Annotated in this window: 45 protein-coding genes (1 of these 45 running past the window's edge); 26 read left to right on the top strand and 19 right to left on the bottom strand. The window is 31.1% G+C overall.

Annotated elements, in window-relative coordinates; translation table 11 throughout:
- Both E0F76_RS17405 and E0F76_RS17400 read left to right on the top strand, forming a co-directional pair.
- Positions 1–2,602, top strand: partial view of a glycoside hydrolase family 2 TIM barrel-domain containing protein gene (locus E0F76_RS17405; RefSeq protein ID WP_132009206.1) — the 3' portion only. 515 nt of this gene lie to the left of the window's left edge; the window shows 2,602 of its 3,117 coding nt (coding positions 516–3,117); its start codon lies off the left edge, out of view; its stop codon occupies positions 2,600–2,602.
- Positions 2,603–3,079: 477 nt separating this feature from the next.
- Positions 3,080–7,189: a two-component regulator propeller domain-containing protein gene (locus E0F76_RS17400; RefSeq protein WP_165932734.1), complete on the top strand. Its 4,110-nt coding sequence runs from the start codon at positions 3,080–3,082 to the stop codon at positions 7,187–7,189.
- Positions 7,190–7,230: 41 nt separating this feature from the next.
- Here E0F76_RS17400 and E0F76_RS17395 read toward each other — a convergent pair whose 3' ends face one another.
- From E0F76_RS17395 to rpsA, 6 genes are all read right to left on the bottom strand, one after another.
- Positions 7,231–8,418: a glycoside hydrolase family 88/105 protein gene (locus tag E0F76_RS17395; protein ID WP_220398947.1), complete on the bottom strand. Its 1,188-nt coding sequence runs from the start codon at positions 8,416–8,418 to the stop codon at positions 7,231–7,233.
- Positions 8,419–8,433: 15 nt separating this feature from the next.
- The gene (locus tag E0F76_RS17390) at positions 8,434–9,669 is read right to left on the bottom strand and encodes a BNR repeat-containing protein (protein WP_246022102.1); all 1,236 of its coding nucleotides are present in this window, start codon (positions 9,667–9,669) and stop codon (positions 8,434–8,436) included.
- A 271-nt stretch (positions 9,670–9,940) separates the two neighbouring features.
- On the bottom strand, positions 9,941–11,134 hold the full coding sequence (locus E0F76_RS17385) for a DUF4861 family protein (protein ID WP_132009197.1): 1,194 nt from the start codon (positions 11,132–11,134) through the stop codon (positions 9,941–9,943).
- 173 nt (positions 11,135–11,307) lie between these two features.
- Entirely contained in the window at positions 11,308–11,862 is a 555-nt protein-coding gene (locus tag E0F76_RS17380; protein ID WP_132009194.1) for a fasciclin domain-containing protein, read from the bottom strand.
- Positions 11,863–12,275: 413 nt separating this feature from the next.
- Positions 12,276–13,301, bottom strand: coding sequence for an arabinan endo-1,5-alpha-L-arabinosidase (locus E0F76_RS17375; protein ID WP_132009191.1), 1,026 nt, complete (start codon positions 13,299–13,301; stop codon positions 12,276–12,278).
- A gap of 167 nt (positions 13,302–13,468) precedes the next feature.
- Positions 13,469–15,247, bottom strand: coding sequence for a 30S ribosomal protein S1 (gene rpsA / locus E0F76_RS17370; protein ID WP_132009188.1), 1,779 nt, complete (start codon positions 15,245–15,247; stop codon positions 13,469–13,471).
- A 579-nt stretch (positions 15,248–15,826) separates the two neighbouring features.
- Between rpsA and E0F76_RS17365 the strand changes: the two genes are divergently transcribed.
- The 3 genes from E0F76_RS17365 to E0F76_RS17355 all read left to right on the top strand — a co-directional run bounded on the left by E0F76_RS17365 (position 15,827) and on the right by E0F76_RS17355 (position 17,854).
- Positions 15,827–16,495 carry a hypothetical protein gene (locus tag E0F76_RS17365; RefSeq protein ID WP_132009185.1) on the top strand — a complete coding sequence of 223 codons (669 nt, stop codon included), beginning with the start codon at positions 15,827–15,829 and terminating at the stop codon, positions 16,493–16,495.
- 147 nt (positions 16,496–16,642) lie between these two features.
- Positions 16,643–17,242: an outer membrane beta-barrel protein gene (locus E0F76_RS17360; protein WP_132009182.1), complete on the top strand. Its 600-nt coding sequence runs from the start codon at positions 16,643–16,645 to the stop codon at positions 17,240–17,242.
- A 150-nt stretch (positions 17,243–17,392) separates the two neighbouring features.
- Positions 17,393–17,854, top strand: a complete 462-nt coding sequence (locus E0F76_RS17355) for an SRPBCC family protein (protein WP_132009179.1) — start codon at positions 17,393–17,395, stop codon at positions 17,852–17,854.
- A gap of 344 nt (positions 17,855–18,198) precedes the next feature.
- Here the strand turns inward: E0F76_RS17355 and E0F76_RS17350 are convergent, their stop codons facing one another.
- Entirely contained in the window at positions 18,199–18,834 is a 636-nt protein-coding gene (locus tag E0F76_RS17350) for a porin family protein (protein ID WP_132009176.1), read from the bottom strand.
- 275 nt (positions 18,835–19,109) lie between these two features.
- Here E0F76_RS17350 and E0F76_RS17345 point away from each other — a divergent pair, with 275 nt between their 5' ends.
- Positions 19,110–19,556, top strand: coding sequence for a hypothetical protein (locus tag E0F76_RS17345; RefSeq protein WP_132009173.1), 447 nt, complete (start codon positions 19,110–19,112; stop codon positions 19,554–19,556).
- 2 nt (positions 19,557–19,558) lie between these two features.
- Here E0F76_RS17345 and E0F76_RS17340 read toward each other — a convergent pair whose 3' ends face one another.
- Positions 19,559–20,149: a dual specificity protein phosphatase family protein gene (locus E0F76_RS17340; RefSeq protein WP_132009171.1), complete on the bottom strand. Its 591-nt coding sequence runs from the start codon at positions 20,147–20,149 to the stop codon at positions 19,559–19,561.
- A 207-nt stretch (positions 20,150–20,356) separates the two neighbouring features.
- Between E0F76_RS17340 and E0F76_RS17335 the strand changes: the two genes are divergently transcribed.
- From E0F76_RS17335 to E0F76_RS17315, 5 genes are all read left to right on the top strand, one after another.
- Positions 20,357–22,129: an AMP-dependent synthetase/ligase gene (locus E0F76_RS17335; RefSeq protein ID WP_132009168.1), complete on the top strand. Its 1,773-nt coding sequence runs from the start codon at positions 20,357–20,359 to the stop codon at positions 22,127–22,129.
- Between the two features lie 147 nt (positions 22,130–22,276).
- Positions 22,277–22,720 carry a MarR family winged helix-turn-helix transcriptional regulator gene (locus E0F76_RS17330; RefSeq protein WP_132009165.1) on the top strand — a complete coding sequence of 148 codons (444 nt, stop codon included), beginning with the start codon at positions 22,277–22,279 and terminating at the stop codon, positions 22,718–22,720.
- 129 nt (positions 22,721–22,849) lie between these two features.
- The gene (locus E0F76_RS17325) at positions 22,850–25,240 is read left to right on the top strand and encodes a 3-hydroxyacyl-CoA dehydrogenase/enoyl-CoA hydratase family protein (protein ID WP_132009162.1); all 2,391 of its coding nucleotides are present in this window, start codon (positions 22,850–22,852) and stop codon (positions 25,238–25,240) included.
- Positions 25,241–25,338: 98 nt separating this feature from the next.
- Complete coding sequence (locus E0F76_RS17320) at positions 25,339–26,520, top strand: acetyl-CoA C-acyltransferase (RefSeq protein ID WP_132009159.1); 1,182 nt, start codon at positions 25,339–25,341, stop codon at positions 26,518–26,520.
- A gap of 177 nt (positions 26,521–26,697) precedes the next feature.
- On the top strand, positions 26,698–28,488 hold the full coding sequence (locus E0F76_RS17315) for an acyl-CoA dehydrogenase family protein (protein WP_132009156.1): 1,791 nt from the start codon (positions 26,698–26,700) through the stop codon (positions 28,486–28,488).
- 93 nt (positions 28,489–28,581) lie between these two features.
- On the opposite strand, the gene E0F76_RS17310 is transcribed toward E0F76_RS17315, so the two are convergent.
- Complete coding sequence (locus E0F76_RS17310; RefSeq protein WP_132009153.1) at positions 28,582–29,853, bottom strand: BamA/TamA family outer membrane protein; 1,272 nt, start codon at positions 29,851–29,853, stop codon at positions 28,582–28,584.
- A 175-nt stretch (positions 29,854–30,028) separates the two neighbouring features.
- On the opposite strand from E0F76_RS17310, the gene E0F76_RS17305 reads away from it, so the two are divergent.
- The 3 genes from E0F76_RS17305 (at position 30,029) to E0F76_RS17295 (ending at position 32,921) form a co-directional block, all read left to right on the top strand.
- Complete coding sequence (locus E0F76_RS17305; RefSeq protein WP_132009150.1) at positions 30,029–30,556, top strand: superoxide dismutase family protein; 528 nt, start codon at positions 30,029–30,031, stop codon at positions 30,554–30,556.
- Positions 30,557–30,666: 110 nt separating this feature from the next.
- Complete coding sequence (locus tag E0F76_RS17300; protein WP_132009147.1) at positions 30,667–31,881, top strand: LETM1-related biofilm-associated protein; 1,215 nt, start codon at positions 30,667–30,669, stop codon at positions 31,879–31,881.
- 98 nt (positions 31,882–31,979) lie between these two features.
- Entirely contained in the window at positions 31,980–32,921 is a 942-nt protein-coding gene (locus tag E0F76_RS17295; protein ID WP_132009144.1) for a LysR substrate-binding domain-containing protein, read from the top strand.
- A 50-nt stretch (positions 32,922–32,971) separates the two neighbouring features.
- On the opposite strand, the gene E0F76_RS17290 is transcribed toward E0F76_RS17295, so the two are convergent.
- The 3 genes from E0F76_RS17290 to mnmD form a co-directional block, all read right to left on the bottom strand.
- Positions 32,972–33,169, bottom strand: coding sequence for a hypothetical protein (locus E0F76_RS17290; protein WP_132009141.1), 198 nt, complete (start codon positions 33,167–33,169; stop codon positions 32,972–32,974).
- 211 nt (positions 33,170–33,380) lie between these two features.
- Complete coding sequence (locus tag E0F76_RS17285) at positions 33,381–33,575, bottom strand: hypothetical protein (protein ID WP_132009138.1); 195 nt, start codon at positions 33,573–33,575, stop codon at positions 33,381–33,383.
- Positions 33,576–33,706: 131 nt separating this feature from the next.
- Complete coding sequence (gene mnmD / locus E0F76_RS17280; protein WP_132009135.1) at positions 33,707–34,372, bottom strand: tRNA (5-methylaminomethyl-2-thiouridine)(34)-methyltransferase MnmD; 666 nt, start codon at positions 34,370–34,372, stop codon at positions 33,707–33,709.
- Between the two features lie 278 nt (positions 34,373–34,650).
- Here mnmD and E0F76_RS17275 point away from each other — a divergent pair, with 278 nt between their 5' ends.
- Positions 34,651–35,718 carry a branched-chain amino acid aminotransferase gene (locus E0F76_RS17275; protein ID WP_132009132.1) on the top strand — a complete coding sequence of 356 codons (1,068 nt, stop codon included), beginning with the start codon at positions 34,651–34,653 and terminating at the stop codon, positions 35,716–35,718.
- Positions 35,719–35,861: 143 nt separating this feature from the next.
- On the opposite strand, the gene E0F76_RS17270 is transcribed toward E0F76_RS17275, so the two are convergent.
- Both E0F76_RS17270 and E0F76_RS17260 read right to left on the bottom strand, forming a co-directional pair.
- Complete coding sequence (locus E0F76_RS17270; RefSeq protein WP_132009129.1) at positions 35,862–36,248, bottom strand: pyrophosphohydrolase domain-containing protein; 387 nt, start codon at positions 36,246–36,248, stop codon at positions 35,862–35,864.
- A 340-nt stretch (positions 36,249–36,588) separates the two neighbouring features.
- Positions 36,589–38,622, bottom strand: coding sequence for a dipeptidyl-peptidase 3 family protein (locus E0F76_RS17260; RefSeq protein ID WP_132009123.1), 2,034 nt, complete (start codon positions 38,620–38,622; stop codon positions 36,589–36,591).
- A gap of 279 nt (positions 38,623–38,901) precedes the next feature.
- Between E0F76_RS17260 and E0F76_RS17255 the strand changes: the two genes are divergently transcribed.
- The 7 genes from E0F76_RS17255 (at position 38,902) to E0F76_RS17225 (ending at position 46,809) form a co-directional block, all read left to right on the top strand.
- The gene (locus tag E0F76_RS17255; RefSeq protein WP_132009120.1) at positions 38,902–40,134 is read left to right on the top strand and encodes an SRPBCC family protein; all 1,233 of its coding nucleotides are present in this window, start codon (positions 38,902–38,904) and stop codon (positions 40,132–40,134) included.
- A gap of 62 nt (positions 40,135–40,196) precedes the next feature.
- Entirely contained in the window at positions 40,197–40,739 is a 543-nt protein-coding gene (locus tag E0F76_RS17250; RefSeq protein ID WP_132009117.1) for an RNA polymerase sigma factor, read from the top strand.
- A gap of 33 nt (positions 40,740–40,772) precedes the next feature.
- Complete coding sequence (locus tag E0F76_RS17245) at positions 40,773–41,186, top strand: hypothetical protein (protein ID WP_132009114.1); 414 nt, start codon at positions 40,773–40,775, stop codon at positions 41,184–41,186.
- A 7-nt stretch (positions 41,187–41,193) separates the two neighbouring features.
- Positions 41,194–41,649 carry a sensor of ECF-type sigma factor gene (locus tag E0F76_RS17240; protein ID WP_132009111.1) on the top strand — a complete coding sequence of 152 codons (456 nt, stop codon included), beginning with the start codon at positions 41,194–41,196 and terminating at the stop codon, positions 41,647–41,649.
- A 262-nt stretch (positions 41,650–41,911) separates the two neighbouring features.
- Entirely contained in the window at positions 41,912–43,351 is a 1,440-nt protein-coding gene (locus E0F76_RS17235; RefSeq protein WP_132009108.1) for a hypothetical protein, read from the top strand.
- A gap of 126 nt (positions 43,352–43,477) precedes the next feature.
- On the top strand, positions 43,478–45,448 hold the full coding sequence (locus E0F76_RS17230) for a KUP/HAK/KT family potassium transporter (RefSeq protein WP_132009105.1): 1,971 nt from the start codon (positions 43,478–43,480) through the stop codon (positions 45,446–45,448).
- A gap of 110 nt (positions 45,449–45,558) precedes the next feature.
- Positions 45,559–46,809 carry an RsmB/NOP family class I SAM-dependent RNA methyltransferase gene (locus E0F76_RS17225; RefSeq protein WP_132009102.1) on the top strand — a complete coding sequence of 417 codons (1,251 nt, stop codon included), beginning with the start codon at positions 45,559–45,561 and terminating at the stop codon, positions 46,807–46,809.
- Positions 46,810–46,951: 142 nt separating this feature from the next.
- Here E0F76_RS17225 and rho read toward each other — a convergent pair whose 3' ends face one another.
- Complete coding sequence (gene rho, locus E0F76_RS17220) at positions 46,952–48,691, bottom strand: transcription termination factor Rho (protein ID WP_132009099.1); 1,740 nt, start codon at positions 48,689–48,691, stop codon at positions 46,952–46,954.
- Between the two features lie 180 nt (positions 48,692–48,871).
- Here rho and E0F76_RS17215 point away from each other — a divergent pair, with 180 nt between their 5' ends.
- Positions 48,872–49,285, top strand: a complete 414-nt coding sequence (locus E0F76_RS17215; protein WP_132009096.1) for a DUF4293 domain-containing protein — start codon at positions 48,872–48,874, stop codon at positions 49,283–49,285.
- A 174-nt stretch (positions 49,286–49,459) separates the two neighbouring features.
- Here E0F76_RS17215 and E0F76_RS17210 read toward each other — a convergent pair whose 3' ends face one another.
- Complete coding sequence (locus tag E0F76_RS17210) at positions 49,460–49,954, bottom strand: metallophosphoesterase family protein (RefSeq protein WP_132009093.1); 495 nt, start codon at positions 49,952–49,954, stop codon at positions 49,460–49,462.
- A gap of 213 nt (positions 49,955–50,167) precedes the next feature.
- Here E0F76_RS17210 and truA point away from each other — a divergent pair, with 213 nt between their 5' ends.
- The 3 genes from truA to lpdA all read left to right on the top strand — a co-directional run bounded on the left by truA (position 50,168) and on the right by lpdA (position 54,740).
- Positions 50,168–50,947 (top strand): tRNA pseudouridine(38-40) synthase TruA, encoded by a 780-nt coding sequence (truA, locus tag E0F76_RS17205; protein ID WP_132009090.1) that lies wholly within the window; start codon positions 50,168–50,170, stop codon positions 50,945–50,947.
- A 252-nt stretch (positions 50,948–51,199) separates the two neighbouring features.
- Entirely contained in the window at positions 51,200–52,954 is a 1,755-nt protein-coding gene (locus tag E0F76_RS17200; protein ID WP_132009087.1) for an ABC transporter ATP-binding protein, read from the top strand.
- 397 nt (positions 52,955–53,351) lie between these two features.
- On the top strand, positions 53,352–54,740 hold the full coding sequence (lpdA, locus tag E0F76_RS17195; RefSeq protein WP_132009084.1) for a dihydrolipoyl dehydrogenase: 1,389 nt from the start codon (positions 53,352–53,354) through the stop codon (positions 54,738–54,740).
- Between the two features lie 466 nt (positions 54,741–55,206).
- On the opposite strand, the gene E0F76_RS17190 is transcribed toward lpdA, so the two are convergent.
- From E0F76_RS17190 to E0F76_RS17180, 3 genes are all read right to left on the bottom strand, one after another.
- A complete protein-coding gene (locus E0F76_RS17190; RefSeq protein WP_132009081.1) occupies positions 55,207–56,484 on the bottom strand; it encodes an MgtC/SapB family protein in 1,278 nt (425 codons plus the stop codon).
- Positions 56,485–56,911: 427 nt separating this feature from the next.
- Positions 56,912–57,253 (bottom strand): hypothetical protein, encoded by a 342-nt coding sequence (locus E0F76_RS17185; RefSeq protein WP_132009078.1) that lies wholly within the window; start codon positions 57,251–57,253, stop codon positions 56,912–56,914.
- A gap of 154 nt (positions 57,254–57,407) precedes the next feature.
- Positions 57,408–57,671: integrase core domain-containing protein (locus E0F76_RS17180; RefSeq protein WP_220398946.1), on the bottom strand; the 264-nt coding region annotated here is incomplete at its 5' end.

Genomic DNA, 57,671 nt, shown 5'->3' with positions numbered 1-57,671 from the left:
AGTAGGGATGACTAAGGTCTCTAAAAGTCCCGCTGAATTTGATATTACTCCTTATTTAAATAAAGGAGAAAATCTAATTGCTGTGCAAGTATTTCGTTGGCATGATGGAAGTTACCTAGAAGATCAGGATTTTTGGAGATTAAGTGGTATTGAGCGTAATGTGTCTTTACAGGCTTTACCAAAAACCGCTATATGGGATTATTTTGTAAAAAGCGATTTAGATAATCAATACAAAAACGGAATTTTTAATGTTGATGTTAACCTTAGATCATTTGGGAAATCGAAAATTAAAAACCCAATAGTAAAACTGCAATTATTTGATTCCGATGAAAAATTAGTTTATTCAGAAGAAAAGAAAGTGTCATCAGAAAACGAAAAAATAAGTTTTGACAAAACAATATCTAATGTTAAAAAATGGAGTAATGAAGCTCCCAATTTATATCGTTATACCCTTTCACTATTAGATAAAAAAGGGACCGTCATCGAAGTTATTTCCAAAAAAACAGGGTTTAGAAAAATTGAGATTAAAGATGTTCAATTGATGGTAAATGGTAAATCTATTTTAGTAAAAGGAGTAAATCTTCATGAACATCATGGGGACAAAGGACATGTGCCAGATAGAGATATGATGCTCAGAGATATTCAATTAATGAAAGAAAATAATATCAATGCCATTCGTATGAGTCATTATCCCCATGATTCTTATTTGTATGATTTATGCGATGAATACGGAATGTATGTGGTCGATGAAGCCAATATTGAAACTCATGGAATGGGTGCTGCTCTTCAAGGAAAATTTGATGAATCGGTTCATCCAGCCTATTTGCCTGAATGGGCTCCAGCTCACTTGGACAGAATTAAAAGAGCATTCGAAAAGGATAAAAATCATCCTTCGGTGATAATATGGTCAATGGGTAATGAATGTGGTAATGGCCCTGTGTTTTACGACGCTTACGATTGGTTAAAAAAAACAGATTCAACCAGATTGGTGCAATTTGAACAAGCAGGTGAGAATAGAAATACTGATATTGTAGCACCAATGTATCCTGGAATTAAAACCATGATAGATTATGCTAAATCAGATAAAAAAAGACCCTTTATCATGTGTGAATACTCTCATGCAATGGGAAATAGTAATGGAAATTTTCAAGAATATTGGGATATCATCAATAGCAGCAAAAAGATGCAGGGTGGTTTTATCTGGGATTGGGTTGATCAAGGCTTAAGAGCCAAGACTGATACAGGAGAAATGTTTTGGGCTTATGGTGGTGATTTAGGTGGTGCAAAATTACAAAATGACGAAAATTTCTGTGCAAATGGATTAGTTACTGCAGATCGTATTGCACATCCAGGATTGGAAGAAGTTAAAAAGGTATATCAAAATATCGATTTTCAATTAAATGACGATTCGAACTTGAAAGTAACCAATAATTTTAATTTTACAAACTTAGACAATTTCAATTTCAAGTTGGAATTATTTAAAAACGGGATAAAAGTAAAAGAAAGTACTTTTGCTGTAAGTGCCAATCCTTCCGAAAGTGAAGATGTAATTCTAGATTTGGGTTCCTTAGCTACCAATGAAGAATATTTTTTAAATGTATATGCGTATTCTAAAAATGACGTTCCTTTGATTGCAAAAGGACATGAATTTGCCAGAGAACAATTTGCTTTAGGGAAAGGAAATTATTTTAAATCTTCAATTCAAACCAATAGAAGTAATGATTTAACGTATTCAGTAAAAAACAAAACCTTATTTTTTAAAACGAAAGATGTAACAGGAGAGTTTGACCTTGAAAAAGGGGAATTGAAAAGATATGCATCACAAAACGAATCTAAAGTGATGATTACTAATTTTCCAAAACCATATTTCTGGAGAGCGCCAACAGATAATGATTTTGGTAACAAAATGCCAGCTAAACTTGAGATTTGGAAAGATGCACATAAAAACCCCCAAGTACAAAATGTAGAAATAGGTAAAAAAACAGAGCAAGGAATCAATATTAAAGTCACCTATATATTAGCCCAAGTTGAAGTGCCTTATACAGTTACTTATTTAATTCAAAACGATGGTACAATTAATATCACTGCTTCAATAGATATGTCAGGAAAAGAATTACCAGAATTACCTCGCTTTGGAATGCGATTAGAACTTGATGGGGATTTTGATAATTTGAATTATTACGGGCGCGGACCATGGGAAAACTATTCGGATAGAAACACAGCTTCTTTTGTTGGAGTCTATACAGATAAAGTAGTCAATCAATTTACGAGAACCTATATTCGCCCACAGGAGTCTGGCTATAAGACAGATGTTCGTTGGTTAAGTTTATTAAATAAAAAGGGACAAGGTTTAAAAATAACTGGAAACCAAGTATTAGGATTTAGCGCATTAAATATTTCAACAGAACAAATTGACCCAGGAAAAACTAAAGCACAACGTCATCCAACTAATTTAAAATCGACTGATACAGTTTATTTACATGTGGATTACAAGCAGCGTGGATTGGGTGGAGATAATAGCTGGGGGGCCTATCCTCATGCTCCATATCGCTTAGAAGATAAGCAATATAGCTATAGTTATAGTATTACTTTAATTCCATAAATTTGAATTATAAGTGTTTTTTTTTTTACATATTTCTAAACCTGTGGAGTAATTTTCACAGGTTTTATCTTATAACTTAATTTCGATCGAAACAAAGTGATAGAATATTAAAAAAAACAGCACTAAAAAGAAGAATTTTAAAGAAAAAAAAATAAAAAATAATAGCATTAAAACGCTATAAATAGGATTGACACACATCCAAAATGTATCAAAAAAAAAAATGAAATTGGATTAGAATATTATAAATAAGGTATCTCAAAAAAAAGTCATTCCACTAGACTACAAAACAAATGAAAAAAGTGGAATCAGAAAAGTAAATTTTATAATGTTTGCTAACTAATATATTGATTTAATTTACATATCCATATCTTTGAAATATATCATAAATGATATTTAAAATGAATTCAAATCTTTTTTTTAAGGATGCCATTTTAATATAATAGAATTTGAATGTTATTTAATTTGTTAAAAAAATATATGAGAAAATTACTTTTTAGTTTGCTTTTTTTTTACTTAAGCTTTGGTTATGGTCAAGGACTTAAAAAACAATCTAAATTAATTGAAAAAGAGCTTTATTTTTATCTTTTAGATGTTGAATCGGGTTTATCTAATGACGGTATTAATAGTATTGTTCAGGATTCACTTGGATTTATTTGGATAGGAACACAAGAAGGTGTAGATCGATACGATGGAACGCATTTTGATGTTTATAAAAAAGATGATTTTCAAAAAAACAAGAATTTAAGCCATAATATCATTCACGAAATAAGTGTAATTGAAGGAGGAAAATTACTTATAGCTACTCCCATAGGTTTTAATATATACGATTCAAAAAAGGAAACTTTCAAAATTCTTAATTCATCAAATGGATTAATAGACAATAACATAAGTTGTTTTAAATACGGAATAAACAAAGAACTAATTTTAGCAGTTTACGGTAAAGGTGTTCAAATTATTAATAAGAATAATACATCAACATTTTATAAAAGCGATCCTAATACTATTTCTTCATTATCTTCTAATGAAATAATAAGTTTGGCCCAACAAGGTGATTCTTTACTCTGGGTTGGAACTAAAAATAGCGGGCTCAATAAAATCAACTTAAAAACAAAAAAAGTTACTCGAGTTTCACTTGGTAACAATAAAAATGACTATTCTATAGAAATTTCAGCACTTAGCACTAGAAAAAATGGCGATTTATGGGTTGGTTCAAATAAGGGCTTATACATGATTACAATTTCTGGAGATATCCTGCAATTAAAAAAGTCATTAGTTGAAGGTAATGGATTGAGTGACAATAAAATTCTTTGCTTTGAGGAAGATAGTTTTGGAAAATTATGGATTGGTACTAGAAATGGAGGTTTGAATATTATTACTATATCCGATTTTGTAAATAAAAGACCCAATCTTTTGGTAAAATGGTATCTGCCAAAAGATGACGGATCAAGTGTTTTCAATAGAACAGTATCTGCCTTAAAAATGGATTGGAATGGGAATATGTGGATTGGTACAAGTACTGGATTAAATTACGTAAATCCTGAAGGAGAGCCTATAAAACTATTACGGAAAAATAGTTCGAAAACCGAGAGTTTAGGTCATGATAGAATTGGAGCACTATCCGAAAGTACTAACGGTAATGTTTGGGTAGGCACAGATGGAGCTGGACTAGATTTGTACAATCCAATTACGGGGAAAATAAAAAACTTTAGACATCAAAACAACAATTTGTCTAGTTTAAGTAATGATTATATTATTTCATTACTCGAAGATAAGAAGAAAAGGATTTGGGTCGGCACCTACCAAGGTGGCATAAACAAAATGGATTCTAATACCGGTAATTGCAAACATTATTTGGAAGGTGAAACAAAAAACGGCAGTGACGTTCGGGTTATTTTTGAAGATAGCAAAAGCCAAATATGGGTTGGAACCAATAGAGGTGGTTTGTATAAATATAATGAAGAAAGAGATCAATTTATATATATTAATTCTATAGGTAAAATAGATATTAGAGATCTAACTGAAGATAATAAAGGGTATTTATGGATGGCAACTTATGGAAATGGTATTTTGAGGTATGAACCTCGCTTTGATAAAAGTATTTTTTATAACACTTCAAATACAAAAGGCGCAAAGAATGATATTATAAGTCTTTTGGTTCTTCCAAATCAAGAGATACTTGCTGGAACACAAAGTGATGGGCTCATTAGATTGAATTCTAAAAAAAGAACCGCCTTAAATTTCACCGAAAAGGATGGATTAAGTAATAATACTGTAGGGAGTATTATTATGGAAAATCCAAAGAGTATTTGGTTGGGAACAGATCAAGGTATTAGCAACTATAATGCGTTAACCAATGATTTTTACATATTAAATAGCTACACCAATATTCAACAGGGAAAATTTAATATAGGGTCTGGAATAATTACAAAATCTGGAATGATTTATCTAGGAGGTGATAAAGGCCTTAATATTTTTAACCCCGATAATTTGAAAAGAAAAAAAGAAAAAAACACAATTGTTTTTGAACGTTTGGAAGTTTTGAATAAAAAAGCCGAAGTTTCAGAAAGTGATGAAAATAGTATTTTAGATCAATCTATTCTTTATGAAGATCATATTTACCTCAATCATGATCAAACATTTTTTTCAATAGACTATACTGCTTTAAAATATCCATTTGTAAAAAATACCATTTATTCATATCGAATAGATGGATATAATAGCCATTGGATAAGCACTAATAGTTCAGGAAAAGTAAACATCATCAACCTTCCTCATGGTAATTACACTCTAAATGTGAAAGCCAAATTCGGTTTTGGTGATGAAGTGATAAAGAAACTTTTAATTACAATTAAACCTCCCTTTTGGAAAACACCTCTTGCATATTTTTTCTATTTGTTACTTTTGACAGGTCTTGTTTATGGACTAATACGATATTATTCTGAGCGCATTAAGTTGATAAACTCATTATTTCTTGAAAAAAAGCAACGCCAATTAGAATATAATTTAAACGAAGAACGAATTCGATTTTTTACAAGTTTTTCCCATGAACTAAAAACACCTTTAACATTAATATTAGCGCCATTAGAAGATTTAATATTAGAAATTAAATCAATTGAACACAAAAACAGTTTGAATTTAATATTTAAAAATGCGAAATTATTATTACAATCAATAAATAAACTTTTAGAGTTTAGAAAATCAAATTTAGGATTGAGTAAATTAAGAGTCGAAAAGTATAATCTAACTGAATGTTTAGAGCAATGGGTTCATAACTATTATCCTTTAGCAAAAAAAAGAGATATCGCATTGAGCTACGATTTTCCTCAAGAAAGTTTATTTGCTTGGTTTGATCTAGAAAAAATGCATATTATTTTCAATAACCTTTTGTCGAATGCATTTAAATATATGGATAATAAAGGAGAAATACATGTATCCCTTAATTACGATGAAGACAGTTTTGAAATTAAAGTAAGAGATACTGGTTATGGCATTGCAGCCGATGAACTTGAACATGTTTTTGTAAGGTACTATCAATCAAATTCTGTTAAAAGTAAAAATAGTATAGGTATAGGATTAGCTTTGTCCAAAAATTTTACTGAGCTTCATTTAGGAACCATTCATATAGAGAGCGAACTCAAAAAAGGTAGCGTTTTTTCTGTAGTAATTCCTAGAGACAAATCATTATTTGTAAATGCAATTTTTGAAGACCTAGGTTTAGAAAAAGAAAACATGAATCAAGATTTAGAAGAATGGGACGAAATACCAGAATTAAATATTTCAGAAAGTAAAGGAGCAAACATTAATACTAAAGAAAATAGGGAACTTCTATTATTAATTGATGACAACCCAGACATTTTAAGATATTTAGACGGTTTGTTAGAAGATCAATATGACCTTATTTATGCAAATAATGGTGAAGAAGGGGTGAAAAAAGCGTTAAGATATGTACCTGATTTAATTATTTCAGATGTAATGATGCCAAAAATGAATGGTATTGAGCTCTGCAATGTTTTAAAGAAAACCATAGAAACAACTCACATCCCCATAATATTACTAACTGCAAAAGCTAATATTGAAAGTATACAAGAAGGATATGCACATGGTGCTGATGATTATATTGTAAAACCATTTAGTAGTCAAATTTTGCAAACAAGAATCAGAAATTTACTAGATATTAGAAAGCAATTACATAGTTATTTCTTAAAAAAGGAGGATACTAAGGAAAATATAACCAGTGAAAATTCTACATTATTAGAACAAGAAAAAGAATTTTTAAATCAATTAGAGCAAATTATATTAGAACATTTAGATCAAGAAAAAATTGATGTTTGGGGCGTAGCAAAGAGTATAGGCATGAGTCGCACCTCTCTTTTCCGAAAAATTAAAGCCATTACAGGATTAAATATCAATCAATTTATAACAAAAATTAAAATTGATAAAGCCGCAGAATTATTAAAAAAAGGAGATTATACAGTAGCCCAAGCCTCTTATGAAGTTGGTTTTAACAATGTAAAATATTTCAGAAAATTATTCAAAGAACAATTTGGACAACTCCCTTCTGAATTAACACGAAATAACAACGGATAAAATAAAAGTGGTATACTATCAAAAAAAGAATTTTTTAGGAATTATATTTTCTCCAAAAACCGGTACATTTCTGAAGCCGCTAATAAAAAAGCGCCAACACCAAAATCGGCAGTCGAATTTATATCTACCACCTGTCCCGGAATGGCTCTTTCTCCAATTGGTTGCACATACCCTACTGTTCCATCTTCCTGAAGTGCTACTTTAGTTAAATAGTCCCAACTTTTCTCAATAACAGGCAAGTAGATTTTCTTGTCTAAAATACCGTTATTAATTCCCCACAAATATCCATAGGTAAAGAATGCCGTTCCACTAGTTTCAGGTCCTGGTGCCTGTTCGGGATCTAGAATGCTTCGTGTCCAATAGCCTTCTGGCTGTTGTGCCTCTTTTAAAGATTTTGCCATGGCTTTATACCTAGTAATATATTCCTCTCGAAATATTGCGTCTTTTGGTAAATCTTGAATAACTTTTGCCAATCCAGCAAAAACCCATCCGTCTCCTCTAGCCCAAAAATCCTTTTTACCGTTTGCACTTTTATGTTTGGGAAACAGATATTTGGCATCACGGAAATATAATTGTGACTCCTCATCATACATAATACTGTTGGCATAATTCAAATAGTCATGCAGCTTTTTTAAATACAGTTCGTTTCCAGTAACTTTATACAGCTTCGTCATTACGGGCATTACCATATAAAGTCCATCCGCCCACCACCAATAATCGTTTGCATTGGTACTCATCTGATACTCCATCACCTCACGTGCACGCTTTATCTTTTGTGGATCTTTTTGACCTTCTACAGTATAAATATCAATATACGTTTGAAAAGCGATTTGCCAATCGCCAAAAAGCACATGATCATTGGTTTCTCCATAATTATACTTCCATTCTGCCTTATTATCCGATTTAGCCCCTTTGTATTCGTTTTTTTCAGCCCAGGCTTTTGAATAATTCAAATAGTCTTGATTGCCCGTTACCTTATAAGCTTCAATGTTTCCCGTATGATAAGCTGCAGGATTCCAAAAAGCACGATCTGGCACGGGATGGGTATTTTGCCAATGTTTGTTCACTTTATTAATGATCGCCAATACATTCGCTTTGTTTTCAGAAATAGAGCTATTTGCAGGCTTAGTATGTGATTTATTAGCTATTTTAGAACTAGAACCGCAAGAACAAAATAAAGTTAGGGTTAAGCACATACTTAAAAACGGGACAAGTTTATTTATTTTCATTTTTATTGTATTAAACTATTTCGGTAAATTTTTCAATTCTACTATACGAATCATTGTTGGTTGCAGTTTCGCTACGCCTTCACCATCTATTTGAGTAACTTCTTGTGAAAAAATATTTAATTTTCGATCCGTTTTCCAAAGATTAAGATCATAATTAGGTTCCCATTGCCCGATAGAATTAGGTGTTAAATCTGTTATATTCCAATTGAATATTTCATTCAAATTCTTGTAGGCCAAAGATATTTTGTTTCCTCTTTCTTCATCTCTAAAAAGAAGATATAATGTAGTTTGTTTTCCTTTATCGTCAATAAAAATATCCGGTCTTGAAATAGGGATTTGTTTAGTTCCACCGCCGCCCAAATAGAAAGCCGTTTTTCGAAAACCGGTATTTTCTTTTTTCCAATTTCCATTGTTTAAATATACAATTTGAAATTGTGGGATTTCATTTTCACTCCAATAAGATACGATATAAGGATTCCCATTTTTATCCGCTGTCATTGCCGTTTGATTTATCAAGCTGCTTTTTTGTGGAATTTTCCATGCATATTCAGCTGTAGCAGCTGTTATGGGTAATGTATACTTCGTACCCGTAGATTTCTCCCAAGTGATTCCACCGTCTTTTGAACGAGCATAACATAAATCATGATTGGTGTATACATCCCAACTTTCTCGCCAAACCCACGAAAGATGAATTACGCCTTTATCATCAATACAAGATTGCCAATAAGCGCTTCTTTGTTCTTCTCCGTCAAGTAAATTTTGCTGCAATTGCACCCACTTCTTACTTTTAACATCATAGGAATCAATTACCATATTCCCTTTACCAGACGCTCCTGAACGGTAGAAAAAAAGTAGATTTCCATTAGGCAGATTATAAAATTCGGGATAAGTTACTTTTTGCTCTTCTATTCCTGTCATAGCTTGCTCTTCACCAAGTTCTAAACTCAATGGTGCTGCTCCTTTTGCATACCGTAATTTGGTATTATGATGATCCCAAGAAACATGCAAATAACCATCTCCGTCAATGGCGATACTAATAGTGTTATGAGCATCGCTACTATTCCCTTTATAAGCTGTTTGAACTGTTTTCCAGTTTTTTGAGTTTGATTTGCGTTTTCCTAAAATAAGAAAACCATTTTCATCATAATAGGCCGTAAATTGAAATTGCTTAAATGTAGTCAAAGCATTTTTTCGGAATTTTACTGTGTTTACCGAATTGTTTGACCAACCATATCCAACATTTGTTTGCACGATTTTATGAGTAGAACATGCTGAAAAGCTACAAATAATCAAGCAGTATAAAAAACGGTTGTAAATATTCTTTTTCTTCATTTTATTAAAACTAAAACAGTTATTTCTAGATATTGGTGTTATTTCATGATGTAAAAAGTAAAGTCGATTGTATAAAAACAAATTAACAATAACGAATCACATAAAAACCATCTTCATTGTATTTTAAGCAATTAAACAAATAATTGCTATACTTTATAGGCAGTTCGAAATAAAATTTAAACTATTACAATTATTTAATTGTAACTAAAAGTGGATTTTGAATTATTTTGGATTGTTTTTCCAATAAAAGATCCCAATCTTGAACAGATTGTATTTGGCCACTTTTCAACCATGAAAAACCTATATAATAAATTAAGCTATTATTTTCGGGTGCTGCTACTATTAAAATTTGGCTTTGATCAGGGGTTTTAGACTGATAATTTAGTGCCTTTTTTACAACTTTAGGATCAATAACAATTCCTTCTCCAACAAAAGAATCATCGATAGGTTCCCAATAACGGTAAATTCCTTTTTGAACGTTAAGGGCGGAAATTCCTTTTTTCTCATGTAGCGTAATACCTAAAGTGAAATTTGGAATTGAACTTGTTGAACTTATTTTACTTTCAAATTTCGAAAAATTAGTTCCTAAATCAAGAGAGATTCGTTTCGTTTCATTTACTCCATATTTACTCCAAGGAGCATAATCCAATTCAAAGATGGTACGCAAAGGTCCCCTTGCAATTATTCGACTTTTGACATAGTTTTTAGAAACATATAAACTATCATTTTCCCAAATTCCAGTTCCTCCTGTACCTCTGCTACTGCCTACATGATAAGGATCATAACCTTCACCGTGATCGATATGATAATAACCTGGAGATTTGACGTTTTTAAAGTACCAAGAATCAATTATTGAATAAGGAACCCGTTTTAGCCAAAGATCTATTCCACTGGAAAGTGTTCCATCTGTTCTACCCGCTTCTGTCAGTCTTTGAGCTTCTGGTCCATAAGTACGAAAAGCCACTTTGTCATTTTCCCATGCAAAATCGTCAATTCTTTCTGGAACAAATCGGGCAAAGGTGGTAATCGAATCTAAGGGCCTCTTTTGAATTGATTTTGAAGTTGTAATAACAGTATAAGTAACCTCCGAATTAGCAGGAACTGCTGCTTGAAACAGTAACTCATCTGGAATACCGTCTAGGTTATTGTCAACCAATTGAGTCACCAATTGTTTGCCGTTTTTGTCTTTTATCAATAAAGATTCGTGATTTTTACTATTAGAAAAGCATTTATAGTCCTTAAAACGAATGGATACTAATTCATTTCGTTCAAAATCAAGGCTGTTTTTAATGGTTATCTTGTTACTTATGTTTTTATAAAAAAAACTAGAAAACAACACTACAATTCCAAATAAGCTGACTATTCTTTTAAAACTTAATATCATACAAGTAGAAATTTTTGATAAAATCAAATATAGGACAACACTAATCTTAATCAAACCAGAACCTACCGGTTTCTCTTTTTATTTCCACTATTTAGAATCAGAAATGAATCGTTTTGAAAGCAAAAAAAAATCCCCCGCTTTCGCGAGGGACTTTCTATGTTCAAAATTCTAGTTTATGACTTAGGCAAAAGTACCGCATTCACAACATGAATAACCCCATTAGATTGATTTACATCGGCGATAGTAACCATTGACATCCCTCCTTTTTCGTCTGTGATGTACAACTTTTTACCTTTCATCCAAGCCGTTAATGTTCCACCACTTACGGTTTTCATCATTGCTTTTCCGTTTCCTTTTTTAATGGCCATAGCAATATCAGAAGCATTCATTTTTCCAGCTACTACATGATACGTTAAAATTGTTTGTAACATCATTTTATTTTCAGGTTTCAACAAAGTTTCAACAGTTCCCATTGGCAACTTGTCAAATGCAGCATTGGTTGGTGCAAAAACAGTGAATGGTCCTTTACCTTGCAAAGTTTCCACTAATCCTGCTGCTTTTACAGCTGCTACTAAAGTGGTGTGGTCTTTTGAATTGACTGCGTTTTCAATAATGTTTTTTGAAGGATACATTGGAGCGCCTCCAACTGTTACTGATTTTTGGGCAAAAGCCGTAGCTCCAAATACTACTGCAAAAAATGCAACTGATAAAAATTTTCTAGTTTTCATAAATGTATTTATTAAGTTATAAAAGCATTTACGGGATTACTTTAGTTTTGGATTTAAAAACATAAAAAAAACTTTTCTAAATTGCATACCCTTTCTTTTAAACCATTAAGTAAATTAAGATTAGTTAAGACTTAGTTTTCCTTAATTTAATTCTTAGTTATAGAATAATGAATTTTACTATAGTACTAGAAACTCAATTAATACTTAAAAAAGCACTATTTAAGCTTTAATAAAGTCATTACAGCTTTTTTAGCATGAGTTCAAAAGATTGACTTCACTCCATTGTATTGCGCTCGTACAATGTCAATAAGTTATACTTTTTTTATCATTTCGATGTAAAGTATTACAATTTGCTTTTTAAATTTAGATTTTGTTGTAAAATGGTCATATTGCTAAGGCAATAAATAACACTACTACTTTAAATCAACCACAGGCCATCCATTAACATCCCATTTCAATTCCGCAACGATAAGTTTAGAATCGCCTTTATCTGGTATAGAATAACCATGGGCAACAAAAAATTCTTTACCTTCAATTTTATAAACCGAATTATGCCCAATTGCAGCCCATTTCTTTCCATCTCCAAAAGCTAAAAGAGTTCCATTTCCGTCAATCATTGAAAAACCTGCTTTATCGAGATATGGTCCTGTTACAGATTTAGAGCGGCCAACCACCACATGGTAATTGCTGTTTATTCCTCTGCAACACATATCAAAAGAAACAAATTGATAAAAATAGTCTCCGTGTTTATAAATAAATGCACCTTCAATTTGACTGTCTGTAAGTTCATATTCATATAACTTCTGTGTACTTGGACGACGAGCTATGGTGTACCATTCTTCTGGCCATTTCAATTGCATCATATCATCAGTCATTTTTACTGCTTTGATGCCGTCCCAAAAAGAACCAAAAATAAACCATGGTGTTCCTTTTTCATCAAGTATAATGTTGGGATCTATTGCCTGCCACAGATCTCGATTTAAAATTGATTGGACAATTTTTCCGTGATCGACCCACTTAAATTTTGTATTATTTGGATTTAATGTCTGATTTGTTGCATGTCCAATGGCCGCATTTGGTTTACCAGGAGTAGCATTACAAGCATAAAAAAGATGATATTGTCCTTGATAAAAGATAATATCTGGCGCCCAAATATCTCCATCAAATCCAGGAAGGGCTTCTTTTGTCCATACTGGAATTTCATCAAAAACCGGTTTTCCTTCTTTCCATATTACTAAATCTTTTGAAGACAATGTGCTAATTCCTTTTCCAGTTCCGAAAACATAATACGTATCGCCTTCTTTGGCCATTACTGGATCATGAACATGTGGATTTTTGGGATTGAATTCCGGAATTGGAGGCATATTCTCTATAGGATGTTCTTGTGCAAATGCACAACTAATCGATATAAAAAAAAGGATAATACTATTTCTTATCATAATTTTAGTTTTACTATAAAGAACTATTTCGTTTGCACCAATATACCAAAATTTTTAATAAGTGCTAAAAAGAGATTTAAAAATATCAAAAAATAATATTAAATTATTTTCACAAAAAAATCCCCTCGTTTGCACGAGAGGATTTCTATTATTAAACTTAAAAAAGATTATTTCTTTTTCTCGTTTTTTTCCATTTGAGCTTTAAGACCTGCAAGCACATCGTTTGCATCTCCTAAAGTAGAAGCTGGAGCGTTTGTAGATGCAGATGAAGTGTTTTCAACAGCAGCTTTCACATTTTTCTCTTCTTCTTCACGGAAGATAGCAGTGTGAGACGCAACAACTCTTTTGAATTCTTTGTTGAATTCGATTACTTTGAATTCAGCAGTATCACCTTTTTTCAATTTCTTACCGTCTTCTTTTTCAAGGTGACGAGTAGGAATGAAAGCAACGATATCTTCTCCAAATTCTACAGTAGCTCCTTTGTCAACAATTTCAGAGATTTCACCAGAGTGGACAGTTCCAACTGCGAATGAATCTTCGTATTGATCCCAAGGATTAGCAGTAGTTTGTTTGTGACCTAAAGATAATTTACGTCCATCAACATCTAATTCTAATACAACTACGTCTAATTTTTCACCAACATTTACAAATTCAGATGGGTGTTTGATTTTCTTAGTCCAAGATAAGTCAGAGATGTAGATTAATCCATCAATTCCTTCTTCTAATTCTACGAAAATTCCAAAGTTTGTAAAGTTTCTAACGATACCAGAATGTTTAGAACCTACTGGATATTTAGCAGTGATATCAGTCCAAGGATCTTGTGACAATTGTTTGATACCCATAGACATTTTACGATCATCTCTATCTAAAGTTAAAACAACAGCTTCAACAACATCACCTACTTTTACGAAATCTTGAGCAGAACGTAAATGAGTAGACCATGACATTTCAGAAACGTGAATCAAACCTTCAACACCTTCAGCAACTTCGATGAAAGCACCGTAATCAGCGATTACAACTACTTTACCTTTTACTTTGTCTCCAACTGCTAATTTAGCATCAAGAGCATCCCAAGGGTGAGCGTTCAATTGTTTCAATCCTAATTGGATTCTTGTTTTCTCGTCATCAAAATCAAGGATTACCACGTTAAGAACCTGATCTAATTCAAGTACTTCGCTTGGGTGGTTGATTCTTGACCAAGAAAGGTCAGTAATGTGGATTAATCCATCAACACCACCAAGGTCAATAAAGACACCATAAGAAGTAATGTTTTTAACAACACCTTCTAATACTTGTCCTTTTTGTAATTTTCCAATGATTTCTTTTTTCTGTACTTCAATATCCGCTTCAATAAGCGCTTTATGAGATACAACAACATTTTTGAATTCGTGGTTAATTTTTACCACTTTGAATTCCATGTTTTTGTTTACGTATACATCGTAATCACGGATTGGTTTCACATCAATTTGTGAACCTGGTAAGAACGCTTCAATTCCGAAAACGTCAACGATCATACCACCTTTAGTTCTACATTTAACAAAACCAGTAACAATTTCACCTGTTTCGTTAGCCGAAATAACTCTATCCCATGATTTGATAGTTCTTGCTTTTCTGTGAGATAATACTAATTGACCTGTTTTGTCCTCGCGGATGTCAATTAACACTTCTACTGTGTCACCCACTTTAAGAGCTGGGTTGTAACGGAATTCGTTCAATGAAATAACACCTTCCGATTTTGCGTTGATATCAACAATTACGTCTCTATCTGTAATTCTAACAACTGTACCATCAACTACCTCTTCTTGATCTGTAGCGATAAATGTTTTTGAAACTAGTTCTTCGAATTCTAATAAGTTTTTTTCATCCACTACATCAATTCCTTCTTCGAAATTGTGCCAGTTAAAATTAGCTAAAAACTCTTCTTGTGATTTTAAAATTTCAGACATGCTGATTAAAAATTTGTATTCTGTATTCTCTTGAGTTTCATAACATGAAAGAAAACAACAGAAGTTGTTTGTATAATTAGTTGAACCCTAAAGGAAACTCTTATTCACCAAAAGGTGTGCAAAAGTAATTCTTTTTTATTTCTCTACAAAATAATCTCCCCTATAATTGCCTGATTTTTAGGAGTAGGACGATTTTGAGGTTTTCAGGACCTTTTCTCCCGCTTTTCGTTGCAAATGAAGCTCACTAAAGTAGAATTAAAATTGAAGCTAAGTGAAGAACTCGGGGTTATTTTTAACCTCTGGTGGTTTCAAATTCTAGTCGCTCCACTTTATCGAAGATTAAATCTAAAAAAAAGTCGTTTTTATAAATAGTAAATCAAATTTCAACAGTCAAATAATCATTTAAACACCATAATAAAAAATAATTAATCAGTATAAAAATAAATAAATTTTATCATAATTTTTGTAAGAAAAAAAATTATATTTGTTGTGAATTTAAGCTAAATTTTAGTGTAAAAATCCGAAGTAAATATTGCATACAGATTCCAACAAAAAAATCAAAAAAATAAATTAAAAATCATGAAAACACTTAAAATAACGTTTGCTTTTCTTTTTGTTTTGACAGTTACAAGTTGTGTAACAACAATGCCCTTAAATCAACAATTTTATTCAAACAATAAAAAAGTTGGAGTAATACTTGAAGTTGACAGTATTGGAATGGCAAAAGCAGGATCACAAGGCTTATTAGATATGGCTTTTACACCTGGGAATAGGTTTAAAGAACCATTACAGAAAATTGAGCCAAAATTAAATTTAAATGAAACTTTAAAGACAGAAATCACAGCAATTTTAAAATCAAAAAACAAACAATTTCAATTTATTACTGATAAAATTGATTACCAAAATCTGTCTAAATTTGAGAAACCAAATTCAGATAAAAAATATAGCAAAAAGGACTTTAGAAATATAAAAAAATCAAATAATGTCGATGAAATAATATTTCTAAAAGTAAGATACGGATTATTAGTAAGCTATTATGGCGTAATTGAAATAGGAAAACAAGGCTATGTAAATATCGGAACTGAATTTATAGATTTAAATGACAATTCACTTTTGCAACAAGACAATATTCAAACCGTAACTAATATAAATGGAAATTGGAAAAAAGAGGAAGATTATGAAAATCTAAAAACTTCAATTCAAGAAGCAATAAATAAATCGGTTATTTCTTTAAAAACTAAAATTTAAGCACGCCCTTTTCCATTAATAGGAAGCGTTTTTTTTTTAATTATTATCAGTAGGATTGCTGTTCGATTCCGATAGCTATCGGAACCTGATTTCGTACCCATCATTAGCAACCAAACGATTTCCAAATAAAAAAAAATCTACACAAAAATGAAAATAAGATTACTTGCGCTATTACTACTTTCGATTTCTTACATTGGATTTTCGCAAAACACAAATTATGGTGTAATTGCAGGAATGAATTATTATATGATCTCAATTGAAGGACCATTATATGCAAATTCAGGTTACGGCCCAAGTTTGGGGGTTTTTGTAGATCATAAAATCAATTCTAGTTTTGGTGCAAAAGCCAATTTAATGTACAATAAAACCATTGAAGAAGATTATTACTTTTCAGATCAATACAGTAATGCCACTCCACTTTTTAATAAAGTAGAATTGAATACAATACAACTCGATGCACTTTTAAAATTTGATGTCAACAGAGAATATAATAAAGGTTTTTATGTACTTGGAGGAATTAAATTAACTACAATATTGAATGCAAAATCAGATACGAATCAATATCTTGTGAATGATTTTTATAAAAAAGTGAATTTTGGCGGTTTATTTGGTTTTGGTTTCACTTTTTTGAATAATTTTAGTATTGAAATAATGGGGAATACCAATTTTACGAATACTTTAAAATCTGATTTTAATAAAGCCAAAAATACAGGAGGGCAAATAAACCTGAATTTTAATATCGACTAAATAATAAATCCAAAACCCACAACTTAGTCTACTGATTTCATAATTACAATTATATGAAGTTATAGCATTACAAAAAGCGACATATTCAAAAACACTAAAAATGAATTAACTTTGATTCTCTAAGTAACACAACCTATAAAATAGATTCTGATGGCAACAGAAATTATAGCAACAACACCGGACAGCGAAATTGTAAGTTCAAGAATTATAAATGCACCTAGGGAATTAGTATTTCGCGCTTGGTCTGAACCAAACCATCTAAAAAATTGGTGGGGGCCAGCAGGTTTCACAAACACTTTTAATACGTTTGATTTTAGAGTGGGTGGAAAATGGATTTTTATAATGCACGGTCCTGATAAAGGAAATTATGAAAATGAATGTGAGTTTATTAAAATAGAAAAACCAGCACTCATAGCTTGGCAACGAATTTCAAAACCCATTTTTCAAGTTGTGGCAAGCTTTAAAGATATTTCTGAAAATAAGACGAAAGTTATTTTTAAAATGCTGTTTACTACTGCAGAAGAGTGTGCAAAAATAAAACGTTTTGTGATTGATAAAAATGAAGATAATTTTGACAGATTAGAAAAGGAATTAACCAAAATGATTTTATAAATCAAATCAATCCAAATCCAAAGAAACCCCGAAAAAAAAAACACTTTGACAAAAAAATTACCTAATCAATATGAAATCTATTGCTAAGAATAAAAAGAATGAGCCCGATACTATATCGAGCTCATTTTAATCTAAATAATTTTTAAAAAGCCTAACTCTATATAGGATTTGTTCATTTTGCAACAATTTTTATGGACTATTTTTAAATAATCTACTCTAGTCAAAACCTAGGAAGAATTAAAAAAGTTACTTCCTATTCAACACCCTAATTTAGCGAATTGATTAAGCAAAGCTTTTAGAAAAATGCAACCAACAAAGCTTTTAGAAATTAAACCTAAATAAATTTAAAATTTAAAACCTAAAGTGGCTTGATATAACATGTTTTTATAACGAGGCGTTGTTGAATTTCCGTTTCCTTCATTGTCTTTAACATCCCAAGCGGCTCTCAAACCTACAACTATATTACCAAAGTTTAAATCAGCACCACCAGTTAATCCCATAATATTTTTACGAATATTATTGTTGTTAAAATCTTGTTGCTGTGTTGAACTAATAGTTCCTCCAGTAAAATCATCTTTCTGTTTCATCAAATAGGAAAACTGAGGTCCAAATAATAAGGTTACTTGTTCTACTGGTTTCACCGCGAATAAAAGTGGAATATCAATAAAATCAGTCGTTCTGGTCATCATATAGGTACTTCCCAAATACGTTCCTGAAGATTTATACCCTTTTTGAGAAAACATAATCTCTGGTTGTATTCCAATAAATTTACTGAAAGGAATAACAACAAATGTTCCTGCTGCAAATCCAAATTTTGAATCAGCAACGAAATCCTGATTATTTGAATCATAAACATTAGAATAGTTGGTTCCTACTTTTAATCCAAAAAACAATTCTTCTCTATTGTCAGTTGTCGATTGTGCATTTGAATTGGTTACTGAGACAGCAACTAATGCCATAAATACTATTAATTTTTTCATTTGTTTTTTAATTTTAGTTATACGTTTTTATTTTACAAAGATGAGTGAGATTTGCAATAAGGATGTTATACAATATGTAGTAAAATTTACATAATTGCCACTTATATAAAAAGAATAGTATGGTAGAAAAGGTGTCGAAAGTTCAGAACCATTTCTCTATTGTCGATACGTATTAAATAAGATGTAAACAGGAATGAGAAAAAATTCATTTCTTTAAACGAATAAGTTTTTTACTTTTACAGTTGTCTATAAATACTATTCAACCAACATAATTTATGAAAAATTTCACTAATCTGTGTTTTTTTATAATCTTGTTTTCAATACAATCATTCGCTCACATTAAAGTTACTAAAATTTCAGCTAAAAATAAAGCCCATTTTATTACAACAAAAATTAATTATCCTATACTTGGTCTTTATCAATATGAAAATATATCAGAACCAATAGTAATTTTAAATGCTGATGGAATTGGAATTTTTCAATATAAAGATTTGTCAAAAAAAGATATAACTTGGGGATTAGAATGTACTGAAGATGGATTACTAAGATTCAAAGAAGGTTTCGATAGTTCGGCCTATTCTTTATGGTATAAAACTAATGACAGTTTAATTAATCCAAAATCAATCGAAACAAATGACTGGAACAGAGCCGAATTTTCTATTCATTTTAGAACAAAAAAAATTTATATCATGGGAGAAAGAGTAAAAGTGTATGTGGATTAAAACTATTTCTTCTCCGCTTCTATTTGTTTTCTGCTTTTATAGGCTTTCAAATAATCTCCTTTAGGTTTTCCATCATCAAAAGAACTCCATTTTATAAGCGTTCTCACTCCAGACCGAGCATCTTCATTAGTGAAATTTTCATATTCTATTCGATATATTGCCGAATACAATTCTGCTCTTCCAGTTCCGTGATAACAATGAATTAATATTGGATAATTTGCTTTATTGTCCATTATTTTGGTGAATATTTCAATGTTTTTTTTAGTTGGAATTTGATCTGAAGGATTACTAAAGTAATTCACACCTCCAATTTTTGCAACAGCTATTTTTTCTGCCATCAATTCCCCTGGTTTTTCAGGATTTAAAATTAAGTCATTGGTTCCAGGCATTCTCAAATCGACAATCGATTTAATATGAAATTCTTTGACATAATCTTCAATCTGATTGGGTGGAATCATTCCTGATTTATATACTTTACCTTCAGTAATAATTTCGAAATTATGATTGATATTCATATCATAAACATATTTACCAACAAATACTAGTACTATAGCAAGTATAGAAAATCCAATAATTTTTTTGTTTTTTTTCATCATCAATCTTTAATAAAAATCTGCTAATCAATCACTGCTATTTAATTAATAATTTAACAATTAAATACAAATATATTGCAAATTATATCATAAGTGTTGATTTATAAAAATACAATCCTTTTAATTTTATAATTATTAAATAAAAGTATTATAATTGCTCGATTAATATATAATACTTAATTTGCAATAAATAAACTTCTTTAAAAAATGGCAGAAATCACGAGATTATTTGATTTTCCTTATTATCAACTAGAGCATTTCAACATAGCTGATTCTTTGGTTACTAAGTCCAACGGTGTTTGGATAAAAACTTCTACTCAAGAATATATTGACAAAGCCAATACTGTTTCTAGAGCTCTCCTAAGAATGGGAATTCAAAAAGATGATAAAATTGCTGTAATATCTACCAATAATAGAACGGAATGGAATATAATGGATATTGGCATTTTACAAACAGGAGCCCAAAACGTACCTATTTATCCCACAATTTCTGAAGGAGATTATGAGTTTATTCTGAATCATTCCGGTTCAATTTATTGTTTTGTTTCTGATGAGGAAGTATTAAGAAAAGTAAATCTTATTAAGGATAATGTTCCTAATCTAAAAGAAGTGTATTCATTTAATGATATTGAAGGTTGCAAAAATTGGACTGAACTACTTATTCAAGGTGAAGATAAAAGCAATCAAAATGAAGTGGAAATCAAAAAAAAAAGTATACAACCGGAAGATCTGGCAACGATTATTTATACTTCAGGAACAACTGGTAAGCCAAAAGGTGTCATGCTTTCCCATAAAAATATTGTATCAAATGTTCTTGATAGTGCTTCGCGAATTCCTTTTGAAGCAGGGAAAACTCGTGCATTAAGTTTCCTGCCTATTTGTCATATATTTGAAAGAATGATTCTGTATTTATATCAATATTATGGTGTTTCAGTCTATTTTGGTGAGTCAATAGAGAAAATTAGTGACAATCTTAAAGAAGTAAAACCTACAGTTATTACAGCTGTTCCAAGATTGCTTGAAAAAGTGTATGATAAAATTTATGCAAAAGGATCAGAATTAACAGGAATCAAAAAAATGCTTTTCTTTTGGGCAATCGATTTAGGTCTCAAATATGAACCTTATGGGGCAAATGGGGCTTTTTATGAACTTCAATTGACAATTGCACGTAAATTAATTTTTAGTAAATGGAAAGAAGGTTTAGGAGGTAATTTAGAATTAATGGTATCTGGAAGTGCCGCATTACAAACTAGATTAGCCAGAATTTTTGCAGCTGCTGAAATTCCTGTTATGGAAGGTTATGGATTAACTGAAACTTCTCCTGTAATTTCAGTAAATGATATGAGAAACAAAGGATTCAAGGTGGGAACTGTTGGTAGAGTAATTGATAATGTTGAAGTTAAAATTGCTGAGGACGGTGAAATTTTGTGTAAAGGCCCCAATGTCATGATGGGGTATTATAAAGACGAAATTTTGACTAATAATGCATTAGCAGACGGCTATTTCCATACTGGCGATATTGGCGAATTTGATAATGAAGGTTTTCTTAAAATTACCGACCGTAAAAAAGAAATGTTCAAAACATCGGGCGGGAAATATATTGCACCCCAATTACTTGAGAATACAATGAAACAATCTCGATTTATTGAACATATAATGGTAATCGGTGAGGGTCAAAAAATGCCTGCAGCTATTATTCAACCTAATTTTGAATTCATTAAAGAATGGGGAAAAATTCATAAAATTGAAGTAGGAACTAACAATATCGAAATTATAACTAACCCTAAAGTAATTGAAAGAATTAGGGAAGAAATTGATTATTTAAATAAAAAATTCGGAAACTGGGAACAAATAAAACGTTTTGAATTAACCCCCGATATTTGGTCCATCGAATCTGGTCATCTAACTCCAACGCTTAAATTAAGGAGGAAAATTATATTAGAAAAATACAAACTTCTTTTTGAAAAAATATACAATTAATCGCATTCAAAAACTCATCCAAATATTGATGAGTTTTTTTAACTAAAATAAATTAAATTAAAAATTAGTGTGTTTTTATTATGCATGCATAGTAATTTTTATTATATTTGAAAACGATTTCGTAAATACAACGTATTAAGTTATTATATGAAAGACAAAACTATAGATTATGTTCTTCGTGCCACATGGCAAGCAGTTGCAAGAATGTATAACGATGAAGCGTCGAATTATGGTGCGACAATGGCCACTGGTTTTACATTACTTAGCATTGACAAAGAAGGTGGAACTCCATCAACAGCATTGGGTCCTAAAATGGGAATGGAAGCCACAAGCCTCACTAGAACATTAAAGTCAATGGAAGAAAAAGGATTAATAATCCGAAAAAAAAATCCAGAAGATGGTCGTGGGGTGTTAATTTACTTAACAGAATTTGGAAAAGAAAAAAGAGAATTATCAAAAAATACCGTTATAAAATTTAATGAAATTGTAAAACAAAATGTTTCTACAGAAAAGCTTCAGAATTTTATGGAAGTTTCAGCAATCATTAATGATCTCATTTCTGAAAATAAAATTTTTCCAGATTCAAAATAAAAATATATTACAAACAGTTTATATGAAGTGAGTCTCATCGAAAATCAGTTGCTAAAATTAATCAATATATGCAACTCGAATAGACGAATAGAAGAATCAATTACATAGGACTAAAAAAAACATTAACATATGAAACGAACTATTAAAAAAATTGCAGTAATAGGATCCGGAATTATGGGTTCAGGAATTGCTTGTCATTTTGCCAATATCGGTGTTGAAGTTTTGCTTTTGGATATTATCCCAAGTGAACTTTCCGAAGGCGAAGTTAAAAAAGGATATAGTCTTGATAGCAAAATAGTACGCAATCGAATAGTTAATGATCATTTGCAATTCGCTTTAAAATCAAAACCCTCGCCTATTTATAATCAAAAATTCACTGGTAGAATTACTACTGGAAATACTACTGATGACATAGCTGAAATAGCCAATGTAGATTGGATTATCGAGGTAGTTGTAGAAAGACTTGATATTAAAAAAATAGTTTTTGAGCAAGTTGAAAAATACCGAAAACCCGGGACTTTAATAACATCAAATACTTCCGGAATTCCGATTCATTTTATGAGTGAAGGTCGCAGCGAAGATTTCAAGAAACACTTTTGTGGTACTCACTTTTTTAACCCGGCTCGTTACTTAAAATTATTTGAAATCATTCCTGGTCCAGAAACTTCAACTGAAGTATTGGATTTTCTTTCAATATATGGAGAGAAATTCTTGGGCAAAACTTCGGTCGTAGCCAAAGATACTCCTGCTTTTATTGGAAACAGAATAGGTGTTTTCGGAATCCAAAGCCTTTTTCACTTGGTTAGCGAAATGGGTTTGACTATTGAAGAAGTAGATAAATTGACTGGAACTGTTATTGGTAGACCAAAATCGGCTACGTTTAGAACGGTTGATGTAGTAGGTTTGGATACTTTAGTTCACGTGGCCAATGGAATTTATGAAAACTGCCCAAACGACGAAGCACACGAATTGTTTAAATTGCCTTCCTTCATCAACAAAATGATTGAAAACAAATGGTTCGGAAGTAAAACTGGACAAGGATTTTACAAAAAAGAAGGACGTGATATTTTGTCATTAGATTTAAATACTTTAGAATATCGCGCTGCTAAAAAAGCTTCTTTTGCTACCTTAGAATTAACAAAAACCATTGACAAACCAATTGATCGATTCAAAGTATTGATTAAAGGAAAAGACAAAGCTGGTGAATTTTACAGAAGAAGTTTTGCCGCTATGTTTGCTTATGTTTCCAATAGAATTCCTGAAATATCTGATGAATTATACAAAATCGACGATGCAATGAAAGCTGGTTTCGGCTGGGAAAACGGACCGTTTGAAATTTGGGATGCGATTGGAGTTTCAAACGGAATTGATTTAATCAAAGAAGAAGGATTAGCTCCAGCAGCTTGGGTTAGTGACATGCTAGCCTCTGGAAGTTCCAATTTTTATTCCATTAAAGAAGGAGCAACTTATTTCTACAACATTCCAAATAAAATACAAACAAAAGTTCCTGGACAAGATTCATTTATCATTCTAAATAATATACGCGAAAGCAAAAAAGTTTGGAGTAACAGTGGTGCAATTATACAAGATTTAGGAGATGGAATTTTAAATTTAGAATTTCAATCTAAAATGAATACTATAGGTGGAGATGTTTTACAGGCTATAAATAAAGCAATAGACTTATCCGAAAAAGAATTTCAAGGATTAGTTATTGGCAATCAAGCTTCCAATTTTTCTGTTGGTGCCAATATAGGAATGATCTTTATGATGGCAGTTGAACAAGAATATGAAGAACTGAATATAGCCATCAAAATGTTCCAAGACACTATGATGCGCGTGCGTTATTCTGGAATTCCAGTTGTTGTTGCTCCACATGGCATGACCTTAGGTGGAGGTTGTGAAATGAGTATGCATGCTGATAAAGTAGTGGCTGCTGCTGAAACTTACATTGGATTGGTCGAATTTGGAGTTGGTGTAATTCCAGGAGGTGGAGGTTCAAAAGAAATGGCCATGCGAGCATCTGATTTATTTCGTAAAAATGATGTGGAATTAAATGTATTGCAAGAATATTTCCTAACTGTTGCTATGGCTAAAGTTTCGACTTCGGCTTATGAAGCCTTTGATTTAGGAATATTGCAACATGGAAAAGATGTTGTCGTTGTAAACAAAGACCGTCAAATTGCTGAAGCAAAAAAACACGCATTATTATTGGCAGATGCTGGATATACACAACCTATAAGAAGATCTGATGTAAAGGTTTTAGGAAAACAAGCATTAGGAATGTTTTTAGTTGGTACAGACCAAATGGAAGCTGGAAAATACATATCTGAACACGATAAAAAAATTGCTAACAAACTGGCATACGTTATGGCAGGAGGTGATTTATCAGAACCAACTTTAGTTTCAGAACAATATTTATTAGATATAGAAAGAGAAGCTTTTTTATCGCTTTGCACCGAACGAAAAACATTGGAAAGAATTCAATTTATGTTAACTAAAGGGAAGCCTTTGAGAAATTAGTTAAAAGATAAAAGACGAATAGAATATAGACAAAATCTGATTTTCGAAAAGTCTATCATCAATTATCTAACCGCCTATCATCTTAAAAAATAAAAATTATGAAAACAGCCTATATAGTAAAAGCATACAGAACAGCAGTTGGTAAAGCTCCAAAAGGGGTGTTTAGATTTAAACGTCCTGATGAATTGGCAGCCGAAACCATTCAGTATATGATGAATGAATTGCCCGATTTCGACAAAAAAAGAATTGACGACGTTATGGTAGGTAATGCCATGCCAGAAGCAGAACAAGGATTGAATGTAGGAAGATTAATATCCTTAATGGGATTAAAAATTGAAGATGTCCCTGGTGTAACCGTTAATAGATATTGTGCGTCTGGAATAGAAACTATCGGAATGGCAACAGCTAAAATCCAATCTGGAATGGCTGATTGCATCATTGCGGGAGGTGCTGAAAGCATGAGTTTTATTCCAATGGGAGGTTACAAACCAACACCCGATTATAAAGTTGCTGCAGCAGGTCATGAAGATTATTATTGGGGCATGGGACTAACAGCAGAAGCTGTTGCAAAACAATTTAATGTATCAAGAGCTGATCAAGATGAATTTGCTTTTCAATCCCATATGAAAGCCCTGAAAGCCCAATCAGAAGGAAAGTTCGATTCACAAATTGTACCAATTACTATTGATCAAACTTACATTAATGAAAATGGTAAAAAAGAAACTAAATCATACATAGTAAATAAAGATGAAGGTCCTAGAGCGGGAACTTCTGTAGAAGCACTTGCAGGTTTAAGAGCCGTTTTTACTGTTGATGGAAGTGTGACTGCTGGGAATTCGTCTCAGATGAGTGATGGTGCCGCTTTTGTTTTAGTGATGAACGAAGAAATGGTCAAAGAGTTAAACCTCTCTCCTATTGCACGTTTGGTTAACTTTGCTTCAGCAGGAGTTGAACCTAGAATTATGGGAATTGGTCCCTTAAAAGCAATTCCAAAAGCATTAAAACAAGCAGGATTGCAATTGAAAGATATAGAATTAATTGAATTAAATGAAGCATTTGCCTCTCAATCGTTGGCATTAATACGAGAATTAGATTTAAATCCTGAAATCGTAAATGTAAATGGTGGCGCAATTGCACTTGGACATCCTCTAGGTTGTACGGGAGCAAAATTATCCGTTCAATTATTTGATGAAATGAAACGTCGTGGCAACAAATACGGCATGGTTACCATGTGTGTAGGAACTGGCCAAGGAAGTGCTGGAATTTATGAGATAATTTAGAAGTTAGACAAAAGGGATACGAGACAATGATATAATAGAACAATAAAAATAGAAGGTGCGATTTCAAAAGACAACTATTTCCTTTCAAAATACTTTAAATAAAAAATAATTTTCAAACCAAAGAAGGACGTCTATCATCTATTCGTCAATTATCTTTAATCTTTAAAAAAAAAAACTATGTCAGATAAAACACGTGGTGGTCAATTCATCGTAAAAGAAACAAAATGCGAAGATGTCTTCACTCCCGAAGATTTCAACGAAGAGCAACTAATGATGCGTGATATGGTAAAAGAGTTTGTTAACAAAGAACTCTGGCCCAACAAGGATCGATTTGAAAAAAAAGATTTTGCATTTACAGTGGAATGTATGCGCAAAGCTGCCGAACTAGGACTTTTAGGAATTGCGGTACCAGAAGCCTATGGTGGTATGGGAATGGGATTTGTAAATACCGTTTTGGTTTGCGATTATATTTCTGGCGCCACAGGATCGTTCTCTTCTGCTTTTGGAGCTCATACTGGAATTGGAACTTTGCCAATAACTTTATACGGAACAGAGGAACAAAAACAAAAATACGTTCCAAAATTAGCCTCAGGAGAATGGTTTGGTGCTTATTGTTTAACAGAACCCGATGCAGGATCAGATGCTAATTCTGGAAAAACTAAAGCAGTTTTATCTGAAGACGGAAAACATTATAACATTACTGGTGGCAAAATGTGGATTACCAATGCTGGTTTTTGCAGTCTCTTTATAGTTTTTGCCCGAATCGAAGATGACAAAAACATTACAGGGTTTATAGTAGAAAATGACCCTAAAAACGGAATAACATTGGGTGAAGAAGAACACAAACTTGGAATTCGAGCTTCCTCTACTCGACAAGTGTTCTTTTCAGATACAAAAATACCTATAGAAAACATGCTTTCAGAGAGAGGAAATGGATTTAAAATAGCAATGAATGCCCTGAATGTGGGACGTATTAAATTAGCTGCGGCCTGTTTAGATGCCCAACGCAGAGTTATTTCTGGTTCGGTAAAATACGCCAACGAAAGAGTTCAATTTAAAACACCAATTTCTCAATTTGGAGCCATTCGATACAAATTAGCTGAAATGTCAGCTTCTTGTTATGCAGGCGAAAGTGCCACTTATAGAGCTGCAAAAGATATTGAAGATCGAATCAAGGTTCGAGAAGCCGAAGGAGCTTCAGATCAAGAAGCTGAATTAAAAGGAATTGAAGAATTTGCTATAGAATGTTCTATTTTGAAAGTTGCTGTTTCCGAAGATATTCAGAATTGTGCTGATGAAGGAATTCAGATTTATGGAGGAATGGGATTTTCAGAGGATACACCTATGGAAAGTGCGTGGAGAGATGCAAGAATTGCTAGAATTTATGAAGGAACAAACGAAATCAATAGAATGCTTTCAGTAGGAATGTTGATTAAAAAAGCGTTCAAAGGTCATGTTGATTTACTAGGTCCAGCTACAAAAGTTCAGGAAGAATTATTAGGAATTCCTTCATTTGAAACTCCTGATTATTCTGAATTATTTGCTGAAGAAAAAGAAATGATTGGCAAATTAAAAAAAACCTTTTTGATGGTTGCTGGTGGAGCAGTTCAAAAATATGGTCCTGATTTAGATTCTCATCAACAATTGTTAATGGCTGCAGCCGATATATTAATTGAAATTTATATGGCAGAAAGTTCGATTTTAAGAACAGAAAAACTAGCAAAATCCGTTGGAGAAGATAAAGTACAAGAACAAATTGCAATGGCTAAAATATATTTGTACAAAGCTGTTGATGTAGTTACTCAAAAAGGGAAAGAAAGTGTAATATCGTTTGCACAAGGCGATGAACAACGCATGATGTTAATGGGCTTGCGTCGTTTTACAAAATACACTAATATGCCAAATATAATTGACTTAAGAAATATAATTACCAAAAAATTAGTAGCAGAAAATAAATACTGTTTCTAGTTGTAAAGAAAAATAGTTCTAACTAATTTATTATAAACCGCATTTGTTTTTTTAACAATGCGGTTTTTATATGATCTGAAAATTTTATAAAAATTAAAAAGATTCTCCTGCATTAAGATAAAAAGCTTTTGAATGACGTCCCATAGCATAATTAAAAATTAGATTAGTTCGTGTGGCTTTGTCTATTAATATCCGTAAACCAATTCCAATAGCAGGCTGAATGTATTGGAAAATATGGATATTTCGGTCAGCATCACTTACTGTAGTAAAATTGGAAAAAATTGTTCCACTTATTAACTGATTATTACTGATAGGAAATCGATATTCAGTTTCAAAATAAACTAATCTTTGACCTCGAAATAAACCTTGAGTATATGCTTTTCCACTCCTACTTCTTTGATCCCATCCAATTGAAGGCAAATTTAGATAAGGCAAATTTCCACTGGTAACAAATTGTCCAAATGTCCAAAAACTTAATACGTGTTGCATATTGTATTGACTCATCGGAAAAAAACAGCGATATTCCATTAACAAAACATTACTAGCACTTTGATTGTCTTTGTCAATTGCTGGGTTTATTCGATAATTTATATTGGCAAACATTCCATTATTTGCATTTATTTGACTGTCCCGAGAATCATATAAAAAATTAAAACTTATCCCATTTACAGCATATTCGCTTTCATTATATCCATGTTTATTATTATAATTATAATATTTTGTATAAATCCCTTTGTCAATATCTAAATCTTCGTCTTCAATATTTGAATACCAATCTAAGTGAATTCCTGCTCCAGCATAATAATTGTTTTTAATCCTTACAGAAACTGTTTGATGTAATTTAAAATAATTGTAATCCATGGGTTCTTTTAAATCATCCAAATCAAAATTAGAATCTCTATTTGAAGGAGGTATAATGTCAGTTCCTAAACCATAATTATCTTGTGAAAAAATATAATACCTCCAATCACCATTTAAAAAGTATTTATTTTGTTTTAACATTACACTATTTTTAAAATTGAGAATTACCTGTTTTTTTTCGGTAAAAGTCGCTCCTAAATTCAATGAAGAAAATTTATCTTTTAAATTTTTTCCTTTAAAAGTGTATTGCCCAACCATTCCATAAGAAAACCCAGTAGATGGTTGCGAACCAATAATTGGTATAATTAAAAAAAAGTTGTTTTTTAATGGTTTAATAATATGAATTGAATCTCTTTTTTTAAAAACATCCGCAATTGATTTAATTGGATGTTCTTTTATAGAATCTTTCGTCGTTTGGGCACTAATATTAAAATTTGAAAAAGCAATCAATATTATAGTTGTACAAATTGTTGTCAAGTTTTTCTTTTTGATGACGACTATCATATTTTAGGTTTAATATTAAATTTTTACAAAATTAACAATTCAAAAATCAAAAAAAACAAATAAAGGATTTCATTTACATATTCCTAATTGAATTGAATAAATAGGTGTAAAATTGCCTATCTTTATACTATTTTTAAAAAAAATGAGATAGTAATAAATTAATTAAATTAAAATTATGAAAAAAATAATCGTATCCATTGTGCTTATTATAGCCGTAATCATAGGTTGTAAAACTAAAGGTAATTCAGGTGATTCAAAAAATTTAAGCATCACTTTTGAGTCCAAAAGTAATAGTCATGTAACAGGAACTGCAACGTTTAACGAAAAAAACGGAAAAGTGACATTCGTTGCCAATTTATCTGGATTAAATCCTGGAATTCATGCCATACACATTCATGAAAAATCCGATTGTTCAGCTGCTGATGGAAGTTCAGCTGGAGGACATTGGAACCCAACTTTTAAAAAACACGGTGAATGGGGAGTTGGAGAATATCATAAAGGAGATATTGGCAATTTTATTGCAGATAAAAACGGAAATGGATCTATAACATTAACAACTGATGAATGGTGTATTGGTTGCGAAGATGAAACTAAAAATATTCTTGGAAAAGGATTAATAGTTCATCAAGGTACAGATGATTTTGTTTCACAACCTTCTGGAAATGCTGGTGCAAGAGTTGCTTGTTCGGCAATTATAAAATAAAAAATATCCTAATCTCTTTTTAACCATTGCATTTATGTGCGATGGTTTTTTTATTTTAAATTAACATCCAATACATAAAATAACATAAATTTGCATTCTAAAATAAAACAATGATTAACCCTTCTGCTCTCGGCTGGATCGATAAATTTTTTTTGAAGCAAAAAACTTTATTGCACATTATAGAAACTGATCCTACTATTTTTTACAAAAAAATTAGGGAAACGGGTTTTATTTATGGACATATTGTTTCTTTTGATACTCCTTTCCCGATTGTAACAAAAGGATGGGACGAAAATGAAATTTCAAAAGTGGCGTTGATAAATACTTTATATGGGATTTATGGTTTAACAACTAAGGAAAATAATCCTGAAAATTTTATCATTAAAACGGTTGCTTTCTATAACGAGATGAATCCTGAAGGTTTTAATTTGTTCAAAAAAGTATTACCAAATAGTACTCCCGCTTTAAATTTAGAAAAAATAATAGATAACAGGGTTCAAACTAATATCGATATTATCAGCAAGAATTTTTCGCATATTGTTACTAATGCATTACTTTTTATTGATGTTTTGGCTTATAGACAATATTTAATTCACGGAAAAATTCCAGAAAAATATTTAAAAAGAATAGAAGAATCCATAATTAATATGGTTTCACTTGCGTTAAAAACTAAATCCAATAAATCGAAATATGATGATTTGTTAATTAAACTTTTTGAATCATCTGTACGATATAGTAAGTTTTCTAAAATGAATTTTCAATCCATATCTTTCAGAATGGAAGACTTAAAATTAGATTATTTTTCAAGCGAATTAGAGAAACAATATTTAATTGATATGGCCGGAATGGCATTGTGGAGTGATGGTTTTCTTGAAAATAACGAAATTTATTTTTTACATAAACTAGCAGAATTAATGGCAATTCCAGACGATTTTGTTGTTGATAGTATTAATGAAACTAATGAATTTATTACAAAACACAAGAATGAAATATCGTATTTCAACTATTCAAATCCTGTCAAACATTTCTATGACCAAACTACCCAATCAGTTATAAAACTAATGACCCGAAATAAAAATAGATTAGTAAAAGAAATCATAGAAAGTAAGGAATTAATGTTATTATTGGCATACTCTACACGAAGAGACTTGGATGAAAAAGAAAAGAAAAAAGTACGAAAACAATTGTTGGATATCTGTAAAACCATCCCTTCATTAACTATATTTTTACTACCAGGTGGAAGCTTGCTACTTCCAATTTTAATTAAATTTATCCCCACATTATTACCCTCTTCTTTTAATGAAAATCTGGACACTGAGGAATAATTGATGTTTTTTTCCTAAAGTTTTTTAATTAAAATAATAATTTTATCATAATTAAAAATGATAGTTTTTTATATTTGCATTATAAATTACTATTTAAAATGACAATTACCCAATTACAATATGTTTTGGCAGTCGCCGAACACAAAAACTTCACACTTGCAGCCGAAAAATGTTTTGTGACTCAACCTACATTAAGCATGCAAATTCAAAAAATTGAAGAAGAACTCAATATTTTGATTTTCGACAGGAGTAAAAAACCCATTCAGCTCACCTCAATTGGTCAAAAAATAGTTGAACAAGCAAAAAACATTGTCAATGAAGCGGGTAAAATAAAAGATATTGTTGAATATCAAAAAGGATTTATTGGTGGTGAATTTCGCTTGGGAATAATCCCAACAATAATGCCAACCCTTTTACCGATGTTTCTAAATAATTTCATTAAAAAATATCCAAAAGTTAAACTCATTATTGAAGAACTGAATACTTCTGAAATTATTTTTCGATTAAAAAACGGTCATCTTGATGCTGCAATTGCAGCAACACCTTTGGAAGATGAAAAAATTAAGGAAATTGTTCTTTATTACGAACCATTTGTGGCTTATGTTCCCGGAAATTTTTCTATTTCGAATAAAAATGAAATTGAAATTTCGGATTTAAATCTAGATGACATTTTATTACTGCAAGATGGCCATTGTTTTAGAGATGGAATTCTAAACTTATGTAAAAATCAAAATGTTTCACCTAAAAACTCCTTTCAGCTAGAAAGCGGAAGTTTTGAAACTCTCATAAAATTAGTTGATGAAGGAATAGGGACAACACTTCTACCCTATTTGCATACACTAGATTTGAAGGAAAAAGACAAATCAAAATTGAAGCATTTCAAGGAACCAAAACCTGCTAGAGAAGTTAGTTTGATTTATCCAAAAAGCGAATTGAAAATCCATATAATAGATGAACTTAGAACAACCATTTCTGGAGTTGTAAAAGGAGCAATCACTTTTCAAAATGTACAGATAATTAGCCCAATTCAAAAAAAATAAAAATTGGACTCCAGTAGTTTATTTCTGGAATCCATTTATTTTTTATACAATTAATTTACAATACTTAAGTACTGCTTTAGTTCTGGTTTTCCTTTTGTAAAATCTTCAAGCCAAATTCTTAAATGCTCTATTTCATAAGGCAATAAATTTTTATTTGCTTTTCTCAATTCTTTACAAAAAAGATTAGGGTCAATACTTACTTTTTCAAGTATAATTTTTGTGTGATCATATATCATTCTATAAGGCATAATAAAATATATTTAAGAATTATTATAAAAAAAATATTATAAAAAAAAAATAAATTAATAAAAATACACGACAAAAAACAATAATACACGTTAAACAACCATTATTATCATATTGTTTAAGAAATATTTTACAAAATATTTAAAATAGTAAAATTAAGGACAATACAAATCAACACATAAAAAAAGAACCAGCTAGGTTCTTTAATATTTATTAGTTGACAATAAGTAAACATTGTTTTAATTCTGGTTTTTCAATTACAAAAAACAATAACCACTCTCTTAAGAGTTCTAATTCGTAGGGTAATAAAGCTTTAATGGCTTTTTCTAATTCTTTACAAAAAAGCATGGTATCAAAACTTACTCTTTCTAATACAGATTTAGTATAATCAAACATTACTTTGGACATAATAAATTTATATTTTTAGTTAGATTATTATTTAATACATTGTAAAAATAGGAATTTAATTGGGTTAATGCACTATAAATTAATGTTAAATAAACGAATAAATATAGTACTAATATAAATTATTAATTTCATTATTTTCCTTTTCTGGCTCGAAACATCTCTCTTTTACCCGGCGGTCCTTCAAGTTTTTCTACAGTGAAACCAACTTCTATCATGCTTCTCTTTACTACTCCTCGAGCAGCATAAGTAACTAATATTCCATTTGGCTTTAGGGCATTATACATTTTTAAAAATATTTCAGTACTCCACAATTCAGGTTGCACTCTAAATCCAAATGCATCAAAATAAATTAGATCAAATTGTTCAATATCATTAATATCATTAAAAAATTGATTCCGTTTTGTAAACTCAAAACCATTTCTGAGACTTATTTTTTCATCCCAATTCGATTGGTGCATAGTTTCGAAAACCATTCTGTCGTGTTCTGCATTTAATTCGGAAACATAATTCATCAAATTAGCTTCATCCGATGAGACTGGATACCCTTCGACACCAACATAATTTATGGTTTGATTCAATTTTAAAGATTCTAAAAAAGTAATGAAAGCATTCAGTCCCGTTCCAAATCCAATTTCTAAAATAGAGATTGATTTATTTTCGAGTTGAGCGAGTCCATTTTTTATAAAAACATGCTGAGCTTCTTGTATTGCTCCAAATCTGGAATGATAGCATTCATCCCAATCATTAATCTGTATTGTTGTAGAACCGTCTCGCGTTTGAATTATTTCTCTTTTCAAAATATTTTGGATTATTTTTGATATTCTTGGTCATTATAATTGTCAAATTTAATTAATTTCAATTTATGGATAACTATCAATGATTAGAGTTTTTTATATAATTCATAAAATCAACTCACAAATATTCCTTTTTTTTGGACTATAAATAAATCTCAATTATTTGCAGTAATTATTGTTTTTTTGGGAAGTCATTTGATGTTTTTTATTTAATTTTGCAAGACGTGATTTTTTTAAGTCTAAATTACATTATACTATCTTTTTAAATTGAATTACCTACTATGAGTACAACATTAATCAATACTATCGAAATAATAAAAGCTGGAACTACAAAAATAAATGACGTAGATTTTGATAATTTACATTTTGGAGAGGTTTTTACGGATCATTTATTTGAATGTGATTTTAAAAATGGTGAATGGCAAAAGCCAATCATTAAACCGTACGCTCCATTTTTATTAGATCCATCTGCAAAGGTATTTCATTATGGACAAGCTATCTTTGAAGGAATGAAAGCTTACAAAGATGACAATAATGACATTTGGTTATTTAGACCCGATGAAAATTATCTTCGTTTTAATAATTCTGCTATTAGAATGGCAATGCCAGAAGTTCCTGAAGATGTTTTTATGGAAGGTTTGAATCAATTGTTGAAATTAGATTCTGAATGGATAAAAAAAGGAAAAGGAAACTCAATGTACATCAGACCATTTATGATTGCGACTGGAGCTGGAGTAATTGCAAATCCATCTGAGGAATATAAGTTTATGATCATCTTGTCACCAGCTAAATCGTATTATTCTGGTGAAGTAAAAGTATTAATTGCAGAACACTTTAGTAGAGCTGCAAATGGTGGAATTGGTGCTGCTAAAGCGGCAGGAAATTATGCTGCTCAATTTTACCCAACAACATTAGCAAATAAAGCTGGTTTCCAACAAATAATTTGGACAGACGATGCCACCCATACCAAACTGGAAGAAGCTGGTACAATGAATGTGTTTTTTAGAATCAATGACACTTTGTATACTGCTCCAACAAGCGAGAGAATTCTTGATGGTATTACCAGAAAAAGCCTAATTGATATGGCAAAAAGAGAAAATATTGAAGTAGAAGTTCGTCCAGTACTAGTTTCTGAATTAGTGGAAGCTGCCAAAAACGGAAATTTGAAAGAAATATTTGGTGCAGGAACAGCAGCTGTAGTGAATCCAATTATAGGTTTCTCTTATAAAGAAGAGTATTTTGAATTGCCTAAAATTGAAAATTCAATTGCCTCTCAATTGAAAGAAAAATTAACAAATATTCAGCATAAACTAGCCGAAGACACTTTTGGTTGGACTGTGAAAGTTTAGGCTTAAGTTTGCAGAAGTCAGATTTCAGACTTTAATATATAGAAATCAGAGATTTATACATAAATATAAAGCAGTTTAAAGGTGATTCATTTCATTTTTAAACTGCTTTCTATTTAAACTGCTTTCTAATAACTCAACACTGATTACTCCCCCAGTATTTTAGTAAAATCAGGTTTAAAATAACTTGGCCCTTTCATGACTTTACCATCTTCTCTGTAAATTGGATTACCGTCTTCTCCTAATTTGCTCATATTAGAGCGTTGTATTTCGTCGAAAACAGCTTCGATTTTATGTTGCAATCCATGCTCAATGATTGTTCCACAAAGTATATACATCATATCTCCAAGAGCATCAGCGATTTCTACTAAATCATTATTCTGGACAGCCTCCAGATATTCTTCGTTTTCTTCTTTCATCAAATTATAACGAAGCGTTTTTTTAGTTTCGCCTAAATCAGCAATTGGATCTTCGCTATGACCAATTTTGAATGCTGTGTGAAATTCCTTAACGGCATTGATTTGTTTTTGCATAATTTTATTTAAATAAATGAATGGGCAAATTAGTAACTTTTACTAAACAAAACCTTAAATTTGCAAAAAAAATTATACAATGTTTAGTAAAGGACAATTGATATTTGCAGGCTGCTTTTTTGTTGCATTTGTTATCGCAATGATTTATGCTTATAGAAAAGATGCTATGTTACATAAAACTTTTTATAAAGGAAATTATAAAATATTAATTGGATTCGTCCTTTTTATCATCATTTTATTTCTAATAAAAACATCTTTTAAAAGATAAAATTTAACGATAGTGCATAAAAAAAGGATGTCATACTCTTGACATCCTTTTTGTAAATATTTTTAAAATGGTTTAATTTTCTAAAGGCAGAAAACTATATTTTTTAGAATAATTCAACATTTGTTCTTCAAAAGATTTAGGCTGAGTTACTTTAATTGAAATAATATTTCCTTTCGTATCTAATTTTGGAACCAAAACTGGATTCACAAATCCACTATAAGGTGCAGAATTAAATTGCTTATTTCTTTCTAAAACTTCGGCATGCAATTTTTGATCTACTTTTACGCCATAATTTTCAACCAAAGCTTTACCGGCTGCATAATCTCCTTCGGATTTGATTCTTTGAACTTCACGTAACAATTGACCGAATAATTCGTGTAACTTTTCATAATTTGTAATATTGAAATATGTTTTTCCGTTGCGAGTAATTTTTTCGATTACATTATCTGCTTTTCCTTGTTCGAAAGCCCAGGCACTCACGAACTGACGATTTCTCATGTGTGCTTCTTCAATATTTGCACCTGGTTCCAATCGAACTAATTGCCCCATTAAACCATTGCGAATATAGCTATCATAAGAAGCCATCCCTAATTTTTTCCAATCATCAACTAAACCTAGTTCTTGAAGTTTTGGATTGTAAGCATAATATAATCCTACCAAATCTGCTCTTCCCTCTTCAAGTGTTGAAGCATAATTTTTCAAAGTTTCTTTAGGAGTTCCAACACCTGGATTTATTTGACCAGAAGCATGTCCTACAACTTCGTGCAATGCAGTATGCATTTTAGCGGCTAATTCAGAATATTTTTCAGACAGAGCAATTTCTTCGGAATCATTTGCAAACTCTTCTAATTTTCCTTTTCCTCCAGCATTATTATAAGAATCAACAATATTACCCAATGATACAGATTTAGAACCGTGTTCAGTACGAATCCAATTAGCATTTGGAAGATTAACTCCGATTGGTGTAGCAGGTGAAGCATCGCCTGATTCTCCAGCAACAATTACCGTTTTATAGGAAACACCTACTACTTTTTTCTTTTTATTTTCTGGAAGTAATGGAGAATTATCTTCAAACCATTGGGCGTTTTTAGAAATCACTTCCATTTTTTTAGACATATTAAAATCTTTGATTTGGACTATACTTTCAAACGAACCTCGATAGCCTAATGGGTCATTGTACACTTCGATAAAACTGTTGATATAATCTATATTTCCTTCAGTAGCCTGAGACCAAGCGATATTATAATCATCCCAAGTTTGCAAACTTCCTGTTTTGTAATAACTGATTAGCAATCCTAGAGCATCACCTTGAGCTTTATTTTCGGCTACACTTTGGGCTTTTTCTAACCAATAAATAATTTTATCAATTGCAGCTCCATACATTCCGCCACTTTTCCAAACTTTTTCTTCTAATTGTCCTGTTGAATTTCGAACTAATTTAGAATTTAATCCATAAGAATGTGGTTTTTTGGGATCGGGACTTGTTTTAGTTGCATAATAAGTTTCAACATCTTTTGCAGAAATTCCTTTTCCATAAAAATTGATTGCAGAACCTTCAACTAATCCTTTTGATTCATCTAAATTGACTTTTTTAGCATCTTTATCATTAAAAAGAATATCAACTATAGCTGGAGATAAATTAGTTTTAGTAGCTTTCAATAGACCCATTAAATAGTTTTTAGAAAAATCAGGTTTGATTTTATCATTAGAATAATGGTGATGAATTCCGCTAGCAAACCAAACTCTTTTTAAATAGATTTCAAAATTGTTCCAATCCTTTGTTTTTTTGTCACCTTTGAAATTTAAATATATATTTTCAAGGGCTTTTCTAATTTTCAAATTATATTGATAATGCTGATCCCATGCTATATCTCTTCCTGCATATCCTGCCTGAGTCAAATAATAGACTAATTTTTGTTCTTTAAGCGATAGATCTTCCCAACCTGGAATTTGGTAACGCAAAACTTTTATGTCTGCAAATTGTTCTACTACATAGTCGAATGGGGCTTTTTTGTTAATTATATCGTTAGTAGTTTTTATTTGCGATTGACAAACAAATGAAACTCCAATGGACATAAAAATACCTGCAATTTTAGTTAATTTCATTTTTTTAAAAGGATTTAGTTGTTTTATTTATAACAATATTGAACAAAAGTATGTGTTTTATAAACAATTTGCAATGCTTGCATAGTATTTTATGAAAAATTAAGGACATCTTAACTAAAAATTGGATTTCAAAAAAGATAGATTTTCAATACACACACTTAATTTAATTTCTACTAAATTTTAAAAAAATAGAAATTGATAAAAAATAATTGTATTCTTATAAAATACAATTGTATTAATATAATTTCTAACTTTACATCTGAAATCAACCCATTTATTATGAGAATTTTAAAATATCTATTTCTTTTACTTTTATTGAGTATAGTTGCCTTATCTATTTTTGTAGCAACCCAAAAAGGTAATTTCACTGTTGAAAGAAGTAAAGTCATTAATTCCCCAAGACACTCCGTCTTTAATTATGTAAATGACTTAAAAAATTGGGGAGAATGGAATTCAATAGCAGTAGAAGATTCATTAATAAATTTAACTTATTCTAAAAATACAATCGGTAAAGGGAGTTCATGCACTTGGAATGGAAATCAAGATGATGGTGATTTACTAACTATAAACACAAAAGAGGACACCAATATTGTTCAAAAAATTAATTTTAACGGTAATTCTGCCGATATAATAATGAATTTTAAAGATACCATTGGAGGAACTAAAATTACTTGGAAAGCAATTGGCAAAATGAATTTTATTTATAAAGTGAAGAATGTATTAAGTGGCGGTGCAGAAAAGATATTAGGAATACTTTTTGAAAAAAGTCTAGTTAATTTAGATAATAAATTAGATTATGAAATAAATACGTTTTCAATAAAAGAAGTTGTTTTAACAAATAGACCTGAAACATTATATTTAGCTCAAACATTTACAAGTGAATTTTCAAAAGTGATAAAAAATTCTGGAATTGTGATTTCTAAAATCACTAATTTTTGCAATAAAAATAATATTACAATAAGCGGAAAACCTTTTATCATATATCATACTTATGATGAAATCAACAAACTAACGAAAATATCAGTGTGTATTCCTATCAAAGATCCAATATTTATAATAGAAGGAAGTGATATTTCTTCTAAAAAACTGAAAGCATTTCAGGCTGTGAAAACAACTTTGACAGGAGATTATTTTCATACTAGTAAAGCACTAGACAAAACTAAAGAATATATTCGCACTAATCATCTTATTTCGGATCCGGATTTTTCGCATATTGAAGTTTTAACTATTGGTATAAACGAAATAAAAAATCCTTCAAAATGGATGACTGAAATTTACTATCCTATTGCTACAAATATTGTTGTAAAACCAACTATACAGCCTTTAGATACAGTTAAAAAAACACCCATAATAAAAAAGATTCCATTAGTAAAAACTGAACCTACAATAAAAATTAAACGTTCTGTAAAAACGGTTCCATCAGTAAAAAGTGATCTTCCAGTAAAAAGCACACCAACCTTAAAAACAGAGCCTGCAGTTAAAAATAAAAAAGAAACTTCATCAGAATTTTAAAATTTATTTTAATAACCATTAAACCTTTTTGATAAAACACATTCAAAAAATAAAAAATAGCTTTGCAAGAAGAAAAGGAATTTATTCAAGAATTATTAAATCCAAAAACGCAAAATGTTGCGTTCGAAAAACTCTTGAACGATTTTCAGAAGCCACTTTACAATCATATTCGTACTATTGTTGTAAATCATGATGATGCTGATGATGTATTGCAAAACACTTTTATAAAAGTGTTCAAATATTTGAATAAATTTAAAGGTGAAAGCAAACTTTTCTCGTGGATGTATCGAATTGCGACTAATGAAGCGCTCACTTTTATTAATCAAAAAGCAAAGTTAAGTGGTATTTCTTCAGAAACCCTTCAAAACAAAACTATTGATAATCTAAAGTCCGATGTTTATTTTGATGGAGATGAAATTCAAATCAAGTTACAAAGGGCCATTGCGATATTACCAGAGAAGCAACAATTAGTATTCAAAATGAAATATTTTCAAGAATTAAAATACGAAGAAATATCTGAAATACTAGGAACTTCGGTAGGTGCTTTAAAAGCTTCATACCATCATGCTGTAAAAAAAATTGAAACCTTTGTCACTTCAAATTAAACCCTTTGCTTGTAAACGAGTCTAATAAGTATTATGAAAACATTTAAATTAGAAAACGAAACTAAAATTGAAACTGGATTTAAAACTCCTGAGAATTACTTTGACACTTTTTCAGCAAGAGTTATGGAACAATTGCCTAAAGAGGAACCAAAAGTGATTTCAATTTATGAAAAAAGCAAAATATGGATGTATGGAGTTGCTGCAATCCTTATAATTGGATTATCAATTCCTGTGTATACTAATTATTTTCAAAAATCTACCGAAATTGATACTGTAACTATTGAAAACTACATTACTTATCAATCCTCAGTTTCTGGTTCAGACATTGTAAATCTTCTAGATGAAAAAGACATTCAAAACATGAGTATAGACTTAAATATTGATGATGCAGCTATAGAAAATGAACTTATATCAAATAAAAATTTAGAACAATATTTATTAAATTAATTTACTTATGAAAACGTATAAACAACTACTTATCATACTATTTTTACTTTCAATTCCTGTTATTGCTCAACGGCATTCCGACGAAAAAAGTGAGAAAATAAAAGCATTAAAAATTAGTTTTATTACAACTGAACTTTCATTAACTTCGGATGAAGCAGCTCGATTTTGGCCAGTTTATAATGTATTCGATGATAAACAATTCGAAATAAGGCATCTAAAAATGAGATCTTTTAAAGACAAAATGAGTGATGAAAATTTAAGTAAAATGAATGATAAAGAAGCAGCTTCTCTTCTTGCAGAGATGGAAAGTAGTGAAGATGAATTATATCAGATTCGCAAAAAATTTATTTCTAGTATTAAAGGGATTCTTCCGCCAATTAAAATAATAAAATTAAAAAAAGCAGAAATCGATTTTAATCGAAAATTATTGCAACAATATAGAGATAAAGGCCAAAATAAATAAATATTTATTTTAAAATTTTACAAACCAAGAGATAGTTCATTCTATTTCTTGGTTTTTTTATAATTTTATTTTTTTATTTTATTTTTAATTTCATCATCTGTGTTTTTTTTATGTGTGTGTGTAGCCTGAAAGCAGCAATATTACTTAAACCTTTGGTTAAAATTATTTTTATTTTTTAATCGCTATATTAAAAATAAGCTGTGTTTTATTTCTTGGCACAATAATTGGATATTTAAGATTAGACAACTTAATTCTAATTATTATGAAAACTAAAATATTTTTATTAGCCATTATTAGTTTTGTATTTACCTCTCGAATACAAGGACAGAATAGAACAATTGTTAATGCGAAAAGTTCCGAAATTAGTGATAATTTAGATTTAAGAGTTGTAGCATCTATTTTTGGAGATTCAAAAAACCTTCAGGATTTTGAAAGACGATTGAACGATCCAAAATTACAAATATCTAATCTAGATTTGAACTACGATGATGAAGTAGACTATTTAAGAGTTATTGAATCAGTAGAGAATAGAACCCATGTAATTATAATTCAATCTGTAATTGATCGCGATTTATATCAAGATGTTGCTACCATTGAAGTGGAGAAAGACAGATATAATGAAGTACATATTCAAGTGGTAGGAAATGCCTATATGTATGGTCAAAATTACATTTATGAGCCAGTATATTATAGTACACCTTTCATTTATGCCTCTTTTTGGTCCTCTAATTATCGACCTTATTACTCATCATGGTCATGGAATTTTTACCCTAGTTACTATTATGCATGGAATCCATTTCCAATATTTAGATATAGAAGTAATGTTAACATTTGTTTGAATACATATAATGACTACAATTATGTAAATTATAGAAGAAGCAATTATGCAGTTAATATATACAACACAAATAGATCCGATGGATATGAAAGACAACATCCTAATTATTCTTTTTCAAAAAGAAATTCTGGTGTCAACAATCGATATGATTTAGATCAAAGAAGAAACACTAGAAATGTAGGTTATAGTTCTAGAGAAGGTTCTTCTCAAAATAGATCAGAATCACAAAGAACAGCTGCTCCTCAAAGATCAGAAAATCAAAGAGACTATTCTGAAAACAGAGCAGAATCACAAAGAACATCCGCTCCTCAAAGATCAGAAAATCAAAGAGACTATTCTCAAAACAGAGCAGAATCACAAAGAACAGCTGCTCCACAAAGATCAGAAAATCAAAGAGACTATTCTCAAAACAGAGCAGAATCACAAAGAACAGCTGCTCCGCAAAGAGCTGAAAATCAAAGWGACTATTCACAAAACAGAGCAGAATCACAAAGAACAGCTGCTCCACAAAGAGCTGAAAATCAAAGAGATTATTCTCAAAACAGAGCAGAATCACAAAGAACAGCTTCTCCACAAAGAACTGAAAATCAGAGAGATTATTCACAAAACAGAATAGAATCRCAAAGAACAGATGCTCCACAAAGAACTGAAAATCAGAGAGATTATTCACAAAATAGAGCAGAATCACAAAGAACAGCTGCTCCACAAAGAGTTGAAAATCAAAGAGACTATTCTCAAAATAGAGCAGAATCACAAAGAACAGTTGCTCCACAACAAAGAATGGAAACACAAAGAAGTTCTTCTCCTCAAAGATCAGAAATGCAGAGAGATAATTCTTCAAGATCCAGTAATAGAAGATCTTAACATAATTAAAAAGCTTTAAAATAAAACACGTTTTTAATGACCGTGTTTTATTTTATTTTTTTTTACTATAAAAAACAATACTATTTTTAAAAACAGTAAATTTGACAAGTTTTTTAAAAATTATAGATGAGTGTTTCGCATAAAGACTTACATAGTAAGTTAACATTAGGTGGTTTATTGATTTCTTTGGGAATTATTTATGGTGATATTGGAACATCTCCTTTATATGTAATGAAAGCCATAATTGGCAATAGTATCATAAATGCTGATATCGTTTTGGGTGGAATATCTTGTGTGTTTTGGACACTTACTTTACAAACTACTATAAAATATGTGCTGATAACTTTAAGTGCTGACAACCACGGTGAAGGTGGGATTTTTGCATTATATGCGTTGGTAAAAAAAACAAAAATTAAATGGTTAATTGTTCCCGCCATAATTGGGGGAAGTGCGCTACTTGCTGATGGAATCATTACCCCACCAATCTCAGTATCATCTGCCATAGAAGGAATTCAAACATTTTATCCAAATATAAATACCATCCCAATTGTAATTGGAATCCTATTTATATTATTTACAATTCAGCAATTTGGTTCTAAATTAGTGGGACGATTTTTTGCGCCAATGATGCTAATTTGGTTTTGTATGTTGGGAATTCTAGGACTTATTCAAATCACGCAACATCCAGAAGTTCTAAAAGCATTTAATCCTTATTATGCGTATCATCTATTAAAAATTCATCCAGAAGGTTTTTATGTTTTAGGTTTTGTATTTCTATGTACTACAGGAGCCGAAGCATTGTATTCTGACATGGGACACTGTGGAAGAAAAAATATTAGAATTAGTTGGATTTTTGTAAAAATATCCTTGGTATTAAATTATTTTGGACAAGCAGCTTATTTAATTCACCATGAAGGAAAAACACTAGTTGGTTTAGGCGGTGAAAATGGAAATCCTTTCTATTTAATTATGGCCGATTGGTTTCAGCCTATTGGAATTGTAATCGCTACCTTGGCCGCTGTTATTGCTTCTCAAGCATTAATTAGTGGTTCTTTTACTTTAATAAATGAAGCCATGAGATTGAATTTTTGGCCAAAAGTAAAGATTAAATATCCTACAGAATTAAAAGGTCAGTTGTATATTCCGTCTATAAACTGGTTGTTGTTTTTAGGTTGTGTTGGCGTGGTGCTTCATTTTGAACAATCAAGTAATATGGAACATGCTTATGGATTGGCCATTATTCTTTGTATGATAATGACTACTATTTTACTCAATTATTACATGATTATGAAAAGGGTAAAATTATATTTTATGGTCCCTTTAATTACTATTTATTTAACTATTGAAATTGGATTCCTTATTGCTAATGTTACCAAATTTGCTGAAGGTGGATATGTTACTTTAATTATTGCTTTACTTTTAATATCAGTAATGACCATTTGGCATTTTGCTAAAAAAATTAACAAGAGCTATACCCAAATTGTTAAAATTGAAGATTATAAAAAAGTTTTGAATGAGTTATGTCATGACTTATCTATTCCAAAATATGCAACCCATTTGATATATATGACAAATGCAGGTAGAGTCGATGAAATTGAAGAAAAAGTAATGTATTCTATTTTACGCAAAAGACCTAAAAGAGCCGATTTATATTGGTTTGTGCACGTAAATATATTAAATGAACCTTATAAAACGGAATACAAAGTAACCGAGATAAATAAAGACAACTTATTTAGAGTTGATTTTAATTTAGGTTTTAGAGAGCCTACTAAAATCAATTTGATGTTCAAAGAAGTTATAAAAGATATGGTTAAAAAAGGGGAAGTTGATGTTACAAGTAGATATGAATCATTGAATAAAAATAATATCATTGGTGATTTCAAATTCGTATTGTCCGAAAAATATCTTTCTCATGATAGCGATTTGACATTCTTCGAAAAAATCATAATGAATTCTTACTTCTTTGTCAAAAAATTAAGCTTGTCTGAAGAAAGCGCATTTGGCTTAGATAGTAGTTCTGTAAAAATTGAAAAATTCCCAATGGTCCTTCATGCGCCGGAAAATATTAGCTTAACAAGGATCTACAATAAAAAATAATTTACTATTTCCAGAATCACACACTGTTTCAAAGCAGTGTTTTTTTTTGTAATAAATTTAAAATTAACTTTTCATCAATTAACCCTATCTTTGCACCTCAATAATTAAAAATGAGATTACACAGAAATTTAGTTTATACTACAATAGATTCCCTAAATGCCATTTTCAACGAAGGAGAATATGCAGATAAAGTAGTTGCAAGAGCCTTGAAAAAAGACAAACGCTGGGGAAGTTCCGATAGAAAATTTGTTGCTGAAACCATTTACGAAGTGGTACGCTGGAAAAGATTATACGCAGAAATTGCAGAAGTTAAAGAACCTTTCGATAGAGATAATCTTTGGAGAATGTTCTCTGTTTGGGCAGTTTTAAGAGGGTACCCTATACCCGATTGGCGTCAATTAGAAGGAACTCCAGAAAGGAAAATTAAAGGTCGTTTTGACGAACTTTCAAAAACTAGAGCACTCAAAGAATCGATTCCTGATTGGATGGATGAATTAGGGGTTAAAGAATTAGGAGAAAAGACTTGGGCAAAAGAAATTACTGCTCAAAACCAACCTGCAAAAGTGATACTTAGGGTAAACACTTTAAAGACAACTAAAGAAAAACTAAGAGCCATCTTGATGGACTTAAATATTGATACCGATTATTTAAAAGATCAACCTGATGCTTTAGTTTTAAAAGAAAGAGCTAATGTTTTTATGACAGAAGCGTTCAAATTAGGTTATTTTGAAGTTCAAGACGCCAATTCACAATTGGTTGCCGCTTTCCTTGATGTAAAACCTGGAATGAGAGTTGTTGACACTTGTGCTGGTGCTGGTGGAAAAACACTGCATATTGCTGCTTTGATGGAAAACAAAGGACAATTAATTGCTATGGATTTGTATGAAAGCAAATTAAAACAATTAAAATTAAGAGCAAAAAGAGATGGTGCTTTCAATATTGAATATCGCATCATAGATTCGACAAAAATCATCAAAAAACTGCATGAAAGAGCGGATAGAGTTTTAATTGATGCTCCTTGCAGCGGTTTAGGCGTTCTAAAAAGAAATCCGGATGCCAAATGGAAACTAAAACCCGAATTCATTGATAATATTCGCAAAATTCAAGCCGAAGTTTTAGAAAGTTATTCTAAAATTGTAAAACCAGGTGGCAAATTAGTGTATGCTACTTGTTCTGTTTTGCCATCGGAAAATCAAGAACAGGTTCAAAAATTCTTAACTACCGAGATTGGAAAACAATTCAATTTTATTAAAGAGCAAAAAATATTAGCCCACGAATCTGGTTTTGATGGATTTTATATGGCTTTAATGGAAAGAAAAGAAACTGTTGTTGAGAATAAAGAATTAAAAGAAAAGAATTAAGATATTAGTATTAAGATTTAAGTATTAAGTATTAAGATTGAACGCATAAAAAAATCCTCTAATGAGGATTTTTTTTGTTTTAAACTCTATAATTATAATCAATTTTCTAATCTTACTACTTAAATCTTAATAACTTCCATTTCTAATCATTCATCGAAATCAAAAACTCCTCATTATTTTTAGTTTTCTTGAAACGATCATTGATAAAATCCATCGCTTCGACTGGGTTCATGTCTGAAAGATATTTTCTCATAATCCACATTCTTTGCAATGTTTGTGCATCTAACAATAAATCATCACGACGTGTACTTGAAGATGTTAAATCAATTGCTGGAAAAATACGTTTGTTAGCAATTTTACGATCCAATTGTAATTCCATATTTCCAGTTCCTTTGAATTCCTCAAAGATCACTTCATCCATTTTTGAACCTGTTTCTGTCAAAGCAGTGGCAATGATACTTAACGAACCACCATTTTCTACATTACGTGCCGCTCCAAAAAATCGTTTTGGTTTTTGTAAAGCGTTCGCATCCACACCTCCACTTAGTACTTTACCTGATGCGGGTTGTACCGTATTGTATGCTCTTGCTAAACGAGTAATAGAATCTAATAAAATCACAACATCGTGACCACATTCTACCAAACGTTTTGCTTTTTCAAGAACAATATTAGCGATTTTAACATGTTCTTGTGGTTCTCTGTCAAAAGTAGAAGCAATTACTTCTCCACGAACACTACGTTGCATATCAGTAACTTCTTCTGGACGTTCATCTATCAATAAAACAATCAAATACACTTCCGGATGATTAGCTGCAATTGCATTGGCAATATCTTTCAACAACATTGTTTTACCTGTCTTAGGCTGCGCCACAATCATTCCACGTTGTCCTTTTCCAATAGGCGAAAACAAATCGATAATTCGAGTAGAAATCGTGCTTTGTCTTTCGGCTAATTTGAATTTTTCGGATGGAAAAACAGGTGTTAAATGTTCGAATGATACTCGATCACGAACTACTTGTGGATCGTGTCCGTTAATTTTTAGTACACGAACTAAAGGAAAAAATTTCTCTCCTTCTTTTGGAGGACGCACCACTCCTTTTACTGTATCTCCAGTTTTTAAACCAAACAATCTGATTTGTGAAGTCGATAAATAAATATCATCTGGCGAAGCCAAATAATTATAATCAGAGGATCGTAGAAAACCATAACCATCAGGCATCATTTCTAAAACACCTTCACTTTCTATAATTCCGTCAAATTCAAAATCCGAATCTCTAAAGTTGTTTTTCTTGTTTTTAAAATTTGGATTGGCATTGCCACCACCATTTTGATTGGAGTTTTGTTTATGAAGTTGGTTGGGATTTAATTTTTTTGTTGGAAGTTTATCTTCTTCATTTTCCGAAGAGTCTGAATTATCAACTGTTTCAGGTTCTGATTCAGAATTATTTTCAGCATTTGCTTCCTTTGCATCTTCTTTTTCCTTTTGTAACGCCACTTTCTTTTCGTATGCAGATTTATTAAATTTAATAACTTTGCTTACTTTTTTTTCAGTTGATGTTTCCGATGGAATTTCAGTTGCTTCTTCAGGAACTACTATTTCTTCTTGAATATCTTGAGCAGTAAAAAGAGTGTTGTTTGATTTTTTTTGAATAGCCACTTTTTTTGCAGCTATTATTCTGGCTCTTTTAGGCTTATCTTCATCTATTAAAGCATTATCTGCTTTCATTTCAGAAGTAGAATCCAGGGTAGCCGATTGAAGTTCTAAAATCTTATTGATTAAAGTATCTTTTTTCACACCGTTAAATTTTATTGTTTTGGCTGATTTAGCTATTTCTTGAAGCTCAGAAAGCTTCATTTCTTTTAATGCAGAAATGTCAAACATAAATGTTCTAGGAGTTTAATTAATTTGGGTATACTTACAAAAGTGTGTAGTAATTTTTTGTTTTGAACTAGCCGAAGAATGAAGTACTTACGGATTTGTCATGCAATATTACGAATTTATTTTAATTTACAATAGTATTTGTTAAAAAGAAAATATATTTTTGTCATAGAAATTTATAAAATGATTCAGAGAATTCAAACCATATATTTACTTCTTGCCTTTGTTGCAAGTGGAATTTTACCTTTCGTTTTTCCATTATGGACAATGAATGACGGCAAAGAATTTTATTTTATGCAAAATCAAGTATACGTTATTTTACTAGGACTCAGTACTACGCTTAGTTTGTTAAGTATCGTTTCTTATAAAAAAAGACAAAATCAATTTGTTATTGGCAGATTGAATATAATTTTAAATTTAATTTTATTAGGCTTGTTTGTATATCGTTCACTAAATGTATCTGGAGAAACACTTGCTGTTTCAGAGAAAGGTATTGGGATGTTTCTACCTATTGTTGCTATCGTGTTATTAGTTTTAGCTAATAAGGCCATCAAAAAGGACGAAGATCTTGTAAAATCTGTGGACAGATTGAGATAATCCTATAATCTTAATTTATTAGTGCGAGAAAAAACCGAATGTAACAGTTCGGTTTTTTTTGTGGAAGATCCTCTCCCCAACAAAGCACAGGGAGCCGAAACCGTAAAATGTAATAGTTGTATTTATCTGATCAAGTTAACTGATCACTGAACTCTGATTACTGACCATTGAACACTATCTCTTCCCTATTTCAATAATTTCCAAATCCTTTATCTTATCGCTATCAATCACAAATCGCAACATGGTTCGCATTTGATGAAATCCACTTTTCCCAGCAGCGCCAGGATTCATATGCAAAAGATTGTTTTTCTTGTCAAACATTACTTTTAGAATATGAGAATGGCCGCATATAAACAATTTTGGAGGATTTGAAGCCATTTCATTCTTGATGTTTGGATTGTACTTTCCAGGATAACCACCAATGTGTGTGATCCAGACATCGACGCCTTCACACATAAATCTATTGTGCAAAGGAAATTCCATTCGGGCTTTATCATCATCGATATTACCGTAAACACATCGCAAAGGTTTTAATTTCTTAATTGTGTCCGTTACTACCAAATCGCCCACATCTCCAGCGTGCCATACTTCATCAGCTTGAGCAACGTATTTCAAAATTGTGTCATCAATATGACTGTGCGTGTCGGAAAGGAGGAGGATTTTTTTCATGTTTATTTGCCACAAAGGCACTAAGCCGCAAAGTTATTTATTTATGTTGGATCTTGTCTATTTTAAATTTCAGTTTTAAGAAAATTTTAAAGATAGAATCAATTGAAATCTTTGTAAATTTGCATTTTAAAAATTGAGTTCTATTTCTGCAATCTGACCCGAGCGACAGCGAACGGACGTAGCAAATCTGAAATCTAAAATCTGAAATCTGAATTGAGGTATTTTATCAAACTAGCCTACAAAGGAACTAATTATCACGGATGGCAATCCCAACCTAATGCTAGTTCTGTACAAGAAACATTAGGAAAAGCGGTTTCTGTTGTCTTAAATTCAGACGTAAATCTTATGGGCGCTGGACGCACAGACACAGGAGTTCACGCTAAAGAAATGTATGCGCATTTTGATTTTGAGAAACCTTTTGAAATTGAAAGTATCGTTCATAAACTCAACTCCTATTTACCTAAAGACATTGTGGTTTATGCTATTATTCCTGTTATGGATGAAGCTCACGCCCGTTTTGACGCTACAAAAAGAACGTACGAATATCATATTAATTCCTTCAAAGATGCTTTTTTACAAGATGACAGCTGGTATTTTCATCAGAAATTAGATCTTGAAGTAATGAATGCGGCAGCGCAACTATTATTTAATTATACCGATTTTCAGTGTTTTTCTAAGGTTAATACCGATGTAAACACATTTGATTGTACTATATTTGATGCCTATTGGATTCAAGAAAACAACAAACTAATATTTACCATTTCGGCCAATCGTTTTCTACGAAATATGGTTCGTGCCATAGTGGGAACACTGGTTAATGTTGGAATGCGAAAAATAACTTTAGATGATTTTGAAGCTATAATAAAAGGTAAAAATCGTGATAAAGCCGGTTTTTCAGTCCCAGCGCACGGATTGTATTTGACAAAAATTGAATACCCCTATTTGAAGTTAGAAGAGGGAAATACGAAGTACGAAGTGCGAAATAAGAAGTAGGAGATTAACGTTTTAAGTGGGAAGTCAGAGGTTTGGAATTCCTATATTGAAATTGATATTGATATTGAAATTGATATTACCATTGACATTGAAATTGCCATTGCCATTGAAATCTTCATTGATATAAAAAAAGAAATCACTAGCCCTGATGGAAGTGAAAATCCTTTTTGTTTTTCTTTAAAAACAAAAAGATTGTAGCGTACAGCAGGACGAAAAGTAATTATAAATAACTGAGCGTTATGCTCCTTAATAATGAAAGCAAAAGCATTTGACACCCGATTATTCAAGCGAATATTAAAGTATACGAAACCGTATCAATCCCGATTTAATTTTGTGATTGTATTTGCGATTTCATTATCTATTTTTTCGGCATTGCGTCCTTATTTATTAAAACAAACAGTTGATGGCTATATCAGCACACAAGATAAACAGGGGCTTTTGATCTATGTTAGTCTCATGGGAATTGTACTTTTACTGGAAGTTTTCTCCCAATTCTTCTTTGTTTATTGGGCGAATTGGCTGGGCCAGGATATTGTTAAAGATATTAGAACTAAAATGTTCAAACACATTTTGAGTTTCAAAATGAAATATTTCGACACAGTTCCTGTAGGACAATTAGTGACGCGATCCGTATCGGATATTGAAGCCATTGCACGAATTTTTAGTCAAGGATTATTTATGATTATAAGTGATTTGATGAAAATGTTTGTTGTACTCTTATTTATGTTTTACATGAACTGGAAATTGACTTGGATTGTAATCGTTGCTATGCCAATACTGGTTTTCTTTACCCGAATATTTCAAAGAAAAATGCAAGTCGCTTTTGAGGAAGTTCGAACTCAAATTGCCAATATGAACTCTTTTGTACAAGAACGAGTTACTGGAATGAAAATCGTTCAATTGTTTAATCGTGAGGAAATTGAATTCGAAAAATTCAAAGAAATTAATGACAAACACAAAAAAGCTTGGATTAAAACCATTTTATACAACTCCATCTTCTTCCCTATTGCCGATATTATTACCTCGTTAACACTTGGTTTTATTGTGCTTTATGGTGGATTTAAAATCTTGAACGGGGATAATTTTACCACTTTTGGAGATTTGTTTTCTTATACCATGTTTATTGGAATGCTTTTCAATCCCTTGCGTCAAATTGCGGATAAATTCAATGAGATGCAGTTGGGAATGATTGCTGCCAATCGTGTTTTTGACATTTTGGACACCCAAGATCAAATTCAGGACACAGGTAAAGTTGAAGCCCCAGTTTTTGAAGGTAATATTCAATTTAAGGATGTACATTTTAGCTATATTGCTGATGAATATGTAATTAAAGGAATTGATCTAAATGTAAAAGCAGGTAAAACTATTGCTATTGTTGGATCAACTGGAGCAGGTAAATCAACGATTATCAACTTGCTGAATCGTTTTTATGAAATCAACAGCGGTACCATTTGTATTGACAATCACAATATTGAAAATTACACTTTAACTTCATTACGAAAACAAATTGCAGTCGTATTACAAGATGTCTTTCTTTTTGCAGACAGCATTTTCAATAATATCACGTTGAACAATCCTGACATTTCTCGGGAACAAGTATTGGCTGCAGCCAAAAAAATTGGAGTGCACAAATTCATCATGAGTTTGCCTGATAACTATGACTTTGATGTGAAGGAACGTGGCGTAATGTTGTCGTCAGGACAACGCCAATTAATTGCTTTTTTGCGTGCTTATGTCAGTAATCCAAGTATTTTAATTCTTGATGAAGCAACATCATCTATCGACACTTATTCAGAAGAATTGATACAGCGAGCAACCGAAACCATTACCAAAGGAAGAACTTCAATCGTAATTGCGCATCGATTGGCAACCATAATCAATGCGGACAAAATTGTAGTAATGGACAATGGTTTAATTGTCGAAGAAGGTACGCATCAAGAATTAATTAATCTAGAAAGTGGGTATTATAAAAACTTGTACGATTCCCAGTTTAGTAATGCAATGTAGATTAAAGATTCAAAATCAAAAAAATAATTTGTTGATTCCATTTATCATATATTCATTACTATAGAACTCTAGTTGTTATAAAATTAATTTTGAATTCGATTTTAAGTAAATTACTAACAATTTTCATTAAGAACTCGTCAAAATTTTAAATACTAAGCTTTTCATTCATAAAATAAAACCTTAAATTTGCTCACTGAAATTAATTTTCAATTAAAGAAATAAACACGAAAAAATGACACGAGCTTTTGCGACTGCATTTTTACAACTAAAGAAATAAATACGAAAAAATGACACGAGCTTTTGCGACTGCATTTTTACAACTAAAGAAATAAACACGAAAAAATGACACGAGCTTTTGCGACTGCATTTTTACAACTAAAGAAATAAACACGAAAAAATGAAATACGATATTATAGTTTTAGGAAGTGGCCCAGGCGGATATGTAACTGCTATTAGAGCATCACAATTAGGCTTTAAAGTTGCCGTAATCGAAAAAGAAGACCTAGGTGGTATTTGTTTGAATTGGGGTTGTATCCCAACCAAAGCATTACTAAAATCAGCTCAGGTTTTTGATTATTTAAAACACGCTTCTGATTATGGTTTAACTATTTCTTCTTTCGATAAAGATTTTCCAGCTGTAATTCAACGTAGCCGCAATGTGGCTTCAGGAATGAGTAAAGGGGTTACTTTCTTGATGAAAAAAAATAAAATTGACGTTATCTATGGTTTTGGAAAAGTAAAACTAGGTAAAAAAATTGACGTTACCGATAAAGATGGAAAAGTAACTGAGTACAGTGCGGATCATATTATTATCGCTACCGGAGCCCGTTCACGTGAGTTACCAAACTTACCACAAGATGGTGAAAAAGTAATTGGATACCGTCAAGCCATGTCATTACCTACGCAACCAAAAAAGATGATTGTTGTGGGTTCTGGTGCAATTGGCGTTGAGTTTGCTCATTTCTACAACTCAATGGGAACTGAAGTTACTATTGTGGAATTTATGCCAAACGTAGTTCCTGTTGAAGACGAAGACATTTCAAAACAAATGGAAAAATCGTTGAAAAAATCAGGTATTACTGTTATGACAAGCTCTACAGTAGAAACAATTGACACTAGCGGAAAAGGCGTAAAAGCGTTTGTAAAAACGGCTAAAGGAGAAGTTGTATTGGAAGCAGATGTTTTACTTTCGGCTGTTGGAATTAAAAGCAACATCGAAAACATAGGTCTAGAAGAAGTTGGTATCGCAGTGGACAGAGATAAAATCTTGGTTAATGCCTACAACCAAACTAATATCCCAGGTTACTACGCTATTGGTGATGTAACTCCAGGTCAAGCTTTAGCTCACGTTGCTTCAGCAGAAGGAATCAATTGTGTAGAGAAAATTGCAGGAATGCACGTAGATCCTATCGATTACGGAAACGTTCCTGGTTGTACGTATGCTACACCAGAAATTGCATCAGTAGGTATGACCGAAAAACAAGCGATAGAAAAAGGATACGAATTGAAAATTGGTAAATTCCCATTCTCAGCTTCTGGAAAAGCACAAGCTTCTGGTAGTTCTGATGGATTTGTAAAAGTAATTTTCGATGCCAAATATGGCGAATGGTTGGGATGTCACATGATTGGTGCTGGTGTTACCGATATGATTGCTGAGGCAGTTGTAGCGCGTAAACTAGAAACTACAGGACACGAAATCCTAAAATCGATCCACCCACACCCCACAATGAGTGAAGCTGTTATGGAAGCAGTTGCTGATGCTTATGGCGAAGTAATTCACTTGTAAATTTCAGTATTCAGTGTTCAGTGTTGAGCAGCAGTTTGCAGACTGAAATAAATATCAATCCGTTTTGTGAAAGCAAAGCGGATTTTTTTTGGTTTAATTTGAAAAAATCATTTAATTATCCTTCCACATCAAAATTTCGTTAAGCCGAAAATTGAGCTAGTATGAACTTCCAACCATCTCAAAGAAGCGAAACGTCAAACTATCAAAAAACCTCAATTTTAGAGTTTTTACTATCGGTCTCTTATTTTTTAAAATAGCGCGAAGTTTCTTTAAATATTAATAATTCCATTTATTTATGGAATTATAATAATCGAAAAGACAAATATTCTTTTTGAGGCATTATTCTTTTAGTATATACGTTTTAAAACACAATTTTGTTGCTTTTGGCTTGTTTACTTTCAGTTGCAACTAATTCAAGGCCGATTATGATTGCACCACAAGTTTTCCCTATTTTTCCTTTGACTACTTATATAAACACAAACGAAATAAGTAAACTGCTAACAATTAAAATTCCGAAACCTAAAATTATATCTTTCCGAATTGATTTATCGCACAATGAAATTCCATAAATCATTTTCAAAAAATTATTACTCGTAGTTGCATTAACGATTGCCATAACAAGAAAACTATCTGAAATATTCAATTTACTTTGTAATAAATTAATAATGAAAGGATCGATATCTGTCACTCCAACAACAAATGAGAGTACATTAATTCCGCTACTACCAAAGGTTTGGTTGACATAAGTGGTAATGAGTGCAAAAAGTATAAAAAGTGAACCAAATAACAACGAAGTTTTAAATTCTAACGGATTGCTATAGATATTTGCTTGTACTTGGGTTTCTATTGGAGTAGCATAGTATTTGTATTTATATAAATATACCGCTATTAATGCACTAATAATTATCAAAACGCCAAAAGTAGGTGCGAGTTCAAATGCTAATGTTGGATTAAAAAATAAGGCTAACAAAAAAATTCGCAAATACATCATCGTTGTAGCCAAAATAATTGCAACAGAAACTCTTTTGTCATTCGGTGTTTCTTTACTTTTTTTGGCAAGAATTATTGAAGTTACCGTACTACTATAAAGACCCCCCAATATTCCCGTAAGTATTATACCTGATTTTGGAAAAACAAACTTTTTGAGCAAATAACTACAATAAGATATTCCTGAAACAGCGACAATGGCCAACCAAAATTTGTAAGGAGAAATGTTAATAGTGGCACTAATAGGTGCAGTGGGTAACAAAGGCAAAATAACACCAGCAATTACGATAAATATAGACAATGTAATGAATTCGTTGTTATCAAATTTTTGGGTAAATTCAAATAAGGATTTTTTCATTTCAGTCAAAATCAAAACCGAAACAATTATTAATAGAACCAACCAAACCGATTGTGTGTATATTAATGGTGCCAAGCAATACGTAATTAAAGCAGTTACAAGAGAAGTCATTCCATAGAATTTTTGTTCTCTCATTTTGGCAAAATAAAACAAACCTAGAAATAAACTAATTACAATAATTCCAACTAAAAACGGAATTAAATCTTGTGGATTGATACGGTATAATATGAAACCTAAAATTCCGATTAGAGTAAAAGTTCTATCGGTTCCAAATATACTTTCAAATTCTTTGTTTGAATGTAGTTGTCGTTGCTCTAACCCTATCAACAATGAAAATATTGTAACTAAAAAGAATTTAAAAATATCATCAGGTATTTCTTTTATTATTTCTTGAAACATATTTTCTTTATTAAATTAGAAATAAATCTATTCAAGGTAATTAATGAGCGTAATTTATAATTTAAATTGTAATTTTTTATGTATTAAAAATCAAATTTCGATCAAGTAAATATATACATTTCTCTTTTTCTAATCACTTATTTCGTCATATAGTTTTGTTCGTTAATTGAATAAAAATATTGCACGTTTTTACATTGCCAGTTCGTTTTAAAAAGTATATTGCAAATTCACCATTTCTTAATCTACTATAATTAAAAAAAACTTTTCAGTAGGACTAACTAAAAAGCCTTACCAACACTTATAAAATTTTGTGCTATTCTATAGTGATAACATTCCATAAATTACCTTCTTTAGTAAAAAATAACTTTACGATTTACTTTGTCTTTTGAAAATTTTACAACATTAAATTTAGGGTTTTCAATGCTATTTAAGTTTCTCGACGATACCAATCACTTTCAAAATCAAATTTTGGATATGTAAACCAACTTTCAATAGTTAACACAGGAAACTCTGTAATAAAAGTCGTTGTGACAACTTTTGGCAATTTTGACTTTTCTATTTTTTTGTTTGCTTTTTTATTTTTACCCATTTTTACTTCTTTTGTTTTAGAAGATTTTACAAATGTCGTTCGAGCATTAACCTTGGCTGTAGCTAATAGAATTAGCATGGCTAACATCAATAGTTTTTTGCTTACGCTAAATTTAGTAGCTGTTTGGAATTCGTGACCCGAGTCTAAAAGGCGAACGGATGAAATAATCGTTGATTTCATTTTTCCTAAAATTTAAATTATTATTTATTCTAAATTTCACTATTTACACAACAAATGTATAGCGATAAAATGAAGAGAAAATGAAGATGTTAACTTGTATAGAATTTTAACTTTACAATAATAGTGGATATGCAAATAAAAACCGCACTATTAGTTAAGCAACATTTTTAAAAATATTTTGCTGTTTCCAGAATTCTTCGATTGTTTTATATTCTAAAGCGGAATGCCTTCTTTTTCTGTTGTACCAGATTTCAATAAATTCAAATAAATCGAGTCCCATTTGCTCTTTAGATATAAGCTTATTGCCATAAATCTGTTCCGTTTTCAAAGTCTTAAAAAAGCTCTCAGCCACTGCATTGTCCCAACAATTTCCTTTACGGCTCATGCTTCTTGTGATCAGTTTATAGGATTCTAGTAC

The organism is Flavobacterium cellulosilyticum (genome assembly GCF_004349355.1).
GTDB lineage: Bacteria > Bacteroidota > Bacteroidia > Flavobacteriales > Flavobacteriaceae > Flavobacterium > Flavobacterium cellulosilyticum.
This window is presented reverse-complemented; position numbering and strand designations above follow the sequence as displayed.

Bases quoted from the DNA above. Each gene is read 5' to 3' on its own strand.
- E0F76_RS17315 (WP_132009156.1), top strand. From the start codon at position 26,698: ATGTCAGATAAAACACGTGGTGGTCAATTCATCGTAAAAGAAACAAAA.
- rpsA (WP_132009188.1), bottom strand. From the start codon at position 15,247: ATGTCTGAAATTTTAAAATCACAAGAAGAGTTTTTAGCTAATTTTAAC.
- E0F76_RS17310 (WP_132009153.1), bottom strand. From the start codon at position 29,853: ATGATAGTCGTCATCAAAAAGAAAAACTTGACAACAATTTGTACAACT.
- E0F76_RS17360 (WP_132009182.1), top strand. From the start codon at position 16,643: ATGAAAATAAGATTACTTGCGCTATTACTACTTTCGATTTCTTACATT.
- E0F76_RS17185 (WP_132009078.1), bottom strand. From the start codon at position 57,253: ATGAAATCAACGATTATTTCATCCGTTCGCCTTTTAGACTCGGGTCAC.
- E0F76_RS17400 (WP_165932734.1), top strand. From the start codon at position 3,080: ATGAGAAAATTACTTTTTAGTTTGCTTTTTTTTTACTTAAGCTTTGGT.
- E0F76_RS17255 (WP_132009120.1), top strand. From the start codon at position 38,902: ATGAGAATTTTAAAATATCTATTTCTTTTACTTTTATTGAGTATAGTT.
- E0F76_RS17330 (WP_132009165.1), top strand. From the start codon at position 22,277: ATGAAAGACAAAACTATAGATTATGTTCTTCGTGCCACATGGCAAGCA.
- E0F76_RS17200 (WP_132009087.1), top strand. From the start codon at position 51,200: ATGAAAGCAAAAGCATTTGACACCCGATTATTCAAGCGAATATTAAAG.
- E0F76_RS17270 (WP_132009129.1), bottom strand. From the start codon at position 36,248: ATGCAAAAACAAATCAATGCCGTTAAGGAATTTCACACAGCATTCAAA.
- E0F76_RS17245 (WP_132009114.1), top strand. From the start codon at position 40,773: ATGAAAACATTTAAATTAGAAAACGAAACTAAAATTGAAACTGGATTT.
- E0F76_RS17290 (WP_132009141.1), bottom strand. From the start codon at position 33,169: ATGCCTTATAGAATGATATATGATCACACAAAAATTATACTTGAAAAA.
- E0F76_RS17210 (WP_132009093.1), bottom strand. From the start codon at position 49,954: ATGAAAAAAATCCTCCTCCTTTCCGACACGCACAGTCATATTGATGAC.
- E0F76_RS17215 (WP_132009096.1), top strand. From the start codon at position 48,872: ATGATTCAGAGAATTCAAACCATATATTTACTTCTTGCCTTTGTTGCA.
- E0F76_RS17300 (WP_132009147.1), top strand. From the start codon at position 30,667: ATGATTAACCCTTCTGCTCTCGGCTGGATCGATAAATTTTTTTTGAAG.
- E0F76_RS17350 (WP_132009176.1), bottom strand. From the start codon at position 18,834: ATGAAAAAATTAATAGTATTTATGGCATTAGTTGCTGTCTCAGTAACC.
- E0F76_RS17285 (WP_132009138.1), bottom strand. From the start codon at position 33,575: ATGTCCAAAGTAATGTTTGATTATACTAAATCTGTATTAGAAAGAGTA.
- E0F76_RS17295 (WP_132009144.1), top strand. From the start codon at position 31,980: ATGACAATTACCCAATTACAATATGTTTTGGCAGTCGCCGAACACAAA.
- E0F76_RS17345 (WP_132009173.1), top strand. From the start codon at position 19,110: ATGAAAAATTTCACTAATCTGTGTTTTTTTATAATCTTGTTTTCAATA.
- lpdA (WP_132009084.1), top strand. From the start codon at position 53,352: ATGAAATACGATATTATAGTTTTAGGAAGTGGCCCAGGCGGATATGTA.
- E0F76_RS17260 (WP_132009123.1), bottom strand. From the start codon at position 38,622: ATGAAATTAACTAAAATTGCAGGTATTTTTATGTCCATTGGAGTTTCA.
- E0F76_RS17380 (WP_132009194.1), bottom strand. From the start codon at position 11,862: ATGAAAACTAGAAAATTTTTATCAGTTGCATTTTTTGCAGTAGTATTT.
- E0F76_RS17385 (WP_132009197.1), bottom strand. From the start codon at position 11,134: ATGATATTAAGTTTTAAAAGAATAGTCAGCTTATTTGGAATTGTAGTG.
- E0F76_RS17240 (WP_132009111.1), top strand. From the start codon at position 41,194: ATGAAAACGTATAAACAACTACTTATCATACTATTTTTACTTTCAATT.
- rho (WP_132009099.1), bottom strand. From the start codon at position 48,691: ATGTTTGACATTTCTGCATTAAAAGAAATGAAGCTTTCTGAGCTTCAA.
- E0F76_RS17275 (WP_132009132.1), top strand. From the start codon at position 34,651: ATGAGTACAACATTAATCAATACTATCGAAATAATAAAAGCTGGAACT.
- E0F76_RS17230 (WP_132009105.1), top strand. From the start codon at position 43,478: ATGAGTGTTTCGCATAAAGACTTACATAGTAAGTTAACATTAGGTGGT.
- E0F76_RS17305 (WP_132009150.1), top strand. From the start codon at position 30,029: ATGAAAAAAATAATCGTATCCATTGTGCTTATTATAGCCGTAATCATA.
- E0F76_RS17225 (WP_132009102.1), top strand. From the start codon at position 45,559: ATGAGATTACACAGAAATTTAGTTTATACTACAATAGATTCCCTAAAT.
- E0F76_RS17340 (WP_132009171.1), bottom strand. From the start codon at position 20,149: ATGAAAAAAAACAAAAAAATTATTGGATTTTCTATACTTGCTATAGTA.
- E0F76_RS17355 (WP_132009179.1), top strand. From the start codon at position 17,393: ATGGCAACAGAAATTATAGCAACAACACCGGACAGCGAAATTGTAAGT.
- E0F76_RS17190 (WP_132009081.1), bottom strand. From the start codon at position 56,484: ATGTTTCAAGAAATAATAAAAGAAATACCTGATGATATTTTTAAATTC.
- E0F76_RS17365 (WP_132009185.1), top strand. From the start codon at position 15,827: ATGAAAACACTTAAAATAACGTTTGCTTTTCTTTTTGTTTTGACAGTT.
- E0F76_RS17320 (WP_132009159.1), top strand. From the start codon at position 25,339: ATGAAAACAGCCTATATAGTAAAAGCATACAGAACAGCAGTTGGTAAA.
- E0F76_RS17325 (WP_132009162.1), top strand. From the start codon at position 22,850: ATGAAACGAACTATTAAAAAAATTGCAGTAATAGGATCCGGAATTATG.
- E0F76_RS17395 (WP_220398947.1), bottom strand. From the start codon at position 8,418: ATGAAAATAAATAAACTTGTCCCGTTTTTAAGTATGTGCTTAACCCTA.
- E0F76_RS17375 (WP_132009191.1), bottom strand. From the start codon at position 13,301: ATGATAAGAAATAGTATTATCCTTTTTTTTATATCGATTAGTTGTGCA.
- E0F76_RS17335 (WP_132009168.1), top strand. From the start codon at position 20,357: ATGGCAGAAATCACGAGATTATTTGATTTTCCTTATTATCAACTAGAG.